The organism is Shinella sp., from assembly GCF_052438155.1.
GTDB lineage: Bacteria > Pseudomonadota > Alphaproteobacteria > Rhizobiales > Rhizobiaceae > Shinella.
In genome coordinates this window covers 1-40,475 of the sequence record NZ_JBQVPI010000037.1, presented here as the reverse complement: position 1 = coordinate 40,475, position 40,475 = coordinate 1, and the positions used below count along the sequence as shown (strand labels likewise).

34 protein-coding genes and 2 pseudogenes are annotated in these 40,475 nt (G+C 60.8%); 9 read left to right on the top strand and 27 right to left on the bottom strand.

Features of this window, described 5'->3' with window-relative positions; all coding sequences use genetic code 11:
* Positions 1 to 482 (top strand): annotated as a pseudogene (locus ACT6VE_RS31255) (IS5 family transposase); the annotation flags it as partial.
* 16 nt (positions 483 to 498) lie between these two features.
* Here ACT6VE_RS31255 and ACT6VE_RS31250 read toward each other — a convergent pair.
* Positions 499 to 1,437, bottom strand: coding sequence for an AraC family transcriptional regulator (locus ACT6VE_RS31250; RefSeq protein ID WP_444802138.1), 939 nt, complete (start codon positions 1,435 to 1,437; stop codon positions 499 to 501).
* A 107-nt stretch (positions 1,438 to 1,544) separates the two neighbouring features.
* On the opposite strand from ACT6VE_RS31250, the gene ACT6VE_RS31245 reads away from it, so the two are divergent.
* A complete protein-coding gene (locus ACT6VE_RS31245) occupies positions 1,545 to 2,753 on the top strand; it encodes an MFS transporter (protein WP_444802137.1) in 1,209 nt (402 codons plus the stop codon).
* A gap of 219 nt (positions 2,754 to 2,972) precedes the next feature.
* Here ACT6VE_RS31245 and ACT6VE_RS31240 read toward each other — a convergent pair.
* Positions 2,973 to 3,681: pseudogene (locus tag ACT6VE_RS31240) on the bottom strand (transposase); the annotation flags it as partial.
* 153 nt (positions 3,682 to 3,834) lie between these two features.
* Here ACT6VE_RS31240 and ACT6VE_RS31235 point away from each other — a divergent pair.
* Entirely contained in the window at positions 3,835 to 4,740 is a 906-nt protein-coding gene (locus ACT6VE_RS31235; protein ID WP_444802136.1) for an AraC family transcriptional regulator, read from the top strand.
* A gap of 447 nt (positions 4,741 to 5,187) precedes the next feature.
* On the opposite strand, the gene ACT6VE_RS31230 is transcribed toward ACT6VE_RS31235, so the two are convergent.
* Positions 5,188 to 6,111 (bottom strand): homocysteine S-methyltransferase family protein, encoded by a 924-nt coding sequence (locus ACT6VE_RS31230; protein ID WP_444802135.1) that lies wholly within the window; start codon positions 6,109 to 6,111, stop codon positions 5,188 to 5,190.
* A 580-nt stretch (positions 6,112 to 6,691) separates the two neighbouring features.
* On the opposite strand from ACT6VE_RS31230, the gene ACT6VE_RS31225 reads away from it, so the two are divergent.
* Both ACT6VE_RS31225 and ACT6VE_RS31220 read left to right on the top strand, forming a co-directional pair.
* Positions 6,692 to 7,744 (top strand): sensor histidine kinase, encoded by a 1,053-nt coding sequence (locus ACT6VE_RS31225; protein ID WP_444802134.1) that lies wholly within the window; start codon positions 6,692 to 6,694, stop codon positions 7,742 to 7,744.
* Between the two features lie 74 nt (positions 7,745 to 7,818).
* Positions 7,819 to 8,190 (top strand): response regulator, encoded by a 372-nt coding sequence (locus ACT6VE_RS31220; RefSeq protein WP_444802133.1) that lies wholly within the window; start codon positions 7,819 to 7,821, stop codon positions 8,188 to 8,190.
* Between the two features lie 137 nt (positions 8,191 to 8,327).
* Here ACT6VE_RS31220 and ACT6VE_RS31215 read toward each other — a convergent pair whose 3' ends face one another.
* The 13 genes from ACT6VE_RS31215 to ACT6VE_RS31155 form a co-directional block, all read right to left on the bottom strand.
* Positions 8,328 to 8,699: a COG4315 family predicted lipoprotein gene (locus ACT6VE_RS31215; RefSeq protein ID WP_444802132.1), complete on the bottom strand. Its 372-nt coding sequence runs from the start codon at positions 8,697 to 8,699 to the stop codon at positions 8,328 to 8,330.
* Between the two features lie 155 nt (positions 8,700 to 8,854).
* Positions 8,855 to 10,771 carry an ABC transporter ATP-binding protein/permease gene (locus ACT6VE_RS31210; RefSeq protein ID WP_444802131.1) on the bottom strand — a complete coding sequence of 639 codons (1,917 nt, stop codon included), beginning with the start codon at positions 10,769 to 10,771 and terminating at the stop codon, positions 8,855 to 8,857.
* A gap of 77 nt (positions 10,772 to 10,848) precedes the next feature.
* Positions 10,849 to 11,301, bottom strand: coding sequence for a pyridoxamine 5'-phosphate oxidase family protein (locus ACT6VE_RS31205; protein ID WP_444802130.1), 453 nt, complete (start codon positions 11,299 to 11,301; stop codon positions 10,849 to 10,851).
* 806 nt (positions 11,302 to 12,107) lie between these two features.
* Positions 12,108 to 13,535 carry an amidase gene (locus ACT6VE_RS31200; protein ID WP_444802129.1) on the bottom strand — a complete coding sequence of 476 codons (1,428 nt, stop codon included), beginning with the start codon at positions 13,533 to 13,535 and terminating at the stop codon, positions 12,108 to 12,110.
* 74 nt (positions 13,536 to 13,609) lie between these two features.
* Entirely contained in the window at positions 13,610 to 14,641 is a 1,032-nt protein-coding gene (locus ACT6VE_RS31195) for an extracellular solute-binding protein (RefSeq protein WP_444802128.1), read from the bottom strand.
* Between the two features lie 18 nt (positions 14,642 to 14,659).
* Positions 14,660 to 15,469, bottom strand: a complete 810-nt coding sequence (locus ACT6VE_RS31190) for an ABC transporter permease (RefSeq protein WP_444802127.1) — start codon at positions 15,467 to 15,469, stop codon at positions 14,660 to 14,662.
* Positions 15,462 to 16,409: an ABC transporter permease gene (locus ACT6VE_RS31185; protein WP_444802126.1), complete on the bottom strand. Its 948-nt coding sequence runs from the start codon at positions 16,407 to 16,409 to the stop codon at positions 15,462 to 15,464. The genes ACT6VE_RS31190 and ACT6VE_RS31185 overlap by 8 nt, the downstream gene beginning before the upstream one ends.
* Positions 16,410 to 16,416: 7 nt before the next feature.
* Complete coding sequence (locus ACT6VE_RS31180; RefSeq protein ID WP_444802125.1) at positions 16,417 to 17,517, bottom strand: ABC transporter ATP-binding protein; 1,101 nt, start codon at positions 17,515 to 17,517, stop codon at positions 16,417 to 16,419.
* Positions 17,518 to 17,629: 112 nt separating this feature from the next.
* Positions 17,630 to 18,541, bottom strand: coding sequence for a LysR substrate-binding domain-containing protein (locus ACT6VE_RS31175; protein WP_444802124.1), 912 nt, complete (start codon positions 18,539 to 18,541; stop codon positions 17,630 to 17,632).
* A gap of 471 nt (positions 18,542 to 19,012) precedes the next feature.
* On the bottom strand, positions 19,013 to 19,894 hold the full coding sequence (locus ACT6VE_RS31170) for an ABC transporter substrate-binding protein (protein ID WP_444802123.1): 882 nt from the start codon (positions 19,892 to 19,894) through the stop codon (positions 19,013 to 19,015).
* 10 nt (positions 19,895 to 19,904) lie between these two features.
* Positions 19,905 to 20,657, bottom strand: coding sequence for an amino acid ABC transporter ATP-binding protein (locus tag ACT6VE_RS31165; RefSeq protein WP_444802140.1), 753 nt, complete (start codon positions 20,655 to 20,657; stop codon positions 19,905 to 19,907).
* Between the two features lie 5 nt (positions 20,658 to 20,662).
* A complete protein-coding gene (locus ACT6VE_RS31160) occupies positions 20,663 to 21,577 on the bottom strand; it encodes an amino acid ABC transporter permease (RefSeq protein ID WP_444802122.1) in 915 nt (304 codons plus the stop codon).
* 20 nt (positions 21,578 to 21,597) lie between these two features.
* A complete protein-coding gene (locus ACT6VE_RS31155; protein WP_444802121.1) occupies positions 21,598 to 22,485 on the bottom strand; it encodes an ABC transporter substrate-binding protein in 888 nt (295 codons plus the stop codon).
* Between the two features lie 338 nt (positions 22,486 to 22,823).
* On the opposite strand from ACT6VE_RS31155, the gene ACT6VE_RS31150 reads away from it, so the two are divergent.
* Entirely contained in the window at positions 22,824 to 24,236 is a 1,413-nt protein-coding gene (locus ACT6VE_RS31150; RefSeq protein ID WP_444802120.1) for a M24 family metallopeptidase, read from the top strand.
* On the opposite strand, the gene ACT6VE_RS31145 is transcribed toward ACT6VE_RS31150, so the two are convergent.
* Positions 24,233 to 25,129, bottom strand: coding sequence for a MurR/RpiR family transcriptional regulator (locus ACT6VE_RS31145; protein WP_444802119.1), 897 nt, complete (start codon positions 25,127 to 25,129; stop codon positions 24,233 to 24,235). The two genes, ACT6VE_RS31150 and ACT6VE_RS31145, sit on opposite strands and share 4 nt — an antisense overlap.
* 367 nt (positions 25,130 to 25,496) lie before the next feature.
* Between ACT6VE_RS31145 and ACT6VE_RS31140 the strand changes: the two genes are divergently transcribed.
* Positions 25,497 to 25,688 (top strand): hypothetical protein, encoded by a 192-nt coding sequence (locus ACT6VE_RS31140; protein WP_444802141.1) that lies wholly within the window; start codon positions 25,497 to 25,499, stop codon positions 25,686 to 25,688.
* Between the two features lie 347 nt (positions 25,689 to 26,035).
* On the opposite strand, the gene ACT6VE_RS31135 is transcribed toward ACT6VE_RS31140, so the two are convergent.
* Together ACT6VE_RS31135 and ACT6VE_RS31130 are read right to left on the bottom strand one after the other, a co-directional pair.
* Positions 26,036 to 27,427, bottom strand: coding sequence for an ATP-binding protein (locus ACT6VE_RS31135; protein ID WP_444802118.1), 1,392 nt, complete (start codon positions 27,425 to 27,427; stop codon positions 26,036 to 26,038).
* Positions 27,424 to 28,365, bottom strand: a complete 942-nt coding sequence (locus tag ACT6VE_RS31130; RefSeq protein WP_444802117.1) for a response regulator — start codon at positions 28,363 to 28,365, stop codon at positions 27,424 to 27,426. The genes ACT6VE_RS31135 and ACT6VE_RS31130 overlap by 4 nt, the downstream gene beginning before the upstream one ends.
* A gap of 108 nt (positions 28,366 to 28,473) precedes the next feature.
* Between ACT6VE_RS31130 and ACT6VE_RS31125 the strand changes: the two genes are divergently transcribed.
* Both ACT6VE_RS31125 and chrA read left to right on the top strand, forming a co-directional pair.
* Positions 28,474 to 29,373: a hypothetical protein gene (locus ACT6VE_RS31125; protein WP_444802116.1), complete on the top strand. Its 900-nt coding sequence runs from the start codon at positions 28,474 to 28,476 to the stop codon at positions 29,371 to 29,373.
* 161 nt (positions 29,374 to 29,534) lie between these two features.
* Positions 29,535 to 30,764, top strand: a complete 1,230-nt coding sequence (chrA, locus tag ACT6VE_RS31120) for a chromate efflux transporter (protein ID WP_444802115.1) — start codon at positions 29,535 to 29,537, stop codon at positions 30,762 to 30,764.
* A 797-nt stretch (positions 30,765 to 31,561) separates the two neighbouring features.
* On the opposite strand, the gene ACT6VE_RS31115 is transcribed toward chrA, so the two are convergent.
* The 8 genes from ACT6VE_RS31115 to ACT6VE_RS31080 all read right to left on the bottom strand — a co-directional run bounded on the left by ACT6VE_RS31115 (position 31,562) and on the right by ACT6VE_RS31080 (position 40,398).
* Positions 31,562 to 32,470 (bottom strand): ABC transporter ATP-binding protein, encoded by a 909-nt coding sequence (locus ACT6VE_RS31115; RefSeq protein WP_444802139.1) that lies wholly within the window; start codon positions 32,468 to 32,470, stop codon positions 31,562 to 31,564.
* Between the two features lie 53 nt (positions 32,471 to 32,523).
* Entirely contained in the window at positions 32,524 to 33,873 is a 1,350-nt protein-coding gene (locus tag ACT6VE_RS31110; protein WP_444802114.1) for an ABC transporter substrate-binding protein, read from the bottom strand.
* Positions 33,874 to 33,930: 57 nt separating this feature from the next.
* Entirely contained in the window at positions 33,931 to 35,259 is a 1,329-nt protein-coding gene (locus ACT6VE_RS31105; protein WP_444802113.1) for an ABC transporter substrate-binding protein, read from the bottom strand.
* 37 nt (positions 35,260 to 35,296) lie between these two features.
* Complete coding sequence (locus ACT6VE_RS31100) at positions 35,297 to 36,349, bottom strand: branched-chain amino acid ABC transporter permease (protein WP_444802112.1); 1,053 nt, start codon at positions 36,347 to 36,349, stop codon at positions 35,297 to 35,299.
* 3 nt (positions 36,350 to 36,352) lie between these two features.
* Complete coding sequence (locus tag ACT6VE_RS31095) at positions 36,353 to 37,234, bottom strand: branched-chain amino acid ABC transporter permease (RefSeq protein WP_444802111.1); 882 nt, start codon at positions 37,232 to 37,234, stop codon at positions 36,353 to 36,355.
* Positions 37,231 to 38,025: an ABC transporter ATP-binding protein gene (locus ACT6VE_RS31090; RefSeq protein WP_444802110.1), complete on the bottom strand. Its 795-nt coding sequence runs from the start codon at positions 38,023 to 38,025 to the stop codon at positions 37,231 to 37,233. Before ACT6VE_RS31090 ends, ACT6VE_RS31095 begins: the two co-directional genes overlap by 4 nt.
* A 131-nt stretch (positions 38,026 to 38,156) precedes the next feature.
* Complete coding sequence (locus ACT6VE_RS31085; protein WP_444802109.1) at positions 38,157 to 39,563, bottom strand: LLM class flavin-dependent oxidoreductase; 1,407 nt, start codon at positions 39,561 to 39,563, stop codon at positions 38,157 to 38,159.
* An 82-nt stretch (positions 39,564 to 39,645) separates the two neighbouring features.
* Positions 39,646 to 40,398, bottom strand: a complete 753-nt coding sequence (locus ACT6VE_RS31080; protein ID WP_444802108.1) for a hypothetical protein — start codon at positions 40,396 to 40,398, stop codon at positions 39,646 to 39,648.
* Positions 40,399 to 40,475: the final 77 nt, after the last annotated feature.

Below are 40,475 nucleotides of genomic sequence, written 5' to 3'. Positions count from 1 at the left end.
GACGCAACCTATTTGAAGGCGCATCGCACGGCCTCAAGCCTGCGGTTAAAAAAGGGGGGCTTGGGCGGTTAATCGGGCGCACCAAGGGCGGCATGAACACGAAGTTGCATGCTCTCGCCGATGCGAATGGTCGACCGCTCAGCTTCTTCATAACCGCCGGTCAGATCAGCGACTATACCGATGCAGCTGCCCTTCTCGATGATCTGCCCAAGGCGCAGTGGATTCTGGCCGACCGTGGATATGACGCCGACTGGTTCAGGGATGGCCTGCAGCAGAAGGGTATCAAACCCTGCATTCCCGGGCGCAAATCCCGGTCCCTGCCGGCCAAATACGACAAGCGTCGATACACGCGCCGCAGCCGCATCGAGATCATGTTCGGTCGCCTCAAGGATTGGCGCCGCGTCTCCACCCGGTACGACCGATGTCCGACTGTCTTCTTCTCCGCCCTCGCTCTGGCCGCAACTGTCATCTTCTGGCTGTGATCAACGAGTCCTGACCCTAGGAACGCGCGCTTCCATTTACTTTCCGATGTTCGCGAAACTGGCTCGGCGATGCACCAATGATGCGTTTGAAGGCACGGCTGAAGGACGCCTCGGATTCGTATCCGAGGCGTTCCGCAATCACGGCGACGCGTTGCCCTTCCCCCAGCCACTGGTGTGCCTGATGCATGCGCATCCGGGCGACGTACCGCGCGGGCGTTTCACCGACAACGGTGGCAAAGCGCTGGGCAAAACCGGATCGCGAGGCGCCCATGTGGCGGGCCAGTTCGCCGACACTCCAGTCATGGGATGGATTGAGATGAATGGCTGCAAGAACACGGCCGACTTCCGGGTTTCGGACGGCCGCTAGCCAACCGGTCGAGTCGCCGCAGCCATGTTCCACCCAGGTCCGGATGATCGTGGCGGTCAGCACGTCAGCCAGACGGGAAAGAATACCCCCTGCCCCGACGCGGTTCATATCCACCTCCCGCATCATCGCATCGAGCAAGAGCGGGATCGTCGGCTCGCTGGCGGCCAGATCGCTGGTGCGCATCACGTCCGGCATCAGTTCCAGGAGCGGGTGCCGTTTGTCGACGTTGAACCGCATCACCGCAAAGAACAGGAGGTTGTTGGTGTCGGGTAGGGCGCATTGCAGATCGACGATGCCATCGCAGAGGCGTTTTCGAGCCATGCACTCCACCGGCGTGGGCGCCACGCCTGGCTCACTTGCCAGAACATGAGCATCGCCGCGTGGCAACAGGACGGCATCACCTGCGTTCATTTCCGTCCATTCACCGGAGGGCGATTGCAGATAGGCGTGACCGGCGGCCAGGAAATGGAACTGCGCTTCCACCTGGGTCGGATACGCCGTTGCCCACGGGGCAGAGGGCTGGCAGCGGCCATATTCTACGCCATCAAGGCGTAAGCCCCGCAGCATCTCGGTCAATGGGTCATTCATCGGCGCGCGTTCCTATTTGGACGAATAGTCATGCCTTCTGGATTTTCCAGCATAGAAACACCGCCGCATCCCGTCTAGCGTCCTCTCAACACTTTTGGAGACAGCAGATGAACAGCAATCAAGAGACAACCGGCTTTCGTGCCGACGACGGCCACACCAAGCCTGCCTGGGCGGGCGTGATTTCCCTCTCGCTCGGCGTGTTCGGTCTGGTCACGGCGGAGTTTCTGCCGGCCAGCCTGCTGACACCGATGTCGCAGGACCTCGGTGTCAGCATCGGCGCGGCTGGACAATCGGTAACGATGACAGCGGTCGTCGGCGCGATTGCCGGCCCTGCCATCGTGGTCGGCACGAGCCGCTTCGATCGGCGCTATACGCTTCTGGGGCTCACTGCGCTGCTGATCCTGTCCAGCCTCATCACTGCCTTCTCCAGCGGGCTGCCCATGCTGCTTTTCTCGCGCGCGTTGCTTGGCATCGGCCTTGGCGGGTTCTGGGCCATGTCACTGGCTCTGGCGATGCGGCTGGTACCGGAACGGCTAATGCCGAGGGCGATGGCCATCATCATGGGCGGCGTGTCCGCCGCAACGGTCTGCGCAGCGCCCGTTGGCGCCTGGATAGGCGAAATCATGGGATGGCGGTTCGCCTTCGTCATCACGGCCATACTCGGCGTGCTTGCGCTTCTGACACAAGCGATCACACTGCCTGCCATGCCATCCACCGGTCCGGCCAACCTCGGCACAATGGCCACCGTCCTGCGTCGCCCTGCTATCCGCATCGGGCTCCTGACCATACTACTGGTTGTCGCTGGCCACTTCGCCGGATTTACGTTCATACGCCCGTTCCTGGAGAATGTGCCACATTTTGGCGTCGAAGGCATTTCGGGAATTCTGCTGGCATTCGGCATCGGTGGTTTCTTCGGTAATTTTGCTGGCGGTTTTATTTCCGAGCGCAACACCGCCTTGTCGATGACGCTTGCGGCAGCCGGTATCGCCATCACAGCCTTCGTGCTGAGCTTTGCAGGCGCCTCGCCGGTCGTCGCCACGGTCGCCACTACACTCTGGGGCTTTGCCTTTGGCGCGCTCCCCGTCAGCGTCCAGAGCTTCGTCACCCAGGCGGCATCCGATGAACCGGAGAGTGCCGGCGCATTGACGCTGACAACCTTCCAGATCGCCATTTCGAGCGGTGCGGTGTTCGGCGGCCTGATCGTCGGAAGCCATGGCCCGGCCGGGGTCTTCGCCTTCGCCGGGTTGTCCGCCCTGCTCGGCGCTACCCTGATCGGGTTTGCAAGTCGCACGCGGCTGGCGGCGGCTGCCGGATAGGACACGAACTCAGACGTCGAATGATCAGCCAGCCGTATCATCCCCTCGCACGCTCCGGCTGACCATTCGCCCGCATCAATACCATTAGCACAAGGCCGAGCGAGAACTCTCCTGGCTCGGCCTTGTGCGTAAGCCAACCGTTAAACCGAAATCGACGTGACAGCACGGGTCCAAAGTCTATTTCACCCCGTGTCGTTTTGCAGTTAATCGAGTTCATCCTCAATTTCTGTGATTCAGCGGCAGCATTCTCGCCCTTATCAGCTCTGGGCCAGCGCGACCGTACATTGCTCGCTTCAGCATCTCGAGGCGGTTGATCTGCCCTTCGGCTTGACCGTTGCTCCAAGGGAGTTCGATTGCATTTTTGACGGCATCAATATCCGGCAAAACGCATGATTGCCGTGAGCTCGGTGTCGATGGCATCGTCAATCCATTCATCCAGTGCCTCCAAGCTCCTGCTGCGCAAGATGCCGTTGAAGCGCATGGCCAAGCCACGCATAATGGCGAACGCTCGAGAGCCCCGCTTCAATGCGTTGACCTTTTTGGCCTGACGATCTGTCAGCAGGCCGCTCGGTTTTACGCATAAAGCTGCAGCTACCACAGACGAGATCATATGGCCCGTGTCAGGATCGCGGACGGGTTCTGAAACATCCATCCCCGGAGTCGGCTCGTCGGGTTGAATGTTTTCGACTTCACGCCACACCTTCAACAGGCGCTCCAGATTGGAGCGCCTGCCCGTGTAACCGCGGTTCTTGACATCGTAAAACAGATGGCGCCCAACCCGGTTTCCATTTTTCCAGCATTCAGCCAGGAAAGCTTCAAAATAAGGTGGCGATGTCGGATTCAATGTCGCCCGATTCCTGTCTCGAGGTGCATTGGAAGTAAGCCAATTCGCGATGCTGCGGCGCTCGTATCCGGTTCGCCTTGCAATCTAGCTGTAAGTGAGGTGGTCTGCCCCCTGAATAGTGGTCCTTTTTGACATATGGCTCATGAGCCGAAGAAGGACATTGAAATGGCAGCGAAAAGACACAAGGCGGAAGAGATTGTCACGAAGTTGGAATCCTAACGTGAGGGAGCGTGTGCGATGGACATTTTGTCAGACGTGCTGCGCGCCGTTCGTTTATCCGGAGCGCTCTTCTTCGACATTCGTGCGAGTGCGCCATGGGTGGGTGCGTCACCGAGCACGGCCGACATCGCCGCTGCGGTTATGCCCGGGGTGGAGCACGTTATCTCTTTTCATGCTGTTATCTCAGGGTCGTGCTGGGCGGCTCTCGACAATGACCCGGCCCCGCCTATCAGAATGAACTCTGGCGATGTCGTAATTTTTCCCGGAGGAGCGCCGAACGTCATGAGCTCGTCGCCTGGCGGGACAGGCGAACCAAACATGGGCATTTATCATAAGCCCGCGGATATTGAACAGCTACCCTATCAACTGATCCATGGTGGAGGCGGCGACGTGCAGACGAGGTTCATCTGTGGCTACCTCGGATGCGACAGCAGGCCCTCTAATCCACTTCTCTCCGCCCTGCCGCCGATCTTCGCGGTCCGCAAGCCTCCAGACCAGGAGAGCTGGATTGTCGATCTGTTCGGTCACGCTCTAGGAAACAAGAGGGCGGGCAATCAGACGATCTTAGCCAAGCTCAGTGAACTCATGTTTGTCGAGGCCATCCGGTGTTACATCGAGTCATTACCCGCGCACTCTCTCGGATGGCTGTCTGGCCTACGCGATCGCCATGTTGCAAAGGCACTCCAGCTTATCCACGGCCGCCCATCGGAGAACTGGACGATCGACCTTCTCGCCCGGGAGGCGGGGCTGTCGCGCACTGCATTTTCGGAGCGTTTCGTCCACTTCGTTGAGGTGCCGCCAATGTACTACCTTGTTCAATGGCGTATGCAGGTTGCGTCGCGGCTCCTGGAAGAACGGGGAATGAGCATAGCTCAAGTCGGCAGTGCGGTTGGCTACGAGTCGGAGGCCGCGTTTAGTTGTTAGTTCAAGAGGCTCCTCGGCGTCTCGCCAGGCGCTTGGCAGAAGTGGAATCGTGCACAGTGAACCCGACGAACGGAGCCGTGAGGGCCGTATCGGCCCAACTGAAAGCTGAGGAAGTTGCGAGCCCGCCAACTGCGGATCAGGTATAGGCGAGTAGCTGCCCGGCTAAGATTGTGTGGACCGATCGCTATCAAAAAGCGCCCGAAATGAGGACAGTGCTTCACCATTGTCTCAGGGGCGCGAATGGTGCCTCGCCGCACCGAAGCGAGGGAGGGCCCGCCTGCTACTATCCTCTAGGCGCTCTATCGACGGCGCGGTGTCGGAAATTGAAGCCCCCGCCGATTACCTCGTCTACCTCATACGCGAGGCCCACCTGAGTATCAGCACCAACCGCAACACTTGTTTCGTCGTTGCGGCCGCGTCTGCCCTTAAAGCCCGACCATCTGGCGCTCAGACGCCCGCCGCGATCAGAGCCCTGATGTGCCGCATGTCGGAGCCGCAGCATCCGCCGACGACGCGCAGTCCAGGGAGCCGCTTTGCCATTTCAGCGCAAAGCGCGCCGAACTCCTGCGGATCACCATCATCAAGCTCGGTGGCTTCGTCCAGTTCGGCATGGCTGCGGCGCGAGGCGTTTGGCCGGACCATGCCAATCCGGTTGAGCCAGCGCGATGATAGCTGCTCACCGAAATGCTCGGGATGGGCGCAGTTGATCCCGTAATAGCGAACGTAGCCGCCAGTTGCGGCTTCCACCTCGCTGAGCGCGGAATCCAGGTCCTGCCCGGTCGGCAGCCGCCCGTCGGTCTCGACCGTGAATGAGAGTGCGAAAGGCAGACCAAGGTCGCGCGCCAGGTTGACCATACCGATAGCCTCGCCTGGATGGGTGATGGTGAAAGCCGATGCGATGTCCACACCTTCCTCAGCAAAGGTCTCCAGCTGGGCGCTGTGAAGACGGGCCGCCTCGGTTGGGGTCAGGAGCTGCTCGGGTGCATAGCCATCGCCTGCCGGCCCGAGCGCGCCCTCTATCAGGATATGGTCACGCCAGGGATGGGAGCCCCGCAGATCGCGGGCGAAGGCGATGGCGCGCCGGTTGACGTCCCGGATCCCTACGTCGTCGAGCCCGAGCTTCGGCCCCCAGCCGCCATTGGCGCGCCAGGTCGGCGTGCCCATCACAAAGCCTCGGCTCGCGGCTTGGGCCAAGTCGAAATATGAAACCGCGTAGCGCCGCAGCATCTCTCGCCCCTCTGGGCTGTTGAGCAGCACGAAGGAAGCGAACATCGGCATTTCGGCGCCTTCGCGGAAGATTAGGTCCGTCTCCATCCCCCCGTCACTGATGAAAGGGGCTGGCGACGAAAACAGGCGATCAAGTATACCCATGATATCCTCCCTCGCAGAAACTATTGTAGCAAATTTCGGCAGCGTCGTCGAACTTGGTAGCGGGGCGCCGCCGGTTTTCTCCACGTCGCCAATGACCGGGTGCCGGACTTATCATCGACCCACGAATCCCGTCAGAGGGCCTTCACCGAAGGATACAGTATTATCAAGCTGCGCGGTGCGGCCGCGTGCTTTGACGCTGTTGCTGTGGATGGGCCTCATTTTAGGACAATTGTGTTCAGCATCAACCGGGTTTGACCCAGTTTTCCTTAAGCGCTGCCCTGCAGAACCGGCGTAAAGAGTTCCATGAAAAGCAGTTTTCTGGCCAGGCAGAGGCCATGGAGAGATGACAAACTGGGTCGATTTCAGGTGATAGCCGATTATGAGCTCTTGATGGGATTCGAACGGGCAATCCCGCCGTTCCGCTCGAGATATCAGCGACCATGACGATTAAGTGTAGAGCCTGTTCAGGCTTGATATGATATGCTCTCTCCGAGCGTCAGCAGAAGATCCGTGTCCGGCGACGTTCCTGCCGAGTGATGGCTCGTGCCCCGCGAGTTTTCGGCCCTCGAGGGCCATTTCCATGTCGAACGCACCGATCGTCCATTTCGAAGCAGCGAGTACGCTTGCCGTGGTGGTCTCGTCGAACGAGCCACTACTTTTCCTCTCCAGAGACCAGAAGGTCATTGCAGCGAGCACATCGTTCTGCCGGACGTTCGAAATCGATCCGTCGACCATTCACGGCAAACCGCTCGGTTCGCTTGGAAATGGCGAATGGGCAATGCCCAGCCTCGCCTCGCTCCTGAGGGCAACCGCTTCCGGAAGCGCGCGGATCGAGGCTTACGAAATCGATCTCCAGTGGCCGAACCGCAAAACGCGACAGTTGATTGTCAATGCGCAGATCCTCGACGACGGCGACAACGCGAATGTCCGGCTTTTGCTAGCCATCACTGACGTGACGGACGCGCGCGCCGAAGCGAAGCTGAAAGATAATCTTATCCGGGAGAAGGCCATCCTGATGCAGGAGGTCCAGCACCGGGTCGCAAACAGCCTGCAGATCATTGCCAGCGTTCTTATGCAGAGCGCACGCCGGGTTCAGTCCGAGGAGGCGCGCGGTCATCTCCACAACGCCCATCACCGCGTCATGTCGATTGCGGCCGTGCAGCGGCAGCTTTCTATCTCCAACGGCGGCAACGTCGAACTTCGGACCTACTTCACGCAGCTTTGCGAAAGCCTCGACGCTTCGATGATTGCCGACGACGACCGGCTCTCGATATCGGTGACCGTTGATGACAGTGCGGTGGAAGCCGATGTTTCCGTAAGCCTCGGGCTTATCGTGACCGAATTGGTGATCAACGCGCTCAAGCACGCCTTCCCGGGGCAACAGACCGGCACGATCGTCATCGACTATTGCTCGAGGGGCAGCGGCTGGGCGCTTTCTGTCACTGACGACGGCATCGGCATTCCGACCGGCAGCCTTGCCCCCAAGGCCGGGCTGGGGACCGGCATCGTCGAAGCGCTTACCAGGAACCTCGAGAGCGAAATACAGGTGAGCAATGCAAATCCCGGCACCGCCGTGACCATCAGGCACCGGGGAGACGCCGATCGCCAAATAAAACTTCCAGCAGCCGCATAGGAACTTATCTCCCGCTGCAACGCTGTAGCAAGGAGCGGGCAAGGCTCCACTTCAATGATACCCCTGAGGGTCAGATGTTCAACGGCAAGGCGCTCATCCTCGTGGTCGAAGACAGTGCGCTCATCCGGATGAGTGCCGTTGATCTGGTGCTATCTGCTGGGTACGAGGCCCTTGAAGCTCGGGACGCCGACGAGGCAATTCGCATCCTGGAATCGAGAGCAGACATAGACCTGGTGTTCACGGACATACAGATGCCGGGAACGATGGACGGCATCAAACTGGCCCACTACATCCGCGACCGGTGGCCACCGGTGAAGTTGATCGTCGCGTCTGGCAATGCAATCATCAAAGAGAGCAACCTGCCGACGGGGAGCCGATTCTTCGCGAAACCATATCAAGATCACGCTATCGCAGACGCAATGGCCCGTATGCTGTCGAGCCAATAGGATTCTCGCGGTGCGGAGCCACGGCCTTCATTCACATCATCGGAAATGAATGCCTTTTGTTATGCCCTCTGCAATCGAGACCGGCACTACGGCAGCGGGCGATCCGAAGACCGCCCGTTCAAAAAATCGTGGATTGGTTACTTGGCCAGATGCCAAACGCCCCCAACACCGTCGCCGTTGGTTTCACCGGCCTTCTTGTCCTCGGCATATGTGTAGAGCGGCTTGCCTTCATAGGCCCACATCTCCATGCCGTCAGCCGCCTTGACAAGAGACCATTCTCCTTCAGCCTTGGCGCTCGCGGCGGCGTGGAATGCCGGCCATTTCTTCAGGCAGTCCGCATCGCAGTTGGACTTGTCTTTGGCATCCTTATCGAAAGTATAGAGGATCATCCCCTTTTCGTCGGCCAAAGCCTTGCCCATCTTGGTGTCGACCATCTTGGCAGGCTCGGCTGCGAAAGCCGACCCGCCCAGGGCAGATACCAGGCCGATCGCAATCAACATCATTCTCATGACATTCTCCAATTCGGGAGTGCCGGCGGAATGCCAGTAGCGCCCGATCTAACGAGGAGAAACCCTCACAAACGGAAGAGGTTCCATTGGGTATCACCCTATCGGAACGGTCGAAGAAGCACCGGATAGTGAGGGGTGAACCGGCCCAGTCGCCGTCACCTCGCAGCCCTATAACGCCACGCCGCGATGGGTATTTTTTCTGCCACCCCGTTCTCAATGGTGAGCACGCTGTCGAAGAAATCGGCGCCGCTCGCGGATCGTATGGGCGAAACATCATGCATGACGGCGATCACCGTCGCCTCCGGGCAATGGTCCCTGATCGCCTGATGGAACGCGTATACGGCCTGGGTATCGAGCGCGCTCGTTGCCTCGTCGAGAAACAGCAGGCCCGGCCGCAGCAGAAGGATCCTGGCAAGGACAAGCTTCTGCTTCTGGCCTCCGGACAGAAGCAGGTCCCAGCTTTGACCGTCGCGGCCATCCTTGAGGAGTTCGTCGATGAGCTCGCCGAGCCCCGCCTCGTGCAACGCCACCGCGACACGCGTATCAGGGTAGTCGTCGGCCGCGTCCGGAAGACAGACGAGATCCCTCAAGGACACGGCCTGAAGCTTGACGTCCTGGGCGGCATACAGGGTTCTGACATGCTTTGGCATCACGATGATACCGAGACCATGCGCCCACAGACTGTTGATCGCCTTGAGAAGCGATGTCTTGCCGCTTCCCGACTCGCCAACGACCAAGGTCCACTCGCCCGGCAGGAACCGTAGATCTGCGGCGGCCAGAAAAGGAAGCTCGGTCCCCACATGCAGAAGTTCGATCCGGCGAAGAGTAAGGCCGAGCGCGGGTTCCTGCTTGGTGTACTGGAATTCGTAGAGACCGGTTTGCGAATAGAACACCTCGGGCCGCTGAACGGTTTCGATCGCCTCCGCGAGATCGGTTATGCGGCGGGCATTCGCCGTCAGCGTTGCAATGTCGGGCATGACGTGAATAAACCACGAACACTCGTTGATGAGTGCATTCGCCAGTTCGGCCCCTGTCACGTAGTGTTGCAGACTGACCTTGTTGTCCATGTAGGGAAGCAGGCCCGGTGCATAGGCGACGATCCGCGAGCCGATGAAATTATGGACGAGCTCGAACCCCATATAGCCGGCGGTCACCCGGTTCAGGCTGGCCCAGGTTTTGTCGATGTCGAGATACCGGCGCAAATTGACGGCCTTCTGGGCCCTTTCGCCATGGAGGACGGCAACATGGAAGCTGCGATGCAGGAGGGTGTTCAATTCGGCGCGATAGCTGCCCTCAGCCCATTGCATGCGCACCGACAGGCTCTGGAGGATCCCGCCGAGCTTCGCTGCGACGACAGTGTTGAGCGACACGTAAATCGCGACCGCCGCGAAGGCCAGACACGCGCTGCCATAGCTGCCCAGAAACGCGAGCCCTCTGACATGGCTCGACATCTCAATGAGCTTGCTGCCGACGAAGCCAAGGGACAGGACGACGCCGGCAATGCCCATCGCGAGCCCGATTGCGCCCCCGGTCATGCCTTTGATCGATTCCTGGACCCGTTGATCGACATTGTCCGGCGCGGGGGCAGCGGATCCGGCCGCGTCGGATCCGAATTGCTGAATATGGAAATGCGTATGGTTGGTATCGAGCAAGGCTTCGTTGAAGCGCCGGTCGAGCCACTCACGCCATTTGCGGTGGAGTGTGGTCGAAAAGAAATGGCGGACTGCCGTGAAACACACGTCCTTCATGATCGCGATCGCGGCAAGTGTTGCCGCTGTCGTCAATAGGGCCGTGGGTGTGCTGGGTGTAGTTGGATGGTGGAAGTAGGCGATCCGATTGATCAATTCGCCCGAGGTGACCGCGAACCAGACGCTGGCCTGGGCGGACAATGCCGTCAGCACGAGGATGGCGCCTGTCAGTCCCCAGGCCTCGCGCCAGCTTTCGGAAAACCAGTAGGCGCGCATCAGGCCCCAGAAGCTGCGCATTGACGAAAGCGGGCTTGTGTGGCGGCGCGTCGCGCGGCCGAGCACCCGTTTGATGAACGCGCCTGTTCGCCGAGCATGACTCCGCATTGCGGCTACATCTCTCCATACCCATGCAAGCACAATTTGGGGCAAGTACAGCGGTTAAATGAATGCCGGACCTAAATTCAGGCCATCGCGGCCTGCCGCCCCGACAATGTGTCTATCTCCACGCGATAGAAGACGGGCCGCGTTTGTGCGTCTGGATGCGCAACCCCTTTAGGCTTGTAGGCGCCCGGCTCCCACCAGTTGCCACGCTCCTGCAGGAGCTGCCAGGCACGCATATGTTCGCCATGGTCCTTTTCGTCGTCAGGCAATTCCCGGTAGAGACCCTCGAGAAGGATGCTCTTCCATTCCTCCGAGGTCACCAGCTGCTCGACCTGCACGCAGACGCGTGGATTGAAGCGAAGGCTGTCAATCTTCTTTCCGGGTAGCGAAAAGCTATAGAAAGCGCGTTTCTGGTAGACGTAACGGATCGGCACGACATATGGGCGGTCATCGGAGATGCATCCCAGATGGCCGATGGAGTTCGCCGAGAGCGCGGCCTCGCATTCCGCCCTTGTCATATCCCGCAAAATCATTCTGACCTCCCGGCATGGCTGCCATGGAAAGCGCGGCGATGGACGCCCGCCGCCTGTAATCGATTTTGCGCCTTTTCCCGCGCGCTGGCAAACGGGGCGGCGCGACAGGCATATCGCGGCCATGCCGATTTTCCTACGGAACAAGGCCATTATGGACATAACCACCCTTCTCATCATCGTCCTTATCGTCGTTCTATTGGGCGGCGGCTTTTATGGTCGTGGGCGCTGGTATTAAGCTACACCTTCCCTCGCTCGGGTGGCGGCAAACCAGTTACGGCGAGCGTGCCGACAAATCGGGTACCCTTTGCGCCCGAGCATAGCGGCGTTTGACAGGAGCGACAGCAGTATCGCGTTGTGGTGGGGCGGACGTCGGCCGACGCCCCGATCGTTGCAGAGCGTCATGAGGAAGAAGCGATGTGACCGGCGCGACGTCGCTTCTTTTCGCCCGGCAGGTTTACGACCCGCTGGGCTGCGCGAGAATCTTACACGTCCAGCTCTCTGCTCTTGAACGGATTCGAACGATCAACCCCACATGTAATGAGGTTCTTTCGCCAATCTCAGGAGCAAGCAAGCATTGGCCTGCCCAGTTATGCGGTCTACAAGCGCGCTGCCCAAGGCGACCTCACAAGCGATGTCGACACTGGTTGCGCGGCACGATGGGCCACATGATCCGAGGGCAATGAATTTCTGCTTCTTCATTCGTCCGTCCTCACAGGCCCTAATCTCTTCTGGAGGAAATTCTCACTCGTGGAATCAACATTCAAGCGGTACCGAGCCTCGATTTCTCCATTCCGAAGATTGCATTATCAGCCTGCATGCACCGGCGGCCGGCGGCCGTGCCACGGACGCGCCTGCTCTAGGTCGCGGGCAACGCGCACCAGCGTCGCCTCGTCGGCGAAGCGGCCGACGATCTGGATACCGACCGGCATGTTGTTGCGGTCGAGACCGAGCGGCAGACTCACGGAAGGCTGGCCGGTGGCGTTGAACGTGCCGAGGAAGGTGAAGAGCGTCGTGTCGCCTTCGGAGAAGCCCGCGGCCGAAAGGTCCGGGCGGGTCGTGGAGAAGCGGCCGTGCTCCGGTGCGGTCACCGGTGTCGTCGGGGTCAGCAGGATATCGTAGCCGGCTGTCGCCAGAGCGACATCGTGGCGGATTTTTCGCAGGGTCTCGAAGATCGAGACGATTTCGGCCGGTGACATGGCGAGTGTCTGGTGCATCAGCTTGAGGATGACCGGTTCGAGGGTCGTCTCATCCAGCGGGCGGCCGAGAGCAGCGGCGACCGCCGGCAGTTCGGCAAGCCCGAGATTGAAGCCGCCCATCACGCCGATCATGATGTCCTGCGAGTTCACCGGAGAGGCGATTTCTTCGACTGAGTGGCCCATGGCCGTCAGCAGGGCCGCCGTTTCGTCCAGGGTGGCCAAGACGTCTTCGGCGATCTGCACACTGCCCCATGCCGCGCGGGCGATGCCGATGCGCAACTTGCCGGTCGGTTGGTTCAGTTCCTCGACATAGGGTCTTTCCGGCTGGCGGATGATGAACGGATCGCCCGGCTCCGGCCCGGAGAAGACGTCGAGTGCCGCGGCCATGTCGCGCACCGTGCGGCAGACGACAAACTCGCGAGCAAGACCGAAAAGGGAATCCTGATGATCCGGCCCGCCGGAAACCCGGCCGCGCGAGGGGTTCAGGCCGACGAGGCCGCACCAGCCGGCGGGAATGCGGATGGAGCCGCCGCCATCCGAGGCATGTGAAATCGGCACTACCCCGGCCGCGACCGCTGAGGCCGCGCCTCCGGACGATCCGCCGGCAGAACGCGCGAGGTTCCACGGATTACCCGAAATGCCTTCTAGGATGGTTTCCGTGAAGCCGGCAAAAGCAAATTCCGGGACGGCGCTGCGGCCGACGAAACGCAGACCCGCCGCCTTGGCTCGGGTGGTGTAGTAGCTATCGAAGGTGGCGATATTGCCTTTCATCAACCGACTGCCATACTCCTGCAGGCGCCCGGCCTCCTTGGAGCCGACATCCTTGCGCAGGAACGGCACACCGGCGAAAACCCCATCCTCCGGTCCGGTAACATCCTCTGCGTCAGCATAGAATTCGACGACCGCATTGATCGCCGGGTCGACCTTGTCGTGCGCCACGCGGGCAAGCGCGGTCAGTTCGGGGGCAGAAATCTCCTTGCGCTTGACGAGGTCGGCAAGACCGGTGGCGTCGTGGCTGCAGTATTCCGAAAGCTTCATGGCAAATCCTGATGGTCGTCGGGAAAAGGAGGGCGCGGATGCGCGGCACAGAAGCGCAGCCGCCTGTCGACGGCTTATCGCAGCACGTCCGTCCAGATCTTGGTGTAGAGTGCCTGGACATCGGCCGGGCAGGTTCGGGCAAGTTCGCCAGCGGCCTTCAGGTCCTCCGGAATGTTGAGTTCGGGCGCATTCTTCATGTCCGCAGGCATGAACTGTTCGGAACCCTTGATGCCGTTGCCGTAGCGGGCAAAAGCGGAGATCATGGCGGCGTTTTCCGGGTCCATGACGAAGTTCATGAAGAGTTTTGCGTTCTCAACGTTCTTGGCGTCCTTGAGCACGGCAAGACTATCGGTCCACAGCGGGTAGCCTTCCTTCGGATAACCGAAGACGATAGCGGGATTTTGCAAGCGGGCGCGGAAGGACGCGCCATTCCAGCTGGTGCCGGCAGCAAAGTCGCCCTTCACGGTCTGCTCAATCGTACCGTAGTCGACGGCAAGCCATTTCGGCTTGGCGGCCACCAGAAGATCCCGGGCCTTTTTCAGAACGGATAAGTCGCCCGAGCATGCCTCGCCGCCGACATAGTGGATGGCGAGGAACATTACGTCGGACATTTCCGGAATGATGTTGAGCTTGCCGGCAAGCTCGGCCGGCGGATCGAGGAAGATGGCCGACGTGTTCGGGTCGCCCGCGTAGACCGACGTATTGACGAAAACGCCCGTCACACCCCACTGCCACGGAACGGAATAGTGGCGGCCTGGATCGAACGGCACGTCAACCCACTTCGGATCCACATTCTTGAAATTCTCCATCTGGTCCGGCCGCGTTTCGAGCAGCAATCCTTCCTGGATCCAGATTTCCATAGCATAGCTCGGCGGCACCACGACGTCAAAACCGTGACCGCCCTGGCGCACCTTGGCAAGGGCTGTTTCATTGGAATCATAGTCCGTGACGGTGACCTTCACGTCGAACTTCTGCTCGAACTTCTTGATGAGGTCCGGGCTGGTGTAATTGCCCCAGTTGAAGATGTTGAGTTCGCCGGCGGCGTGGGCGGCGGTAGAGCTGAGCAGCGCGAGGCCGAGTGCTGCCGTGCCGAGAATACGGGTCATGTGGTTTCCTCCCATGGGTTAGTCCTTCTTGCGGCTGATAAAGAAGAAGACGGTGACGATGGCGACGGAGAGCAGCAGGAAGACCGTCGAGATCGCGTTCATTTCCGGAGTGACGACCCGGCGCAGCTGGCCGAGCATGTAGGTCGGCAGCGTGTCCTGGCCGCCGGACTTGACGAATTCTGTGATGACCACATCGTCGAGCGAGATGACGAAGCCGAGCATCAGGCCGGCGAGGATGCCGGGCCACAAGAGTGGCAGCGTCACGCGGCGGAAGGCCTTGAAGGGCGTCGCGTAAAGGTCGGCCGCGGCCGTCTCCAGCGACAGGTCCATAGTCTCCAGCCGGGCGCGGATCGGCAGGTAGGCGAAGGGAATGCAGAAGGCGGTGTGCGCGGCGATCAGATAGCCGAGGCCGGAATAGCCTGTCGCCATCTTGATGCGCGAGAAGAAGATCAGCAGCGCCACCGCGACGACGATTTCCGGCACCATCAGCGGCATGTTTATGAACGCGTATTTGGCGTTGAGTCCGCGGTACTGTCGTGTACGGGTGGTGGCGACGGCGGCCATCGTCGCGACGATCGTGGCGATGAGAGCGGCACAGGCGGCGATCTGCACCGAGCGGATCGAGGCCTCGACCACCTTGTCGTTGTTCCACGCCGCCTCGAACCAGCGCAGCGAGGCGCCCTCCCAGCTCGCGATCGACGTGCCGGAATTGAAGGCGAAGACGACGAGGGCCGCGATCGGCAGATAGAGCAGGAAGAAGCAGAGGATTGCGACAGTCGGAAAACCGCCCTGGCGCTGGACGTCGAAGACGCCGGTCTTTTTAGCCATGAGCATGTCCTCCCTGACGGCCGGCGGCGCGGACCTGGACCATGAGCGCGACCATGACGATCGCCAGCAGCGCCATGGAGAGCGAGGCGCCGAGCGGCCAGTTGCGGCCCTGGCCGAATTGCAGCTCGATCAAGTTGCCGAGCATCATCTTGCTGCCGCCGCCGAGCATGCGCGGGGTGACGTAGGAGCCGAGCGACGGGATGAAGACGAGGATGGAGCCGGCGACGATGCCGGGCTTGACGAGCGGCAGGATGATGCGTTTCAGCACCCGCCAGCGGCTGGCATAAAGGTCATAGCCGGCCTCGACGAGGCGGAAATCGACCTTCTCAAGGCTTGCATAGAGCGGCAGCACCATCAGCGGGAAGAAGACGTAGGTCATGCCGAGCAAGATGGCGAAGTCGGTGTACATCATCTGGATCGGCGCGGAGATGATGCCAATCTTCATCAGCGTGGTGTTGATCATGCCCTCGTTGCGGATGAGCTCCTGGATGGCGAAGGTGCGGATGAGGAGGTTCGTCCAGAAGGGGATAGTGATCAGGAAGAGCCAGATTTCGCGGGTGCGGTCGGGGCGGGTCGCGATGAAGTAGGCGGTCGGGAAGCCGAGGAGCAGCGTGGTGACGGTGGTGAGGATCGACAGCCACACCGAGCGCCAGAAGATCGAAAGGTTGGCATCGGCGATCGACCAGGTGCCGTCGAAAATATCCTTCTCGAAAAGCACCGAGATCCAGGCGTCGGGCGAGAACGTCCAGATGACGTCGCCGTAGCTGCCGGGCGTCAGGAAGGAATAGGCGAAGACGATCGTCAGCGGCCCGATGGCCGCCAGCGCGATGATGGCGAGCGCCGGCGCCGAAAGGAGCCAGCGGTTGCGGATATCCTGCGCCTCGACCCGGCGTGCTGCTTCGCTTGCTGTACTTGTGATGGGGCTTGTGACTGTGCTCATAGGGCGCTCAATCCTTCAGCACCTGGGCGGCGCACGTTTCGAGCACGATGCCCACGACATCGCCTTCGGCGAGACTGGTACCCTGTTCCAGGCTGTTCTGGCGGCGCACGCAGAAGCTCTCGCCGCTTTCGAGCGCGACGTGAAAATGGGTGTCCGTGCCGACATAGACGATGCTCGAAAGCCTGCCGCGCAGATGTGCGCCCTCCGGATTGGCAACGATGGCGGCATGTTCCGGCCGGGTGACGACGGTGACGCTGCCGGCGGGCGAAAACCCGTCCGCCAAGCGCGCAGTGACACGCGCTCCGCCGGGCAGCACGACCTCGGCCTTGTCGCCGGAGACCGAGGCGACCTCGGCCTTCAGGAAATTGATCTCGCCGATGAATTCGGCGACGAAGCGTTCGGCGGGCCGGTCGTAGATATCGCGCGGGCCGCCGATCTGAAGGATCTTGCCGGCCGACATGACGGCGATGCGGTCCGACATGGTCAGCGCTTCTTCCTGGTCGTGCGTGACGAATATGAAGGTGATACCGGTCTGGCTTTGCAGGCGCTTCAACTCGATCTGCATGTCCTTGCGCAGCTTGTAGTCGAGCGCGGAGAGCGGCTCGTCGAGCAGCAACACCTTGGGCTGCGGGGCAAGCGCGCGGGCAAGCGCCACGCGCTGCTGCTGTCCGCCGGAAATCTGCGCCATCTTGCGGTCCTTGAGGTGACCCATCTTGACGAGCGCCAGCATCTCGTCGACGCGCGCCTTGATCTCGGCCTTCGGGCGGTCGAGCATTTCGAGCCCGAAGGCGATGTTCTCGCCCACCGTCATGTGCGGAAAGAGCGCGTAGAACTGGAAGACCGTATTGACCGGTCGCTTGAAGGGCGGAAGCGTTGCAATGTCTTCCCCGTAAAGCCTGATCTCGCCGTCCGTCGGATAGGTGAAGCCGGCGATCATGCGCAGCAATGTGGTCTTGCCGCAGCCCGACGGCCCGAGCAGAGTGAAGAACTCGTTCTCACGAATGTCGACGCTCACACGGTCGAGGGCCTTGAACGGGCTGTCGCCCGTTCCGAAGACTTTGCTGACATCACAGACTTTAATGGCACTTGCATGCTGTCGATCAGGCACGTCGATAACCCCCCGTTTTCCCGGATTGCAAGGTCGGGAAAAACAGGGCGATGACAAACATCATTTCCGCACCTATAGATGCAGAAAAATCAATTGACCGAATATCAAAGGTTCAGCTCAGCCGCATGAACCGCTTGTGTTCCTCGATCTTCGAGGTGAGCCAGTCGCGAAACGGTCGGATACCCTGTTTGCCACCTGCCCCGGCGCGCTGGCGCAAATAATAGCCCGCACTCACCTTGTGTCGATTGGGCAGCGGTGCAACGAGTTCCCCGCGCCGAAGAAAGTCTTCGGCCATTATGGTGTCTGCCAGCGCGACGCCGCCGCCCTTGATGGCTTCCCGCATAAGAAGTACCGCATCGTGGAAAATCGCGCCCCGATTGGCTGTGGACGCGACTGCTGTTCCTTCCCGCGCGAGCCACTCCTCCCACCAAGCCGTCGTTCCCTCATGCAGAAGGCGGTGCGCAACGAGATCGGCGACCTCCCGAATGGGGTGTTCCCCCTGCGCAAGCGATGGCGCGCAGACGGGCAGCACCGTCAGGGGTAAAAGTGGTTTGAAAGATGGGTCGTTGTGATTCTCGAATTCGGAGAAGATGAAGAGGTCGGCATTGCCAATATCGTTATCGGAGGAGGTAGACACCTCGAAGTCCAATTCCGGATGCAACCGGTGGAACTCCTCCAGCCGGTCGGCTAGCCAAAGGCTAATGAAGGTAGATTCACCGCCAAGCGTGATGATATGAGACCGGCCGCGCCGCACCTGCATGTGCACCGCGGCCTCCTCCGTCGCTGTCTCGATAATACGGAAGGCCTCACGCAACCGATGCGCATAGCTTTCCCCACGCGACGTCAGCGTGACGCTACGCACCCCACGCACGAAAAGCTTGGCTCCGAGTGTGTCTTCCAGCGAGCCTATATGGCGGCTGACCGCAGAAGGCGACAGGGCCAGTTCGGCGGCTGCGGCCTTCAAGCTGCCCAACCGGGCAGTCGCTTCAAAAACCCGAAGTGCATTGAGGGAAGGCAAGTGCATCGTACAAGACAAAAGGATAGTGGAGTTTTTGTCAACTATCCGGCATTCGCGCCACCAATTCCGTCGCTGGAGACGTCATCCGGGATGAACTACGATATGTTCCCAACGCGCTGCTGAAGCACGTTTCGCCGCTCAGTTGGGAGCACATCAATCTAACCGGCATCTATTCCGACGGCTTCAGGCCCTTTCCGGCTTCCCGGCAAAATCCTCCGGGCCGCATGACGTTCACCTTCCGCTCCACCTTGGCGTGTCTGGCAGAGCAAATCTTGTTCCGACCCCAACGAGATATGGCCTCCGGCCCACTTTCATCAGCGCTTCCGCGTCAAACGGTGAGGGCGGGTGTACTGGATCGCATCGACAGTGGAGAAGACGGCATCAGCAAATCTTCATGTTGATCTCAAATCCACCTCAAGGGATCGGCGGATCGCCGGACGATTGCGGGCGCCAGCTCGGCGTCGAGTGAGATCTCGATCAGTCTGCCGGCCCCATCTCCGGCATCGCATGCAGCAGGCCGTAGCGCACCATCATTCCGGCATAACGAGCGGTGGCGACGGGATCGATGTTCAGGTTCCTCACCCATGTACCGCTCGAAACGAGATGTTGCACGGTGCGTTGCATGACCGCGGTGTCCTTCTGCTTCAACCGTGCAGCAACGAGCACCGCAGTGTCGCTGACATGGTCGGTGAGGATCCAGTCGACGGCGCGCTCTATGGCGGACTGGAAGCGGCGCGTCGGCGAGCCCGCAAACACGCTGTCGCGCGGGGCATAGTAGACGCTCCAGGGAACGGGGCCGGCGGCCTCCGCCATGGTGCCGGCGAGAAAGAAGCCGGCGTCGGTCAGCGCCAGCGCGGTTGCCGGTTCGGCGAGGAAGAAATCACCAAGCCCTGCCCTCCAGAGACGCTGCATGGTTTCCATGTGCAGGTCGCGCACCACCTGCACCCGCCGCAGATCGACGCCGTGCTCCAGCAGAACACCTTCGAGGAACATCCATTGGCTGGTTGCCGCAAGCGAAAGGACGAGCCGCTTACCTTCCAACATCGTCCAATCGAAGGGACCGTCGAGCGGCGTGCGGGAGATCAGCATCGCCGGATTTCGATGGCAGACGGCGGCAAAGGGGACGAGATCCGCCATACCAAGATCGCGATAGACGAAAGGCAGCCATATGCCGCCGAGCGCGATGTCGGCCTTGCCGGCGACGAGGTTGTCCGCAAGCCACGAGCCTGCGGGTCCGGCATCGACGCCGAAGGTCACATCCAGGTCTTCGTCTTGGAAATATCCCAACTCGTCGGCGACATATTGCGGCGCGAACTTCGCCGCGGGGGACGATTCGGTGATGCGGAGCTTGTCTGGCACGTCGTACCCTCTAAAGAACGCTGGCGAGGAAAGCGGCGGTGCGGGGGCTTTTCGGCGCCTCGACCACGTCCTTCGGCTTGCCCTGCTCGACGATGTTGCCCTCGTCCATCAGGACCAGCGTATCGGCCACTTCCAGCGCGAAACCGATCTCATGGGTGACGATGACCATCGTGCGGCCCTCCTTCGCCAGATCCTTAATGACCGCCAGCACCTCGCCGACGAGTTCGGGGTCGAGCGCCGATGTCGGCTCGTCAAACAGCATCAGCTTGGGTTTCATCGCCAGCGCACGGGCAATGGCCACGCGCTGCTGTTGGCCGCCGGACAGCTGGATGGGAAAGTTGTCGCGCTTGTCGAGAAGACCGACGCGCTTGAGAAGGGCGGTCGCCTGCGACAGGGCTTCGGACTTGCTCATCCGCCCGAGAAGGACCGGCGCTTCGATGATGTTCTCAATGACCGTCTTGTGCGGAAACAGGTTGAAGCGCTGGAACACCATGCCGATTTCCGCACGCCGCGCTGCAAGCTGCTTTTCCTTCAGCTCATAAAGCCGTCCTGCACGCTCCTCGTAGCCGACCAGCTGGCCATCGACCCGCAGCTTTCCACGGTCGATCGTTTCCAGATGATTGATGCAGCGAAGGAAGGTGCTTTTGCCAGAGCCCGACGGGCCGACGATGCACAGGACCTCGCCCTTTTCGACCTCCAGGTTCACGCCGCGCAGCGCCTGGAATGCTCCATAGGATTTCCAGATGCCTTCTGCGGATACCATCTTGCTCATGAGGCGGCTCCTGCGAAGGGATTGACGGACCGCCCGATACGGCCGATGAGGGTTTGCGGCTGCTGGCGCATGGTGTCGCGCTGGAAATGCCGCTCCAGATAATACTGGCCAATGCTCGCCACCGTGGTCAGGGCGAGATACCAGACCGACGCGACGATCAGCAGTTCGATGACGAGGAAGTTGCGGGCATAGGTGTTCTGCGCCTGCGTCAGGAGATCGTGTGTGCCGATGACGGAGACCATTGCCGTCGCCTTCAGCATGCCGATCGCCTGGTTGCCGGTGGGCGGAAGGATGACCTTGATGGCCTGCGGCAGGACGATGCGGCGCATGGCCTGCCGGCGCATGAGCCCGAGGGCGAGCGAAGCCTCCATCTGCCCGTTGTCGACGGACAGGATGCCGCCGCGCACGATCTCGGCCATGTTGGCCGCCTCGTGCAGCGCCAGCGCCAGCAGGCCGGCGCTATAGGCCGAGATCAGCAGGTTGGTGGAGATCGAGAACTCGCCGATCCGCACGACGGGAATGAACAGCGCGATATTGAACCAGAAGAAGATCTGGACCATCAACGGCGTGCCGCGGAAGAACCAGACATACCCTGCCGCAACGCTGCTGAGAACGGGATTGGGGCTCATGCGCATGACGGCGAGGAGAACGCCGATCACCGTGCCGATGGCCATGGCGAGTACGGTCAGCTCGATCGTGACCAGCACGCCGCTGAGGATCGCCGGATTGAAGAGATATTCGGCGATCGCGCCCCACTGGATGCTTTGGCTTGCGGAGACGATGTATGCGAAGAAGGCGAGGACGCCGAGCACGGCGGCGGCCCCGAAGATGCGGCCCCAATGGCGCAGGGGCACGGTTTCAAGTTCGGCCCCCGCCGAGGCAGGTGTATTGTCCGGAATGCCGGTCGACATGGCGCTCTTTTCCAATTCGATCAATCCTTCGGAAGATTTTCCGCGTCGTTGAGTCGCGCGTTCTCGATCGCGAGCGGCGCCAGCTCCCACTTCTCCAGCATTTTTGCATATTCGCCGGATTCGATGAGCTTCTGGAACGCGGCCATCACGGCGTCGCGCAACTCGGCATTGTCTTTGGAAAGTGCGATGGTGTTGTAGCCGACATCCTGGCGGACTTCGGGAAGCGCCTCGAGGCCGACGCCGTTCTGGATCTGGTGTTTTGCGGTGTAGACACCTGTGGCGTAACCGCCGACCGTGGCGGCGGCGCGGCCGGTGCGGACCGCGATCAGCACTTCCGGCTGCTTAGGGATCGAAAGAACTTCGATCGGCGTCTTGCACTTGGTTTCCGAGGTCTTTTTCACCAAAGCTTCCTGCGCCGTGCCGACGCCGACGGCGACCTTCTGCCCGCACAGGTCTTCCATCGTCTTGATACCCAGCGGGTTGCCCTGCTGAACCATGATGGTCTTGCCGTCATACATGTAGGGGATCATGTCGAGCTCCTTCTCACGCTCGACCGTGGCGCCCATGCCGGAGATCGACATGTCGAAGCGCTTCGCCTTCAAGGCGGGGATGAGGGCTGCGAAGTTGCCGAGGTCGGTCATCTCGAACTTGACGCCGAACATGACGCTGAAAGCGTTCACGATGTCAGCGTCGAGGCCGATGATTTCCGCGTTGTCCGGCCCCATGAAGACGATCGGCGGCGTATAGGCCGTGGTGGCGACTGTCACCTTGCCGGCATCGCGCATGGCTTGCGGCAGCTTGTCCTGCAGGGCCTGGTCGAAGGCGACCACTGCAAAAGCCCCTTGGGGCACCGCGGCAATGCCGGCCAGCAATGCAAGCGCCACGGCAGTTCTCCTGATCACACTCATGCTTCGTTCCCTTTTTTGATTTGTTGATTTGGCCGCAATGCATCTGCCCTTCCGAAGGATGCGTCCGCCGATGTCTTTATGTGCAAATTGTTGGAACAAAAGTTTCAGATTGTCAACGCCGATTCATTCGCCCCCGACGGCTCTCGTGAATTATTTCGGCTCAGACATACTCAGGCGGTCGCGGAAAAATCCGGATTTCCGGTAAAGGAACCCTCGTTCACGCGCAGGGCGCTTCGGAAAAAGCGCCGCAACCGGCACGACACCCTCTTGCCTCGCCCTCATCCTTCGTGCATGTTTTTGGAAACTTTTGTTTCAAGTTCCAACATCTGAGGGTTCCAATGCTGACGAAAATCGAGGGTGATGCCGCGCGGAGATGGGAAGGCCTGCTCGATGGCTTCAAGCCCAGTTTCAACTTCGAGCCGGTGCCGCCGCTGCCACTGGAGGAGTACGAGGATCGGCTGCGGCGCATTCGCCAGGAGGCCTCGCAGGCCGGGCACGACGTCCTGTTGGTCCACACGGATGTCATCGGCTGGTATCACACCTCCAACTCCTACCTCCGCTATATCTGCGACTGGATGCGCGAAGGCATGCTCGTCATTCCCACGGATGCCGACCGGCCGCTGACCCTCCTGTCCTTCTATGGCTCCTCGGTCCTCCTGCCGCCCGCCGGCGAACCGCTTCTCGTCGAGGATATCTGGCAGATCGCGCCCTGGGGCCGCGAATATCTCGACCGTCCGGGGTCCGCCATCGACAAGACCGCCGAGGCGTGCGCGAAGCTTCTTGCGGCAAGCGGGCTGGATCGCGCGCAGATTGGTCTCGTCGGCGATCATACGTCCACAGCCTATTGGGATGTGCTCAAGGCCGAATTGCCGAAGGCAAAATTCGAGCTGGCGCGCAGCATCCTCGACCGCATGCAGCGCGTGCGCTCGCCGCGCGAAGTCGCACTCGTGCGTGCCGCCTCGCAGCTGATCAGCATCGGTTACGAGGCGGCCTGCCATGTCACGCGACGGGGCGTCACCGACCATGAAATCTATGCGGCCTTCACCTATGCCCAGCTCGCCCGCGGCGGGGAAACGGGCGATGGCTACCAGATCGGCATCAATGAGTTCGGCACCCATTGCGGCAAGCCCTACGGCCATGTCGTGCGCGACGGCGACCTGATTAACCTCTATGTCTCCAACGTCACCTATCGCGGCTATTATGCCCAGACCGCCCGGATGATCGCCGTCGGCAGCCTGACGGATCGCCAGGAAGAGGTGATTGCCGTCTGCCTCGAAGGCATGCGGCGGGCCGAGGCGGAAATCCGCCCCGGCGCTCTGGCCAGGGAGGTCAACAATGCGGCCTTCACCGCCTATGTCGAACGCGGCCTGCTGGAGAACACCGAGGCCCGGACGATGCCGTTCAACTGGGAGGCGATGCCCGACGGGGCGCCCCGGCTCGTGCCGCGCCAATACGTTCCCTCACCGAACTGGGAGGCGCAGGGCCGCAGGCTGATGCACGTCTACCCCGCCACCCACGGCCCGCATAATCCCAATCTCGGGCATTCGGTCGGCATGCCCAAGACCTCCACCTACAACATATCCTCAAATAATTACGGCGCGCTGGAGGAGGGTATGGTCTTCGTTCTGCATGCCCAGTGGTTGGAGCCGCTCTCGGCGGGCTGCAATATCGGCGATTGTTATGCGGTGACGGCCGACGGCTACGAAAACCTGAGCCGTCACACGCCGCTGGAGCCACACCGCGTTCGCTAGGCTTCCTTCGGCGGCTTCGCCGCGCGGCGGCGCGGAGGTGCTTTTCGCGCATCGCCGGGGCCTTCGACGCGGTCGACGGAGACGACGAGACGCTCCAGCTTCTCCAGCCGCGTCTGGGCGGCCTCACCGGCGCCATTGAAAACAGCCCAACCCAGATAGTTCAGGATCGTCACGGCCGAGGTGAACGAGGTGAACAGGCCCGGTATATGCGTGTGGCATCGCAGCACGATATCCTCGCTGGGATTTTCCAGGCTGAGATCGCCGATAACCAGAATCTGCGCGCCGGTCGAACGCACCTCGGAGAAGATCGTCTCCAGGTAGTCAGGGCGTCGCTTGAAAGCGACAACCATGAAGAGGTCGCCCTTCTTCAGGGATGTGATGTCATCGCTGATGTTGGATCCATTGGCCAGCACCTGCACCAGATCCTTTCCGAAACCAAGCAGGTTTTTCGCAAGATAGGCCAGCCCATAGCCGTGCCGCACGCCAAGGATGACGACCCGGTGCGCGCCGCTTATCGCCGCGCAGGCCCGGTGGATTTCCGAGGCTTGATTGACATCAAACGTGCGGCGGAGGTTCTCCATGTCCGCCTGGATGAAGCCCTCGAACGACTGGCTCTGGCCAGACGCGCTGTTTTCTTCCTCCACCCTGATGAGCGGCGAGCCCCAGAGTTTCGTGGCCCGGGCATCGCGCCTAGCCTCGCCATAGGTCTTGTAGCCGAGGCTGCGAAAGAGCCGCGCGGCCGTCGCCTTGGACACGCCGGCCTTCTCCGACAGTTCCGTGGCTGTATAGCTCGAAAAATCGCGCTGATGCTTCAGCACAACATTCGCAAGCTGGCGCTCGCTCGGCGAGAGGTTATCATAGCATTCGTAGATACGGGATTCTATCGACCGCATGACTTTCCAAGCATTTGTTTATGTTGCACTATCAAGTCCCGCCCCGCCGATTTAGCTACCCGCAGGATATCAAGCTGATGCTCCATGTCCAGCCGCACCAAGCGCCCCTGACTGAAAGAAGCGCGACACGAGTCCTGATTGCCGTTCGTGGACGCTGATCAGCCGACTGCTGCCCGACTTCCCTATGGCGGCGTCAACCGAATCGAACCTCAGGCCCAACTCCAAAAAATTAGTCTTTTGCGCAACACCTGAGAATCAGGCTGTACGACTTACTACATTGAGACTCTGCTACCAGAAATGTGCTCCGACAGATCGGCGGCTTGGGCTGTCGATGCTACTTCTCCAGGTGGAGAAAACAGGACTTTGAATGGGAGACCTCATCATGGGCTGGAAAACGCCAAAGATCGAATACGTGAACGGGTACAAGATTATTGAAGTCGAGGGCCCTACCTTCAAGGTCTTCGAGGGCAACCGTCAGCTGGGAGATGATTTCCCTTACTCCGGCGAAACAGCTGCTCACGCGAACTCCCTTCCCACACGGGATGCTCCACGGGACTGAGCAGTAAAGGCGAAGCAAACCTGTTCCAAAGTACTACACCGGGCTACGATGACAAGGACGGCACGTCGCCGATGCTCGCAAGGCATGAGGCCCGTCCGTTGGTCTTGATCGGATTCGAACGCACAACTCCTCATGGTGAGTTGGACATCAGTCCGACGATCCGACTCTGACGATCGTGAAAGGCCGTTGCATTACCGCGTGCCGCAGTGGGAAGAACGTCGATATCCCGAACTTCCCGCTCGACCCCGACGGAGTGTAGGAGTCGCCGAATTCCGGCCGCTGGCGATGCGAGTCCCTAAGTCGCGTGGGAACTGCTGTGGCACAATCTCCGATTTTTTTGAAACCGCTCACGCCGATCTAAGCGGAAAATCGCCACCCCCCGAACCATTTTGCAGCGACCGGGCTGCCGGCAGGTATATTTGTGCACGCAGGCCTCCGCCAGACCTGTTGTGCAGAGTTAGATGGCCGCCGTGGGATTTCACGATGGAGCGGGCGGTTGCCAACCCAAGTCCGACACCGCCCGTCTCGGCACTCCTGGAGTTGTCAAGCCTGACAAACGGCTCGAATACGGTCTCAAGCTCGCTGTCAGCAATTCCGGGGCCGGTGTCGTCGATCAAGATGACGACACCGTGTTCGCGTAGATCGACGGCAATCTCGGCCCCGCCGCCGTAGTGAAGTGCGTTTTCCAGGAGGTTTGTGATGGCCCGCTTCAAGCGCAGTGGATGGCACCGCACCGGCAGCTGCTCCGGACCCCGGACGGGTATCTCGTAGCCGGTCGAGGCAAGATCATCGACGATCGCCTCCAGCAGAGCAACGAGATCGACTGACCGGACCTCCTCCGTATCGGCGTCATCCCGCGCGAAGCCGAGCGTCGCCTCGACCATCTGACGCATCTCGTCGATCGTCCGGACCATCGCTGCCCGAAGCGCGTCGTCATCGACCATTTCGACGCGCAGCCGCAAAGAAGTCAGCGGCGTCCTGAGGTCATGGCTGATCGCGGCGAGCATCTGCGTGCGATCACGCACGAACTGCGTGAGACGCTGCTGCATGCTGTCGAATGCCGCCATCGTCTCGCGAACCTCGAACGGTCCCTCCCCCCTCATGCCCTGCACTTCTTCTCCGCGGCCGATGCGTTCGGCGGCGGCGGAGAGCTTGCTCAGCGGCCGGGTGATCCAATGGACGACGACGGTGGTTACGATCAGGACAAATATACCGCTCGCCCCCATCGGAATGAGCCAGCGCCACAGTCGGCGCGTCGGTGGCTGCAATGTCGATACGCCGCTCAACCACCGTCCATCCGCCAGTTGCACCGAAATGTGCAGTACGCCGGGCGTGTTTTCGAGACCGGCAAGACCGAAAGCGCGCGGGTGCTCATTCTCCACCAGATCGACGTCCAGGCTCAGCTCCCGCGGTGCGAGCAGCGTGCGCAATTCCCGAGCAAGCCGCAGTTCGGCTTCACTCATTTCGCCCTGGGGCTTCCCGTGCGGGCCGATGGCAAACTGGTGGTCGCGCGAACCGGCGGATCGAACGAGTTCGCCGGTAAGATCGGCGGGCACCAGTTCAAGGGCTTTTACGAGCGAAGCGATGCGGTCGACGGCTTGGCTGCGGTCCGCCGCGCGCAGCATATCCGTGCTCTCGCTCGAGAGAATCGCCAAGCTGAAGAGATGCGCAACGAGGATGCCGGCAATCAGGAGCGTGCCCAATTGCCCGACCAGGGTGGATGGCAGGAAACGTCTCATCCGGGGTCTTTCACCTCCGGGGTGAAGACATATCCTTTGCCCCACACGGTCATGATCGCGCTTGGGTTCTGCGGGTCCGGTTCTATCTTCCGGCGAAGTCGGCTGATCTGGTTGTCGATGCTGCGATCGAACGCATGCTGCTCGCGCCCGCTCGTCAGATCGAGAAGCTGATCGCGCGAGAGCACTATGCCTGCCCGCTGGACGAAGACGGCCAGCAACCGGAAGTCCGCCGAACTCAGGGGTATCGACAGCCCGTCGCGATTGACGAGTTCACGCCGCCCCAGATCGAGAATCCAGCTGTCGAATGCGACGCGCCCGCTTGTCGCGGCATCGCGTGTCTTTGGAAGCGCATTCGAACGCCGCAGGACACCTTTGATGCGCGCCAGCAGTTCGAGCGGTTCGAACGGCTTGACGACATAATCATCGGCACCGACTTTCAAACCGACGATGCGATCGACAGTCTCTGCCATAGCCGTCAGGAAAATCATGGGTGTGTCCATGGCTTCACGGACATAGGCGCAGAGCGACAAGCCGTCTTCTCCAGGCATCATGATGTCGAGCACGATCAGATCGATTGCCCCCTTGGCGAGAACCTCGCGAGCGACCGCTGCATTGTCAGCAGTCGTAACGCGCATTCCCTGTTTCTTCAGAAACGTCGCCAAGGGCTCGCGAATATCCCGGTGATCGTCGACAACGAGGATGTGCGGCGCATGGTTCATCACCATGTCATCAACATCAGCTTCGGTGTTTCTCGCATGTTTCGTCCTTGCTCCCAGTTTCAGCGGCTTGCCAAAACCTTTGTCTCTCAAACCTATGAGCACCCAATTTAACAAGCCGGCCGTCGGCTTATGCAGAAAACTTGTAACCAGATGTGTCGGGCTTTCTCCTTGCGACAGGTCGCGACACTTAAGGCAGTTCCAGCCCTTACCCAGGGGCATGATTCAGCGCTACCTCGGCTCTGCGGCCCAGTTCCCATGGACCGCCCGCATCTGCTCTCCCCCTGTGGAAGACAGACTGCACGAAGCAACGATAGAGGAATGCTGGTCATGAAAAAACTCACTGCCGCGGCGTTGGCAATTGCCATTCTCGGGGTTGCTCTTTTGCCTGAAAGCATCCTGCCCCAAGCGGCCGCCCAGGAAACGGCACAGCCCGACAAGACGACCATTCGTCTCGCAACCGTTCGCACGCCGCGTGACGGCGGATTGCTGGACGAACTAATCGCGACCTTCGAAAGCCGCACGGACTACCGCGTCGAGGTCAATGTCGGAAAGCTCGTCTATGAGGACGCCAAGGCTGGAAAGGCGGACGTCATCCTGTCTCACTTCGGCCATGCTCATCTCGGGGTGGAGCCCTTCGTGCAGGAAGGTTACGGGCTTTGGCCCGAGGCTGTCCTGTCAAGCCGGGACGGCTTCATCATTCCCGAGGGAGATCCTGCCAAGGTGGCCGGCCTGACCGATCCGGTCGAGATCTTCCGGCGCATCGCCGAAAGCCGCTCTCCGTTCATCATGAACAAGGACGCCTCCCATAATTATGCCGTCGAAACGCTCTGGCACGCGGCCGGCTCCCCCGATCGCGAAGGCTGGTATCTCGATCTCGATGTAAAAAACGCCAAGGTGGCCGAAGCGGCCGCCAGCAAGAACGCCTACTCGGTCTGGGGCGCCACTGCGTTCAAGGACTGGCAGGAAAAGACCGGCGATACGCAGTTGAGCATGGTTTTGCCCGACGGCCCGATCATGTCGCGACTGATGGTGGCCGACGTCGTGAACCCTGAACGGTTTCCGCAAGCCAATGTGGAAGGCGCCAAGGCATTTGTCCGGTTCCTGCTGGAGCCCGAAACCCAGGCCCAGATCGCAGCCTTCAAGTCCGACAGGTTTTCCGCTCCGCCATTCCTGCCGGCAGGTCGCAACAATGTGGATGAGTCCATCGCGTCAGGCGCCAGAAAGTAAGGTCGATGACGACAATGGCGTGATGGTAGCAAAAGCTTTCCCGGTTTAAAGACCGGGACAAGGATTAGATGGATGGCCCCTCATGCGCGGGGCCATCCACGAACACTATAGTCGTCCGGCTTCGATGAATTCGGTTCGACGACCTGGGGAGAAAAGCGATCATGAGCGTGGAAGTCGGTCGGTCGGCGAGCGAAACGGGATCATTTGCGGAGATATTCGGCGCATTTGTCAAGCTGGGACTCGTCTCCTTCGGCGGGCCGATCGCCCATCTCGGCTACTTTCGCGATGAACTCGTGGTGCGTCGCCGATGGCTCACGGAAAGCGCATATGCGGATCTTGTCGCCCTCTCTCAGTTCCTTCCAGGCCCGGCCTCCAGCAAGGTCGGCTTCACCTTGGGCGTCATGCGCGGCAACGGCCTGCTGGGCGGCCTCGCCGCCTGGCTCGGATTCACGATGCCCTCCGCGCTGGTGCTGTTTGTCTTCGCGCTCGGCGCCTCGGCGTTTACCGGCCGGGTCGCCGAGGGCATCATCCACGGCCTCAAACTGGTGGCCGTCGCGATCGTCGCGCAAGCTATCTGGGGCATGGCGAAGAACCTGACGCCCGACCGCCAGCGCATCGGGATTGCTCTGGCCGCCGTCTGGATCACGGTCGCTCCGATCGGCATGCTCGGCCAGATCGCGGCGATCCTGGTCGGCGCGCTTGCGGGCCTGTGGCTTTGCCGGTCGCAGGGCGGACCCGTCACCGGACATCTGGACTATCCCGTCACCAAACGCGCCGGTGCGATCGCGCTCGTCATCTTCGCCGTTCTGCTCATTCTTCCGCCCATCCTGGCGAGCGTCACGGGAAACCAGGCGCTCGCGCTTTTCGACGCCTTCTATCGCGCCGGTGCGCTGGTCTTTGGCGGCGGCCATGTGCTGCTGCCGCTGCTGCAGGCCGAGGTTGTCGCCCCGGGCTGGGTATCGAATGAAACGTTCCTCGCCGGCTATGGCCTCACCCAGGCGGTTCCGGGTCCGCTGTTCACCTTCGCCGCCTATCTCGGCGCGGTCATGGGCCCAGACCCGAACGGATTTGTCGGCGCGGCGATCGCCCTCGTTGCGGTCTTTCTGCCGGGTGGCCTTCTCGCCTATGGCGTCTTGCCGTTCTGGGACATGGTGCGCGTCCGCCCACTGGCGCAGGCTGCCATGCGCGGCGCGAACGCCGCCGTGGTCGGCATTCTTGGCGCGGCATTCTACGATCCGGTATGGACGAGCGCCGTCCTCGCCCCGGTGGATTTCGCCTTGGCGCTCGCAGGCTTCCTGTTGCTGACGGCCTGGAAGCTCCCGCCGTGGATGGTCGTCTTGCTGATGGCGGCTTTCGGATTGACGTCGGGATTGGTCGGTGGCCTGATATAACTCTGAAGTGTTGATATGAACGGCAATCGATCACTCCACCCCGCTCTCGCGACGTCGGTATCGAGGTGGAGGGTGTTGGGTCTGATGTGCGATCCGCAGCTCTTGAAAGGAATCGAACCGGTGACCCGGAGCAATGAGCGAAAGGCTGAAAATGCTAAGTCACTATTATTCTTTGCTTTGTTGTTTTTAGAGCGAGATCTTCGTCTAACAGCCAGACGGAAGGCTCGGTCATCAAGCTCAAACTCCTCGAGCTAGAAATGTATGGTCGTAGGAGACGCGATCTGCTCGAAACTACAGTCCTTGGGAGACCTGAACATCATAGAAATTACGTCAGAAATTGGACGTCGATAAAGGATCAATTGTAGGCGCCGGTTGACAGCCTTGAAGCGAGGAGCAAGGTGGAATTATCCAGATACTACTCTGCGGTAACGACGGTCTTTTTCCACCTACCGGATCTCCATGTAAGCGTTGCAAAGCCAGTTTTCGTTGGATCTATATGCGCAGTGGCAACCGCACGCTCCTTGTCGGCAGCAGTTCCATCGGCCATCGCTGCTGGACTTGCAGGGCCAACGGCAAGGCCGCGTGCTGGCATTTCCTCGAAATTCAACCAACGCGCTGTTGATTTCCACTGCGAGCTGACCCGGCCGCATACCCGCCCGGGTCAGCTCGCAGTGGAAATCAACAGCCTTCGGCCTCTGGCACCCGGAGGGCGCCAAACTGGACTCGTTTTAGTCAGACGATTTCCTCGGTGGGCAGTCTCCGGTTGAGTTCGCGCTCGACTGCGCCGACTGAAGATATCAGCGAAGATGGGTCGGCACTTTTCGGCCAGGCATTCGTAGCGCTCCGAGGGGCCTTCGCCCCAACCGCGATTGATCTGTGACATGGACATGCGTTTCATATTGGTCGTTGGAAGGGGCGGACGTTCGGGCCTCCCCTCCGAGATAGATCTGGTGGAGGTCATTGCGCCGGGCGAGTTCGGCAGAATCGCCCTTTAGCGCCACGTGTCCGCTATCAAGGACATAGGCTCGCGTGGCATGGGCAAGGGACAGCGCCGCGTTCTGTTCGGCGAGAAGGAAGGCCACGCCTTTTTCTCGGTTGAGCCGCTCGACGATCTGGAAGATTTCCTGAACGATACGCGGGGCAAGCCCCATCGACGGTTCATCGAGGAGAACCAGCCTTGGCTGCGTAAGAAGGGCCCGCCCGATGGCCAGCATCTGTTGCTCGCCGCCTGAAGTTAGGCCGGCCTGGGTTCGGCGTTTGTCCTTGAGGCGGGGAAACCACGCGTAGACATCATCGATCTGGCGCAACAGTTCGCGCCGTCCCGGCCGATGGAGGAACGCACCGGTGAGCAGGTTCTCCTCGACTGTAAGGTGGGGAAAGACGTGCCGCCCCTCAAGCACATGCACGATGCCCAGCGCCGTTCGTCGGTTGGCCGGGATGCCTAGGATATCGACACCATCAAAGCGTATATGCCCCCGGCGCACGGTCGCTCTGTCGGCGGCTGCCAGACCGGAAATCGCCTTCAACACCGTGCTTTTGCCGGCACCGTTCGCACCGAGGAGGGCGACGATCTCCCCTGTTCCGACCGTCAGCGAAACATCCGCGACGGCCAGGATAGCGCCCCCATAGACGACTTCGATGCCGGAGACGTCGAGCAGGCTTTTTTCGACGCTCTTGGGCGCGATCGGTTCATGCAGAAGGCTCATATCCAAATCTCCTTGAGAGACCGGGGCGGTTGTCCGCCCCGGTCGTTCGGCCATCAGTTGGTGCCGACGTCACGCGGCGTGATGCCGTTTTCCTTGGCATAGGCGGCGGACTTCGCGTCGATCAGCGGACGCAGCGTGTCGCGATCAGCCTGAACCCAGTCGCTGACGAGGTTCCAGTTGCTGCCGGTCCATTGTTGCACGCGCACGGCGCCGCCACCCTCATGGTCGGCCGGTGTCAGCTGCAGGTTCTGGACAAGCCCCAGGAAGCCCGCCTTTTCGAGTGCTGCGTCGTCGAACTTCAACTGTTCGAGCGCCCACTGGCCTTCTTCGCCGGTGATCGGCCGGTTGCCGAATTTCGCTTGCGCCTGACGGACGATCTCGACCGAGATCAGCGCATTGACGAGCCCGGAATTGTAATAGACGCTGCCAAAGGCCTTGGTGTCGCGCAGGTCCGACTTGCCGGTATCGATGATGTGCTGCTTCAGGCGCTTGTGGATTTCGAAGTCGGCACCGGCGGGGTATGGCGTGAGAGCCAGATAGCCCTTGGCGGCGTCGCCGGCCGGAATGACGTCTTCCTCGGACGAGGCCCAGACATCGCCGATGATGCGATCCGCCGGGAAGCCGAAGCGCTGCGCGGTCTTGATCGCGACCGGCGTCGAGACGCCCCAGGTTCTGAGGAAGACCCAGTCAGGCTTCTGTTCGCGCACCTGGCGCCACTGAGAGGACTGCTCGCTGCCGGGATCGGCAACCGGGATCTGGATGTTTTCGAAGCCGTATTTTTCGGCAAACAGTTCTAAGGGATCGAGGGTTTCTCGACCATAGGCGCTGTCGTGGTAAACGGTGGCGATCTTCTTGCCCTTGAGCTTGTCGAAGCCGCCTTCCTTTTCCGCGATGTAATTCACCACGGCGGAGGCTTCGCTGTAGAAGGTCACCATGACGGGAAAGATATAGGGGAAGACGCGACCGTCGGTCGCTTCCGTCCGGCCATAGGCGAGCGTGACCAGCGAGATCTTGTCCTGCGCCGCGCGATCGGAGAGCGCATAGGCGGCCGGAGCGCCGTTCGGGAAATAAGCCGAGACAGGGGCGCCATTCAGGCCGCGCTTGAAACGCTCATAGCACTCGATACCCTTTTCCGCCGTCCATTCCGTCTCGCATTCCTGCCAGACGATCGGAACGCCGTTGATGCCGCCCTCCACTTCGTTGACGTAGCGATAGTAGTCGATAATGCCCGCCCAGATCGATGCGCCGGAGGCCGCGTAGGGCCCGACACGATAGCTCGCGATCGGGAAGAACTGCTTGTCGCTGTCGGGTCCTGGCGTCGTGTCGACGGCCTGCGCCGCGCTCGCAAAGACCAGAGCGGAAGCGGCGAGTGCAATTGCACTGCGCAATAACGTCTTGAACATGATTGTCTCCTGGTGCCGATAGAGAGCGTGGGCTAGCGCCACGCCCTCACGCAAAGATCAGTTGGTTTCGGTTTCCGGTGTGCGCGGCGTGATACCGTTCTCCTTGGCATAGGCGGCGGCACCCTCCTTGATCAGCGGGTTGAGCAGTTCGTGGTCGGCCTTGATCCAGTCGGTCTGGAGAACCCACTTCGCACCGTCCCAGCTCTGGATACGCGCCGCGCCGCCGCCCTCGTGGTCGGTCGGGGTGATCTGGATCTGCTGGAGCAGGCCCTTGAAGCCGATTTCCTCAAGCCGCTTGTCATCGATGGTCAGGTGCTCGAAGGCCCAACGGCCTTCCTCACCATTCAGCGGCCGCGCGCCAAAATGTTTGTAACCGGTGCGCAGGGCCTCGACGGCCAGCGCCGCATTGACGAGGCCGATATTGTAGTTGACCGCGCCGAAGAGTTTTGGATCGCGCAGGTCCGACTTGCCCTTGTCGAGGATCTCGGCCTTCAGGCGCTTGTGGATCTCGAAATCCGTGCCGCCCGGATAGGGAGCGAGCGCCGAATAGCCGATCGCCGCCGTGCCGGCCGGGATCGCATCGGATTCGGAACCCGCCCAGACGTCGCCGATGATGTGGTCGGCCGGGAAGCCGAAGCGTTGCGCCGTCTTGAGCGCGACGACGGTCGAGACGCCCCAGGTGCGCAGGAAGATCCAATCCGGCTTCTCTTCGCGGATCTGGCGCCACTGCGGCGACTGCTCGTTGCCGGGATCGGCGACCGGGATCTGGATGTTCTCGAAGCCGTATGTCTTGGCGAGCAGATCGACGGCAGGCTGGCTGGCGCGGCCATAGGCGCTGTCATGATAGACAGTCGCAATCTTCAGGCCCTTGAGCTTGTCGAAACCGCCGACCTTTTCGGCGATATAGTTGATGCCGGTCGAGGCCTGGCTGTAATAGCTGAACAACAGCGGGAAGGCATAGGGGAACACCGTTCCGTCGACCGTCTCCGTCTTGCCGCCGGCCGGATCGATCAACGGGATCTTGTCGGCGGCGGCCTTTTCGAGAAGGGCATAGGTCGCCGGCGTGCCGTGGGTGAAGAAGAAGGCGAGCGGCGAGCCGTCCTTGCCGGCTTTCACGCGCTCATAGACCTCGACGGTGCGGTCCGGGCTCCATTCGGTCTCGAACTCTTCGTAGTTGAGCTTTACGCCCTCGACGCCGCCTTCGACCTCGTTGATGTAGCGGAAATAGTCGCGCTCGCCGGCCCACCAGAGTTCACCCGAGGAGGCGTAGGCACCGACGCGATAGGTCGGCAGCGGAATGTACTGGCTGACATCAGCGGCAGAGGCTGGGGCAATGCCGGAGAAGACGGTGCCGGCAAGGAGCGCGGCGATAAGCAGTCGTTTCATGGTTTCAACTCCTGGGATCGTGATGGGAAGATGGGGCTCAAGACGGGAAGAGACGGCGGCGCGCGCCCTGCGCACGTCGCAAGCCGAGTAGCCGCGACAACCCCTCCGGCTCCTTGATGAGGAACCAGATGATGAGGATGCCGAAGATCGCTTTCTGGATGTTCTGGAGCAGGCCCGCATCGACATGGCCGCTGAACAGGTGCTGGAACAGCCAGTCGAGTGCCAAAGGAAGCAGGCTGACGAAGGCCGCGCCGAGATAGGCGCCGCGAATGGTGCCGAGGCCGCCGATAATGATGATGAAGAGGATCTGGTAGGAGCGCGTGAGGCCGAAACTCTGAACGCTAGCAGAGCCGAGATAGGCGAAGGCCCAGAGCGCCCCGGCAATGCCGAGAATGAAGCTCGACACGGCAAATGCCTGAAGCTTGGCTCGGAAGATCGGCACGCCGATGACGGCGGCGGCAGTATCCATGTCGCGGATCGCCATCCAGTTGCGCCCCGTCTGGCTGCGCACCAGATTGAAGGAGAGCAGTGTCAGGAGGGCGACGATGCCCAGCGTCAGGAAGTAGCGACCGTGGGGCGCGTTTGCATCGAGCCCGAAGAAGGACAGTCCACGCGAAAGTGCAATCGTCGCCGATGAATTGCCGTTGTAGAACCACGGAAACTTCAGGAACAGCCATTCGAAGAAGAACTGCGCCGCCAGCGTGCTGACAATCAGGTAGAAACCCTTGATGCGCGTCGATGGAAGGCCGAACGCCAGGCCCACCGCGCCGGAAATGATGCCGGCGACGATCAACGCCAGCGGGAGCGGCAAATCCGGCACGCGAAGCTGGAGCGCGAAGGTCGCGTAGGCACCGACCATCATGAAGGCGCCTGCACCAAGCGAGAGTTGCCCCGCATAGCCGGTCAGGAGATTGAGGCCGAGCCCAGCAAGCGAGAGGATCAGGAACGGCACGATGATCGCGTTGATCCAGTATTCCGACGCAAGAAAGGGAGCGGTGAGGAGCAGCCCAACAAGTACCGTCGCGCCGACGGCCTTGAGACCGATGCTATCCACCGGATCGACGGCAACGCGCAAATCTATCTCGGACATGGATCAAACCCTTTCGATTTGTCGTTCGCCGAACAGACCGGCCGGGCGGATGAAGAGGAAAACGAGGGCCAGCACATAGGCGAACCAGGGCGTGATGCCGCCGCCGAGATAGGAACCGATATAGGTCTCGGCCAGACTCTCCCCCGCACCGACGATAAGCCCGCCGACGATGGCACCGGGGATGGAGGTGAAGCCGCCGATGATGAGGACGGGCAGCGCTTTGAGCACGACGAGCGAGAGCGAAAACTGCACACCCTGGCGGGCGCCCCAGAGAAGGCCGGCGACGAGGCCCACCAGTCCCGCGACCGCCCAGGCGATCTGCCAGATGCGGTTGATATCGATGCCGAGCGACAGTGCTGCCCGCGTATCGTCCGCAACGCTGCGCAGCTGAATACCGATGCGCGTGCGGTTGAACAGCAGCGACAGGACGACGACGATCGCGAGCGCAACGCCGGCGGCAATCAGGTCGAACTGGCTGATCATGATGTCGCCGACGAAGATCGGCAGGTCCTCGATGCCGAGGTCGAGTGCGCGCACCTGCGATCCCATGATGCCCTGCGCCACGCCCTCCACGACATAGGAGAGGCCGAGCGTCGCCATGAAGAGCGTCATCGGGCTGCGGTTGGTCAATGGCCGCAGCAGCAGCTTTTCGATGGCGACGGCCGTCAGCACCAGAAGAGCAATGGTCACCGCAATAGCGCCGATTGCCGGCACGCCGTTGTCGGTCAACGTGACGAAGGTCAGGGCAGCGAAGAGGAGAAGGGAGCCCTGTGCATAGTTGAAGACGCCGGATGCCTTGTAGATCAGCACGAAGCCGATCGCGACGAGCGAATACATGGTGCCGGCGAGCAGACCGCCGATCAATGTTTCGAGGAACATGTTCATGCTGCGGCCTCCGCGTGGTCGGAACCGAGATAGGCGGCAATGACGTCCGGGTTGTCGCGGATCGTCTCCGGTGGTCCATCGGCAAGCTTGCGGCCGTAATCGAGCACGACGACATGGTGGGCGAGCTTCAGGACGATGCCGATATCGTGCTCGATCAGCACGACGGTAAGCTTGAGATCCTTGTTGAGCCGCGCGATGATCGCCGCGATCTCATGCTTCTCAGCCGAATTCATGCCGGCGAGCGGCTCGTCGAGCAGCAAAAGGCGAGGCTTCGCCACAATGGCGCGGGCGATCTCCACCTTCTTCTGCACACCGTAGGGCAGCGTGCCGACCAGGGTTGCCGCATGTTTTTCCAAGTCGAAGAGGTGCAACACCTCCTGCGCCCGTTCACGAAACTGCCGCTCCTCGTTCAGGGCACGTGGGAGCCGGAAGGCTTCTTCGAGAAGCGTTACGCGTGAATGGCGCGACAAGCCGGCAATCACATTGTCGAGCACGCTCATGCCCGAAAAGAGGGCGTTGTTCTGGAACCCGCGGCCGATCCCGCGCCTGGCCGCCTCCAGTGGCTGCATGCGCCGGAAGTGCTCGCCCTCGAAGACGATTTCGCCCGAATCCGGCACGTAGACGCCGTTCAAAATGTTCAGGAGAGAGCTTTTGCCCGCCCCGTTGGGGCCGATCAAGGCGCAGATTTCCTCACGCTCGACCTGGAACGTGAGGTCGGAAATCGCCTTCACGCCCTTGAAGGACAGCGAGACATTTCTGACTTCCAAGGCTGCTACCGCGGATGCGTTCATCGGGTCATGCTCCGTCATTTCCTCTGGCGGCAGACACGACCCAGCTTTCGCCAAATCGGAGGATCTGGCGTCCGGTCTGCCTGCACTGGGATGTTTCCGGCCGTGCAGCCGGTCTTGAAACTAGATGGTCATCAGGCCGCCTCGTCGGAAGCCCTTTGAGCCTCCTCGCGCTTTACCTTTTCGATGTCGCGGAAACGGTGAGCCGGATGGCTTTCCGGCAGATAAGGTCCATCGCCGAACAGCTTGTCGCGCAGCGTGCCTTCTCTGTAGCCGGTTGCATAGACACCTCGCCTTTGCAGTTCCGGCACGACATAGCCGATCACGTCGGCGAAGCTTTCGTGCGCCAGCGCATAGGCGAGATTGAAGCCGTCAATATCGGTTTCCGCGACCCACTCCTGCAACAGGTCGGCAATCGTCCTCGGGGAGCCGACAAAGAGCGGCCCGAGACCACCGATGCCGCCCCATTTCGCCAGTTCCTCGATCGTCCAGACCTTGTTGCCTTCGGACAGATTTTCGACGGCTGAGATGATGGCGTTGGTCTTGACCTTCTTGACCGTATCATTCGGCCGGTATTGTCCGAAGTCGATGCCGGTCCAGCCGGACATCAGCACCAGAGAACCATCATAGGAGGCGTATTTGACGTATTCCTCATATTTGGCACGCGCCTTGGCATCCGTCTCATCGACGATGATCGTGGCCATCGCATAGATCAGGATCTTCTTGGGATCACGCCCCTGCGCGGCGGCGCGCTGGCGGATATCCGACACGTAGGCGCGCGTCGCGTCCTTGAGCGGCGTGGAGATGAAGACGCATTCAGCATGACCGGCCGCAAACTCCTTTCCCGCGCCCGATGCGCCCGCCTGAAAGAGCACCGGCGTGCGCTGGGGCGAGGGTTCGCTCAGATGGTAGCCCGGCACGTCGAAATATTTGCCCTTGTGGCCGATCTCGTGGATTTTCGCGGGGTCGGCAAAGATGCCGCGCTCCTTGTCGCGAATGACGGCGCCTTCTTCCCAGCTTCCCTCAAGCAGCTTGTAGAGAACCTCGACATATTCCGTCGCCACGTCATAGCGATTGTCGTGCGAGCGAAGACCGCCCTGCCCGACATTCTTTGCGCCGCTTTCGAGATAGGATGTTACGATGTTCCAGCCGACGCGACCCTTCGTGTGGTGGTCCGCCGTCGAAAGGCGGCGCGCGAAAGTGTAGGGATGCTCGAAGCTCGTGGACGCGGTAATGCCGATGCCGAGGTGCTTTGTGGCCTGCGCAATGGGATTGGCGAGCTGCAAGGGATCGTTGACCGGGATCTGCACGCCTTGCAGAAGCGCATTGTCCAGATTGCCTTTGTAGACGTCGTAATAGCCGATCACATCCGCGATGAAGATCGACTCGAAGAAGCCTGTTTCCAGGAGCTTCGCGAGGTCGGTCCAGTATTCGAGATCCTTGTATTCCCAGGACCGGTCGCGCGGATGACGCCAAAGCCCCGGCGACTGGTGGCCGACGCAGTTCATTTCGAAGGCGTTAAAACGTATGGTTTTCGTCATTGGTGTTACCCGGACCTCAATTGCAGGGAACACTAGAAGTTCGTGACGTGTGGAAACAGAAAAGCTATTATTTTTATAGATTTTATAGAGGTATAATTTTGCGTAAATTTGCAGGAAGGTCGTCCGACGACGTTGTGCACGATGATTCAAGCCATTCATCGAGCTTTTGTGCTGTCTTCGAGCGGATCATGGATTGGAAGTCGCCAATGGCTGTGCGGGCTAATACCAGTTCCGGAACGTTCACTTCGATTGCCGCCACCAAGATCGCCTCGGATTTTGCCAGATCATCGCGTGCGGTTGTCATCAGCCGGGCGATGACCCGCGCCGATGGCGTTCGCGCAAGCCCACTCTGGTTAGCCTTCTCGGCAAGACGTCGTCGCTGAGCCCATTGCGAGACGACACCGCTCTGCCCTGGAAAGCCCTTTGCTTTCATCTCTCGCCAGAGCGCCAAGGCGTTCCTCACGCCTTCGTCCCAGCGGCTATTGACCCACGGCAGCCAGCTATCCAGTGAGCTGGACCGTGTTCGGAAGACATCGAGGCGCTGGCCCCACAAAACGTCACGGACAATCTTCCGGCTGTGGCCGGTTTGCCGGACGATCTGTCGAATTGAGTTCCCTTTCTTCGACAGCTCCCGGATCGCCTCGTTCGTCTCTTGGCGGCGCAGATACCCCTCGTATTGCAGTTTCTCAGCGTAGGTCAAAAGCTTGGGATCAACGACATTGCTGCCGACCGCCTGCCTGATCTGGCGCATCGACTTGCCGACTGCATCGAGAAGCGCCCGGCTGGAATTTTCCATCAGGTGCCAACGGTCGGCACCCTGCTCAGCATCAGGCAAGGTAATCCCCCCGTTCTTAACGGGGCTCTACGGTAGAATTCACGCGGCCATTTTCAGTTTCTGTGCGGGTGTGATGC

Bases quoted from the DNA above. Each gene is read 5' to 3' on its own strand.
- ACT6VE_RS31105 (WP_444802113.1), bottom strand. From the start codon at position 35,259: ATGAAACGACTGCTTATCGCCGCGCTCCTTGCCGGCACCGTCTTCTCC.
- ACT6VE_RS31220 (WP_444802133.1), top strand. From the start codon at position 7,819: ATGTTCAACGGCAAGGCGCTCATCCTCGTGGTCGAAGACAGTGCGCTC.
- ACT6VE_RS31230 (WP_444802135.1), bottom strand. From the start codon at position 6,111: ATGGGTATACTTGATCGCCTGTTTTCGTCGCCAGCCCCTTTCATCAGT.
- ACT6VE_RS31190 (WP_444802127.1), bottom strand. From the start codon at position 15,469: ATGGCTAAAAAGACCGGCGTCTTCGACGTCCAGCGCCAGGGCGGTTTT.
- ACT6VE_RS31245 (WP_444802137.1), top strand. From the start codon at position 1,545: ATGAACAGCAATCAAGAGACAACCGGCTTTCGTGCCGACGACGGCCAC.
- ACT6VE_RS31090 (WP_444802110.1), bottom strand. From the start codon at position 38,025: ATGAACGCATCCGCGGTAGCAGCCTTGGAAGTCAGAAATGTCTCGCTG.
- ACT6VE_RS31140 (WP_444802141.1), top strand. From the start codon at position 25,497: ATGGGAGACCTCATCATGGGCTGGAAAACGCCAAAGATCGAATACGTG.
- ACT6VE_RS31125 (WP_444802116.1), top strand. From the start codon at position 28,474: ATGAAAAAACTCACTGCCGCGGCGTTGGCAATTGCCATTCTCGGGGTT.
- ACT6VE_RS31205 (WP_444802130.1), bottom strand. From the start codon at position 11,301: ATGATTTTGCGGGATATGACAAGGGCGGAATGCGAGGCCGCGCTCTCG.
- ACT6VE_RS31185 (WP_444802126.1), bottom strand. From the start codon at position 16,409: ATGAGCACAGTCACAAGCCCCATCACAAGTACAGCAAGCGAAGCAGCA.
- ACT6VE_RS31155 (WP_444802121.1), bottom strand. From the start codon at position 22,485: ATGAGTGTGATCAGGAGAACTGCCGTGGCGCTTGCATTGCTGGCCGGC.
- ACT6VE_RS31235 (WP_444802136.1), top strand. From the start codon at position 3,835: ATGGACATTTTGTCAGACGTGCTGCGCGCCGTTCGTTTATCCGGAGCG.
- ACT6VE_RS31100 (WP_444802112.1), bottom strand. From the start codon at position 36,349: ATGTCCGAGATAGATTTGCGCGTTGCCGTCGATCCGGTGGATAGCATC.
- ACT6VE_RS31215 (WP_444802132.1), bottom strand. From the start codon at position 8,699: ATGAGAATGATGTTGATTGCGATCGGCCTGGTATCTGCCCTGGGCGGG.
- ACT6VE_RS31175 (WP_444802124.1), bottom strand. From the start codon at position 18,541: ATGCACTTGCCTTCCCTCAATGCACTTCGGGTTTTTGAAGCGACTGCC.
- ACT6VE_RS31160 (WP_444802122.1), bottom strand. From the start codon at position 21,577: ATGTCGACCGGCATTCCGGACAATACACCTGCCTCGGCGGGGGCCGAA.
- ACT6VE_RS31250 (WP_444802138.1), bottom strand. From the start codon at position 1,437: ATGAATGACCCATTGACCGAGATGCTGCGGGGCTTACGCCTTGATGGC.
- ACT6VE_RS31085 (WP_444802109.1), bottom strand. From the start codon at position 39,563: ATGACGAAAACCATACGTTTTAACGCCTTCGAAATGAACTGCGTCGGC.
- chrA (WP_444802115.1), top strand. From the start codon at position 29,535: ATGAGCGTGGAAGTCGGTCGGTCGGCGAGCGAAACGGGATCATTTGCG.
- ACT6VE_RS31200 (WP_444802129.1), bottom strand. From the start codon at position 13,535: ATGAAGCTTTCGGAATACTGCAGCCACGACGCCACCGGTCTTGCCGAC.
- ACT6VE_RS31130 (WP_444802117.1), bottom strand. From the start codon at position 28,365: ATGCCCCTGGGTAAGGGCTGGAACTGCCTTAAGTGTCGCGACCTGTCG.
- ACT6VE_RS31135 (WP_444802118.1), bottom strand. From the start codon at position 27,427: ATGAGACGTTTCCTGCCATCCACCCTGGTCGGGCAATTGGGCACGCTC.
- ACT6VE_RS31115 (WP_444802139.1), bottom strand. From the start codon at position 32,470: ATGAGCCTTCTGCATGAACCGATCGCGCCCAAGAGCGTCGAAAAAAGC.
- ACT6VE_RS31225 (WP_444802134.1), top strand. From the start codon at position 6,692: ATGTCGAACGCACCGATCGTCCATTTCGAAGCAGCGAGTACGCTTGCC.
- ACT6VE_RS31095 (WP_444802111.1), bottom strand. From the start codon at position 37,234: ATGAACATGTTCCTCGAAACATTGATCGGCGGTCTGCTCGCCGGCACC.
- ACT6VE_RS31145 (WP_444802119.1), bottom strand. From the start codon at position 25,129: ATGCGGTCGATAGAATCCCGTATCTACGAATGCTATGATAACCTCTCG.
- ACT6VE_RS31165 (WP_444802140.1), bottom strand. From the start codon at position 20,657: ATGGTATCCGCAGAAGGCATCTGGAAATCCTATGGAGCATTCCAGGCG.
- ACT6VE_RS31110 (WP_444802114.1), bottom strand. From the start codon at position 33,873: ATGTTCAAGACGTTATTGCGCAGTGCAATTGCACTCGCCGCTTCCGCT.
- ACT6VE_RS31150 (WP_444802120.1), top strand. From the start codon at position 22,824: ATGCTGACGAAAATCGAGGGTGATGCCGCGCGGAGATGGGAAGGCCTG.
- ACT6VE_RS31210 (WP_444802131.1), bottom strand. From the start codon at position 10,771: ATGCGGAGTCATGCTCGGCGAACAGGCGCGTTCATCAAACGGGTGCTC.
- ACT6VE_RS31195 (WP_444802128.1), bottom strand. From the start codon at position 14,641: ATGACCCGTATTCTCGGCACGGCAGCACTCGGCCTCGCGCTGCTCAGC.